The sequence below is a fragment of the Dehalobacterium formicoaceticum genome, from assembly GCF_002224645.1.
In the GTDB taxonomy this organism is placed as follows: Bacteria; Bacillota; Dehalobacteriia; order Dehalobacteriales; family Dehalobacteriaceae; genus Dehalobacterium; species Dehalobacterium formicoaceticum.
The window spans coordinates 2,940,172-2,997,842 of record NZ_CP022121.1 but is presented as its reverse complement, the minus strand read 5'-3'; the positions used below and the strand labels follow the sequence as shown (position 1 = coordinate 2,997,842).

Sequence of the window (57,671 nt, the reverse complement as noted above, 5' to 3'; positions counted from 1 at the left end):
TGGTAAAAATTCCAGGCTATCTTGTGGAAGATGCTATTGCGAGTGCACCAAAAACCTTGCTTTTGGCTGGACGTAATCCAAAAAACGATTTCGTACTGGAAGGGAGTAAGGTTGGCTTTACAAATTTTGGTGAAGGTGTAATGATTATCGACCCTTATACCAGAAAATACCGAAAAACCACTAAAAAAGATACGGGTGATATTGCAAGAGTCTGTGATGCCCTTGATTGTGTTGATGTTCATGAACGGGCAGTATCGGCCCAGGATGTTCCGGCACAGGTTGCGCCCCTTCATGAGGTGGAAGTCAATTTTACTAATACTTCCAAACATCTATTTCAAGGTTGCGGCGGTGTGGAAAATTTGCGCAAAATTATTGACATGGCTTCCGCTGTGGTGGGAGGACGGGATAAATTAAGAGAAAGACCGATCTACAGCTGTATTACTTGTCCGGTTAGCCCACTACAGTTGGTGCCGGAAAGTACTGATGTCATTATTGAGTGCGCCAGAGAAGGGATTCCCATGAATATTCTTTCTATGGCACTTGCCGGGGGAACATCTCCAGTCACTTTGTCGGGCACGCTGGTCACACATAATGCTGAGGTATTGGGTGGTATTGTGCTTAGTCAATTATCGAAAAAGGGAGCACCTGTTATTTACGGAAGTTCCACCACCATAATGGACATGAAGCATACTACTTCTCCCGTAGGCTGCCCTGAATTAGGTATGATCAATGCCGCTGTGGCAAAAATGGCGCAGTATTATCTATTGCCTAGTTGGGTTGCCGGAGGATAGGCAGATAGTAAGATTCCCGATGCACAAGCTGCACATGAAAAAACCCTGACAGCAATTTTACCCGCATTGGCAGGTGCCAATTTGATTTATGGGTTAGGAATGTTGGAATTGGGAATGACTTTCGATTATGCGCAGCTATTGATAGACAATGAAATTGCCCGTATGGTGAAGAAATCTGTAGGGGGCATCAATGTTAATTCGGAAGAATTAGCTGTCAATGTCATTGAGCAAGTAGGTGCTGGTGGTGAATTTGTGAGCAATGAACATACTTACCGACATTTTCGAGAACAATCTCAAAATAGACTGATAGACCGCAAAATGCGGGATTCCTGGTTAGCCGATGGCGCAAAAGATATGACAGAAAGAGCATATGATGAAGCGAAGCATATTTTGGAAAACTATAAGCCAGATCCCTTGGTCTCCGGTGCGGCTGAAACCATGCGCATTATTGTGGAAGAAGCTGAAAAGGAATATTGGAGTTAATAAGTAAGCGTAATTTGAGGATCAAACAGTTGTTTATGGGATTGAAAACGGAATCTTAAGGGTCATATGCCATTAGTGACCCTTTGGTTCCATTGATCCCGGCTCATATCAATTTATTGAATGAGATTTTGCCATCTGAAAAGAAGAAAGCGATCAACGAGTTTGACGAAGATTTAATGTAAAGTAAGGGAAGGTCAAAAATTTAAGGAGGTGTCAGTATGCCTTTAGTGCCGATTCTTCAGGCAGGTATTGTTGCTTTTGCTGCAGCATTTGGTTATGTTCTACTACGTGTACCCAATAAAAAGGAAAAAATTGCGCGATCTAATGGTAGCTGGAGTTTTCTTTCAATTGTTGGAGTTATAACCATGTTTTTTGATACACTTGGCATTGGGTCGTATGGGACATTGACCGCTATTTTCAAAAAATTCAAGACAATGTCTGATCGGTTAATTCCGGGAACTTTAAATACTTGCACCGTTTTGCCAACGGCTATTGAAGGGCTTATTTATATTACAATTATCGATGTGGAACCATTAACATTGTTTTCGATTATTATTTCTTCCACCCTTGGTGCATTTTTTGGTGCCGGTATTGTAGCGAAATTACCGGAAAAAAAGATCCAAATTGGGATGGGATTTGCTCTTTTGATCGTAGCTTTATTCATGCTGGCAGGGCAATTGGGACTGATGCCTACGGGGGGAGAGGCAACTGGCCTGAGTGGTGCTAAGCTAATTGTTGCGATCATCGTGACCTTTTTGTTAGGTGCATTTATGACCATTGGCATTGGTATTTTTGCCCCGATGATGGCTTTAGTCTATGCCTTGGGTTTAAGCCCCCGGGTTGCATTTCCCCTGATGATGGGTTCTTGCGCCTTTTTAATTCCCGTTGCTGGAATGCGATTTGTAAAGGAAGACTCTTATGATTACAAATCTAATATTGCCATTCCTTTAGGTGGACTTTTAGGAATTTTTGTTGCTGCCTATATCGTAAAGGAAATACCGTTGTATGCTTTAAAATGGTTGGTTATTTTCGTATTGGTATATACTTCGATTTCCATGTTTAAATCGGCCTTCAGCAAAAAAGAAATCGATAGCGTGCCGCCGATAACAACTGTATAAAATTTTGACGAGGCTACTGCAAGGAATATGGGAACAGAGGTGTTTTTTATCATTGCTTCAATAATGTCCTCTGTTCCTGTTTACTTGTCGTCACCAGCTGCAAATTCTTAACGAAATCAGTAAATTGATTCAGGAATAAAAAAAATGATAAGAAGTTGTCATTGATAAAGAGGAAAACAGAAGCAAAATAATGATAGGAGTGTTAAGAATGACTGGATCAGCATGGTTTTGGTTGGTTTTCGTCGTGTTCTTTTTATGGATCGCACCAATAAGTTTGTTTATTCATAATCCCAAAGTAGAAAGAAATGAATTAGAGCAGTGGACGGTGAGCGTGGACGAAGAAATAAAGGTTTCAAAAACATGGGAAATAATAATTATAATGGCTATTTGTGTTGGTACCAGTTGGCTTATTCATTTGGGAACAATCAAAGGTGTGCTCCATTGGCTTTAAATAACAAAAGCAAGAAGGGGGGCTTAGTTTTGGATACAAGAGAAACATTTAGTTCCAGATTTAGCGGGTTTCTCGTCATTATTATGACTAGTTTGGGATTAGGAAATATATGGCGCTTCCCGTATTTATGTGCAAAATATGGGGGCGCTGCTTTTGTTGTTGCCTATATCATCGCCTTAATTTTAATTGTCAGCATAGGTAATCAATGCGAAGTATGTATGGGAAAATATTCACGCAAGGCCGTTGTCGGCGCATTTACGACTATAGGAAAGAAAAAAATATGGCGTATTTGCGGTTGGGTGCTACTTTGTTTAAACTTTATAGTTATGGTTTATTATAACGTTTTAATTTCTTGGGTGTTACGATACTTTGCGACCAGTTTTTCCGGGTCCGTATGGATAGCTGAATCGCCCCAAGCTTTTTATAATAGTTTTATTGATACGCCGCAAGTCATAATTTGGGCTATCATGGTGAATATAATTGTCTTTGGTGTATTATGGTTTGGCATGAATAATGGAATAGAAAAAGTGACTAGTGTCATGGGTCCACTTTTGTTCCTGATCATGGCAATTATGGTAGTACGGACATTGTTTTTACCTGGTGTGGAGAAAGGATTAGAGTATTACCTGATCCCTGATTGGAGCTACCTAATACAAATGGAAACTTGGATGCAAGCAATCGGACAGGGCTTGTGGTCCGGATGTTTTGGCTGGGGTATTATGATTGCCATGGGTAGCTATATGAAAAAGTATGATGATGTTGGTTCAACGATCACTCAAACAACCTTGCTGGACGGAGGAATTTCCTGGTTTGTCGGTTTGGCGATTATTCCTGCTTGTGTTGTATACAACGTTCCTTTGGATTCCGGTACCAGTTTGGCTTTTCTTGTTTTACCGGAGATGTTCCATGGTATGCCTTACGGTCACATTTTCATGATCTTGTTTTTTGGTGCTCTTTTGGTTTCCGGACTTTGTGCTGCCATTGGTTGCATTGAGGCAATTGTAAAATCACTTATAGAGGAGTGGAATATTACAAGAAAAAAAATCATCCCTCCATTGTTTATATTATGGAATATCGCTGCTTTGCCTTCTTGTCTCAGTAAGAATACTTATGATTGGATTGATAGCACGATCGGAACTTATGGTATCTTGATTGGAGGTTTTCTCATTTTCATTTTTGTGGGATATGCCTGGGGTGCAACATATGTCAGAGAGAATATTCTCAATATCGGAGCGGATATAAAATTCGGGAAATGGTGGGATTTCTGTGTCAAATTTATTGGTCCATTGCTTTTAATCATTGCCGGATATACTTTTGTCGTATCTTGGCTTCTTCCATATATACCAGGTTATATTGCTTGGCCAATTATTATATCTATTATAGGTTTTAATCTGATGGTATTTATTGAAGCGATCAGAAACCCGATAATAACTACACAAGGGTCTACAAAAAATCCTGATGAAACGCCGTCTTCCTTTGATTCGAATCATAATCAATAATATTTCGCTTATGTTTGTGTAATATGACTCTAGGTACCTGATATTGATTTTAATGTAAAACCGGTTTCGATCTTCTGCCCGGGGGTATGTTGCAAACCTTTGATGCGATAACGTGAGCGACATACCCTTTTTCAGTGACATTAGTTCCTAGATAACGATTTCTAAAGGTCAGATAGTGTAAAAACCATTTTATGTTAAGTACTCTGTTTTTTTTGGTCAGAATTGATATTAAAGAATAAGATGGAGGAGCAATTATTTTAAAGAGTTATGAGGGTAAAAATGCTAGAAAATTTGATTGAGTAATAATTTACTCTATTAAGTTAAAAATTACTCAAACAAAAAAATCAAGCGGCACTTAATGTACGTCAAAATTTTAAACAAAAAAATGCAAAATGAACAATAAATTCATCATTAATTTTTTATTGATAATGAAATTGTGTGGATTTATTGGGTTCCTGAATATATGAAAGTTGGCAAGATTTTTGCTTTATATATGGATACATAGGTCATCAGTCTCATTGAAACTAAAAAAGGTGGCAACTAAATAATTTAGAGGAGGGTATATGAATGTCCAAAGAACAAATTATTCAAGAAGCGATTGAGTCAATTTTAAAAATCAACAATGATAAGGCAGTACAGCTTGCAGAACAGACACTGTCAGAAGGACTGAATCCTGTTGAGGTGTTGACGAAGGGTTTTAGTGTCGGGATCAAGCAAGTGGGAGATCTTTTTGGAAGAGGTGAGATGTTTTTACCGGAGTTAATGCTGGCTGCTGGTGTGATGCAAACAGTCACGAAAATTTTTGACGATGCGTTGCAGGGAAAATCTAGTGAAAAAATTGGAAAAATGGTTTTTGCGACAGTTGAAGGAGATGTTCATGATATTGGAAAAGGAATTGTTATATCTCTAGTTAAAACCCAAGGTATTGAAATCATTGATCTTGGCAGAGACGTTCCTGTGAGCAGAATTATCGAAGTGGCAGTAAAAGAGAATGCAGACCTGATTGGAACAAGTGCATTATTGACAACGACAATGGTTGAACAAAAAAAGCTGGAGGACGAATTGAAAAAGAATAGTTTAAAGGGAAAGATCATGACAATGGTTGGCGGTGCCCCGGTCACTCAACGATGGGCCGATAGAATCGGCGCCGATGCCTATGGTGAAGATGCCTCTGAAGCTGTGAACAAAGCATTGGAACTTCTATCAACTAAGTAATTTGATTTCCAAGAAATGTCCGAATATACACAAAATTTTTGGTTTAAGTAATATCTCTTTCTGACTTCCTAATCAGCAATTTCTAAACGGAATCACTTATAAAGATCCATACTGCATGAAAAAAATGATTTCTTATCGATAGGAGTTTTTATGATAACATTTAAATTAAGTAAAGATGTGAAAGGAGAGGAAAGACTTGACAAAGTATTTTACCAGATATGGAGATAACTATTCTGGTTTTTTGACTGGAGAAGAAATCAGGTCAGATATTGAAAACGGTACACAGGATGCAGCAAACCGGGGTAAAATTCCTCCGTTAACGCAGGATGAGATGGATTATCTTTATGAAATAATCACCAACCCACAGAAAATTGTTTCCGTAGAACCAGGTAATGAAGTTGTAGTGTCCTTCGATGCCGGTACTTTAAAACTCCCTGTCAGAAATGGAATACCTATGGATCGTCTACAAGCCATTCTGACACAAGAAAGAGCATTAGCTTCTGATAGTATTGAACTTTGCCATGTGGATTATAGTTACAAACCGGTTAAGGCGATTGTTAGTGAAGAAAAACAGACGATGGAGCAGGCTCAACTGATGACAACTTTGCCTTTGTTGTATGGCGCGATGCCTAATCTGGGTCTTTATACCAAACCTGATGGGCCAGTGGGCAACTGGTCGGAACTTCTGCCGGCTGGTAAAATCGAAGAAGCGAGAGAAGCACAGGAAGAAGCTATTGAGCACGCAATAAAGGATATTGTTTATGTCGCTTCCAATATGATTGATAGTGGAGCTGACGGTATCAACCTTGATACAGTGGGAGCTTCCGGGGATGCGGATGTAAAAGCGAGTTTAGAAGCTATCAGAATTTTGAGGCAAAAATACCCTAATATTGGTTTTGAAACAGGTATGGCCGGTGAATTCAATATGGGTATGCATGGAGAATTGGAGATTGACGGAAAGAGAATTGCCGGTCTATATCCTCATAATCAGGTAAAAATGGCAGAAGCATGCGGTGTTTCCATCTTTGGGATGGCGGTGAATACGAATAGCAGCATGTCCTTAGCATGGAATTTGGCTCGTGTTTGCACTTTTGCTAAGGAAACGGTGAAAGTTTCTAGTATCCCGGTTCATGCCAACGTAGGTATGGGTGTTGGAGGTATTCCTCTATCTTTGATTCCAGCTACCGATGCAGTTTCCAGAGTTGATAAAGCCCTGATTGAAATCGCAAAGGTAGATGGATTGTAGGTAGGTGCGGGAGATACCTTCGGCATGGCTGTTACCCACGAATCTGTAGCAGGAATGGGTGGAATAAGGTCTGCAGGAGATCTGGTTTTCCGGATGCAAATGGCAGGAATGAAAATAAATGCTGCGAAAGCATTTGTTGCGGAGAAATTACATGTTAGCGTTGAGGATCTTGCTGATTGCGCTGTGATGAAAGATCTTCGCGAGGAACTAAATATTGGTACTACCCAAAGCCGTCCTAATGCTGGAGTAGGTATTCAGACAAAATTCCGTATAGCGGAAATTTTGGGGATTTCCATTAATTGTGTAGAAAAATTCAAAAAGAAGCTGGAATTTAAAATGAAGAATGATTGATTTGATTATTCATTCTAAATTCAGGGAAATTTTGAATGGATAAAACAGGTAGTCAGATCCTTGATTTTGAAGATTCCAAATCGCCAATCTGATATATGATGAACTTTAATGTGCGAAAAAAGATTTGACCAAGAAAATGATAATCAGGTAGGAGCCTGTTTAGAATACAATCGTCACAAAATTTTTTCGCAAAGCCAGCAATGATTCTGCTGCTGAAACCCCAATTTTTTACTTTAGCAGGTTGCAAATAGAGTGTGAAATCGCAAAATGTTACCTTCTGCACTGGGATCAAGCAATTAATTATAAGCTGGATTTCTTATGTAAAACTGAATTTTGAGCGTTATGATAAAAATGAAGAGTGCACTATGCCAAAATTTTAATTAATAGCAATGTGCACTCTTCATTTAAAAGATTAGAGATTTTAATAAGAGTACTTTGAAATATTTGGGAAGGAATATTAATGAATTTTCTAAACATCGTTCGAGGCGGTGTTGAAGTAATGGATATCTGGTTTGCATAAGTTGAATATAAAGATAGCCGGCATAGTTTTAGAGAAGAATTCTCTAAAATAATCTGGGGAGGTTTGTCTCTTGTGGGTATTATAACTATATTTTTTGATATTTAGGTATTGGAAGCTATGCTTCCCAAACGACTGTATTTAAGTCCTTTAAAATGATACCGGATCGATTAATTCCCGGCACACTCAATACGGCAAACGTGATTCCTATGGCATTTGAAAAACTGATCATACCACCTCTCCTCGATTTAAAGAATTATTAATCTAAAGATGAAGTAAATGGTAAAATTACTATCTGTAATGAAGATAAACAAGCAATGAAGGATTTAAAAAATATTAACAAAGTAGGTGTTTATATGTTAAATGAATGCCAGGCAAAAGCTCCTTCGATTGTTCAAATTAAAGTAACTGAATCTAAGTGTGATCTAATGCCTCAAGATAATGAGGTAATTCTGGAAGGACCTTGTATTAATTATGAAAAGTCCGGTCCTGTTTGCTTAACTGCTCTCAATGCTATTTATCCATGGATCATGGTATCACGCTTTGATGTAGAAACAGATATTTTAGACTATGATAGTGAGCAAAAATGTTATCATGTTACTTGCCCTTGTGGCACAGTATTATTTGATATTAGAAAAATTAAAGAAAAGTTAAAATAATATATGATAAAAGTAATAGAAGAATCAAAGAAAGCCCGGAGGATAATATATCTGGGCTTTCTTTATTGTACAAACTTTGGTGAGGATGTTATGATCATTGATCAATACACCAAAGAATATCGAAAAAATACGAAACAGGATACTGGTAATATTGCTTTGGTATGAGATTCTCTGGGCAACATTGATGTTCATAAACGGACTGAGGCCGCTCAGGATGTTCCCGTCAAGGTGGTCCATTACATAAGGTAGAATTAATTCAACTAATACATCGAAGCAGCTCTTTCAAGGTGTATGAAGAGGAAATGGCTGTGAACCTAATCTATCAGGTAGGTACCGCTGGTGAGTGCGCCAGCAATGAACATACCTGAAGCTGAGGCTAAATATGATCTGGAATTAAAATAATAGAAACTTCATAAGGGATAACAGGTGTATTTCCCAAGGTCGGGATTACCTATTTTTATACCTGAGGAATGAGCAGAAAAAGGTTCTTATATTAAATTTTAAAAAGCAGGAGGGTTTTAGTTATGGCACAAGAAGAAATTTTACGACAACTAGCTGAAGCGGTTACAGAGGGAGAGCAAGAACTGGTAGAGGTATTAACTGATAAAGCCATTTCCGAAGGAATAGAACCGTTAGCGATCATTAATGATGGTTTAACGAAAGGGATCGAAATTGTTGGGGAATATTTTTCTGCAGGAAAATACTATCTTCCTGACTTGCTTCTGGGGGCAAAATCCATGGAAGCTGGAATTAAGAAAATTGAACCATTGCTGGCCGGGGCCAATCGTGAGTCTGCCGGCACGGTTGTGATGGGTACGGTACAAGGTGATTTGCACGAAATTGGGAAAAACATTGTCATTATGATGTTAAAAACCGCAGGTTTTGAAGTAGTAGATTTAGGTATCGATGTGCCATCACAAAAATTTATTGATAAAATCAAAGAAATCAAGCCGCAAATTATTGGAATTTCAGCACTGCTAACTACTACCGTTGCCAGACAAAAAGAAATCATTGAATTGCTGCAAGAAGAAGGTTTGCGTAAGGATGTCAAAGTTATGATTGGGGGTGCACCGATCAATCAAGCATGGGCGGATCAGATTGGTGCAGATGGATATGCTGAAGATGCCACAGTCGCTGTGGATGTGGCCAAGAAATTCATTGGTAGATAAATAAAACAATGAAATGAGAGGTGGAAAAACATGAGATTTGACTATTTTTCTGATAATGAACTCGATCAGGTTCATGAGGCAACTTTGGAAATTTTGAAGACCATCGGAATTCGGACAACATCTGAACGATTCAAAAAGCTTCTTTTAGACAATGGCTGTCAAGAGAGGGGCGATAGAATTCTCTTTACTCAGGAAGTGATTGACAGGGGGATGAGCACCCCGCCGAGAAGTTTCAATATTTATGGCCGTAACGAAAAAAATGTGGTTGAGTTTGGTAAAAACAAAGCTTATGCCCAGACCTGTGTGGGCACTCCTTCCATTATGGATTTGGAGACGAATCAAAAAAGAGATTGTATGGTGCAAGATTTGGCAGACTTTTGCCGTCTGGCCGACGGGTTGGAATTTATCCATCTTGTTTCGCCGGTTTTCCCCCGGGATGTATCCCAAGACGTTATTGTTACTGTGGAAACGGCGACCATGCTGCGCAATTCTACCAAGCCATTGCGCATTTGCGCTGAATCAAGCCATGAAATGAAATCGATTTTGGAGGTATTAACCGCTGCTGCCGGTGGAAAAAAAGAATTGCAGGAAAAACCTCTTGCTTATATTGAAGTATCACCCATCAGTCCTTTGGAATATGGATTCCATCCGGCGGAAGCTTTAATTGATATCGTAGAATCAGGACTGCCTTTGGGTGTTATTCCTTGTCCGATGATGGGCGCCACCGGGCCGATGACACTGGTTGGCTGTGTAGCCCAACATAATGCGGAAATCTTGGCCGGCGTAATCGCCAGTCAATTAATCAAACCAGGCAGCCCGGTGATTATGTCACCTCGGGTAACATTTATGGATATGAGTTCCGGTGTGGGGCTGTGGGCAATGCCGGAAATGGGACTGGCAGCAGCAGCTTCTATTCAAATGGCCAGACATTACGGCATTCCTTCCACCGCTACCGGGTATTCCGGCGCCGGGAAAATTGCCGATGCACAAAGCTCTTATGAACATCTCTATAATGCCTTGCTTCCTGCTTTGATTGGCACTGATATTTTAGCAGCTGCTGGATCCCTGGATAATTGTTTGACCTCTTGCTTTGCCATGTTGGTTTTGGATAACGAGTTATCTTCAGTGATTCAGAGAACGGTCCGCGGTCCTATTGTTTCTGAGGATACTCTGGCTGTAAAAGTGATCGGTGAAGTAATCAGTCAAGGAATGACCTTCCTGGAACATAAACACACCAGAAAAGCTTTACGTGCCGGTGAGCTATGGCAGCCTATTCTGAGTGATCGCAACACATTCGAGAAATGGGAAATAAAGGGGGAGACTGTCGAAGAAAAGGCGCGTCAGATGGCCAAGGATATCTTAGCAAGACATGTTGTGACACCGGTTAGTGCGGAAGTTGATGCCGAATTTGATCGTATTATTGCTGCGGCACAACAAGGATAAGGGGGACTTATTTATTTTTTATTGAATTTTGGGGCGCTTCCTTCTTTCATCAGTAAAACTACCCTTGACTGGCTGGATATGACGATTGGGACCTATGCCATTCTGCTTGGCGGCTTATTTATTTTGATCTTTGTTGGTTGGGCCTGGGGTGCTGATCGCGTGAGGAGAAATGTGTTGAATTATGGATCAGATATTGAATTTGGACCTTGGTGGAATGTAATGGTAAAATTTGTTGCTCCCGGATTAATCATTTTTGCTTCTTATGGTTTCTTTAAAGCATGGTTACTGCCGTCTGTGCCGGCACCTATTGCCTGGAGCATTATCATCAGCATTGTTGTTTTAAATGTATTTATCTTTTATACGGCGATTCGACATCCTGTTCCTCTTGACATTGGGGATATGCCGACTGATAGGAAAAACGGAAAAAACGGTGCTTTTAACAACTATCATAAACCAATCTGATCATGTAATTCATCAGGGGAAAAGGATGCTGCGACAGCGTCCTTTTCCTGGCTAAAGAAGAACTATAATAATTGTGGACAGGATCTATCAATGATTAATCCCCACAATACGCTCCAGGATGTCTCCATCAGGCAAATCTACCTCCAAAACCCATAATAGGGCTTCTAATTTATCAACTAAGGAAAAAATGATTAAATCCAGCTCCGGATAAGAAGTACAGGAAAATTCCTCTTTTTCCTCCATGGCGTCGGCGAGCTTTTCTTTATAGTAATTGATTTTTTGCATCACTTCTTCTTGCGTCCTCAAACAGATCACCTCCATAAGTCTTTATATATTAATATTTTTTAGAGGATGAATGTGTGAGGAATGTGGTCAGAAAGAGAAAAATAAAAGAGGCTTTAAATTTGAAAGAAGGGAGTGTCGCAAAACTACTTAAAAAGCAGTTTTGTGATACTCCCTTCTTACCGGATTAAATCATATTCAGCTATTCTGCCAATTAAATGGCGCGTTGTACCTTGCCTGAACGCAGGCACCTGGTACAAACAGAAATTCTCTTGGGCGACCCGTTTACGATTGCACGAACTGATTGCAGATTGGGCTTCCAGGTTCTTTTGGTTCTAATATGAGAATGGCTGACTTTCATGCCGGAATGTACTCCTTTACCGCAAACTGAACATACTGCCATAGGGTTCCACCTCCTTCAAATGACTAGGCTGTAAAAAATAAGCACCTCATAACATTTTAGCAAAACTTCTTGATACAAGCAAGGTTAAATTGATTTTTCTATGTAAAATGGTACAATAAATATATTATATTGCTTTTTTGGGTGATCTTTATTGGCAGATATCATTAGGTATCCTTATGAAAAGCGTTGCGGCGCATCCATTCGTTATGAAAGCAGGATGCTCATAATATATTATTAAATTCCAGGGGGGTGTGAATGATGAGCAAGGTGATCACCAATGAGCGAGGCAAACTAATTATTTCCAAGGAGGTTATTGCTACACTGGCGGGAATTGGTACCATGGAGTGTTACGGCGTCGTTGGGATGTCATCCCAAAAAATTAAAGATGGGATTGCCGAGTTAATTGGAATGGAAGCCCTTAGTAAAGGGGTCGAAGTAATCATAAAAAATGATCAAATCAGTATCAATGTTTATGTTATTGTCAGCTATGGTACAAAAATATCAGAGATCGCCAACAATGTCATTGAGAAAGTCAGATATACAGTTGGGCACCATACGGGCTTGGTTGTGGATCATGTACAGGTTTCTGTACAAGGCGTGCGGGTGGTTGACTAGGGAGGTACAAGAAGTTGAATTTGACAGAAATTACTGCAGATTCCCTGATCCAGTTTTTTATCGGGGGATGTGGTTTTTTGGAAATCAATAAGGATGATATCAATGCACTAAATGTTTTTCCTGTGCCGGACGGAGATACAGGAACCAATATGTCTCTGACGATGAATTCGGCCACGAAAGATTTAAACGGCTTGAGCACGACAAACCAAGTGGCTCAAGTTGTTGCGCGAGGTGCCTTGATGGGTGCACGGGGTAATTCCGGGGTCATTCTTTCCCAATTGTTTCGCGGCTTTGCGCAAGGTGTAGGAGAAAAGAAAATCCTGAAGGGAACTGATTTGGCATTTGCCCTGCAAAAGGGAGTGGAACTAGCCTATAAATCCGTGATGAAACCGGTGGAAGGGACCATTTTAACTGTGAGTAAGGCTGTGGCCACAGGTGCTGTAAAACAAAGTCAGCAATCTGATGATATTATTGAGATTTTGACCTATGGGGTGGAACAGGGACATCTTGCTCTCGATAACACGCCCAATCAATTACCGGCTTTGAAAGAGGCCGGGGTGGTGGATGCCGGCGGCAAAGGCTTTTTATTAATTATTGAAGGGGGCTTAAAGGCGCTCCAAGGAGAAACCTGGGAGGTGCGGCAAAGGATGCCGGAAAAAGAAGCCCAGGAAAAACCTTCCCTGGATCACAAAGAGATTCCTTTTCAGTATTGCACAGAGTTTCTTCTGACGGGGAAGAACCTGTCCGTGGAAGATATCAAGCATCATTTTCAAAATCAGGGAGATTCCCTTTTAGTGGTAGGCAGCGATGATTTGATTAAAGTACATATTCATACTAACCATCCAGGTACGATCTTGGAGTATGCCCTTCAACGCGGTGCACTCCATGATATAAAAATCGATAATATGCAGGAACAACACAGGGAAACAATCATGGAAAAATCGTCAATGACAGAACCGGCAGCTGAGACAGAAGAGACGGATATTCCTGAATCCCCATGTGGTGTTGTTGCGGTGACAACGGGAGTCGGATTAGCCCAAATTTTTAAAAGTTTAGGTGTCCATACCGTCATCAATGGGGGGCAGACAATGAACCCTAGTGCGGAAGATTTACTGACAGCCATTCAAGGCGTGAATGCCCGGGAAGTGGTGGTGCTGCCAAATAACAGTAACATTATCTTAGCTGCTCAACAGGCACAATCCTTATCGGAAAAAAAAGTTACGGTGATCCCTACGAAATCCATTGTTCAAGGATTGGCGGCGATGCTGGCTTTTGATCCTGAACAAAATGCCGCTCATAATCAGAAGTCCATGTCGGATGCGTTTTCCCATGTGCAATCGGGAGCGGTGACCTATGCGGTGCGCAATTCTTCATTTAATGGCTTTGATATCAAGGAAAATGATTTGTTAGGTTTGGTAGATGATGATATTCAAATCATCGGTCAGGAACTGGATCAGGTGGTGCTGGATTTGCTCCAAAAAATGGTACAGCCGGATCATGAATTGATCACATTATATTATGGTGAACAGGTTACGGAAGAGCAGGCATCTCAGCTTCAAGAAAAAATAGCTCAGCGATGGCCGGAAAAGGAAATAGAATTGCATTTCGGCGGACAGCCTTTATACTATTACTTCATCTCGGTAGAATAATTGAATCAGTTGAATAATTGGAAAAGTGAACTCTTTTGGTGAAAACTAAAAGAGTTTTATTTTTGCCAGGGAATGTCTTTGTTTGCGGAAACTTCCGGGCATGCTTTTATTAAATAAGTACAAGATATCAGCAGGAGGTGATTATCTTGCCCAAGAAAAAAATCAAGAAAACTTTTTGATAAAATGGAAAAAACGAAATATGAGTTTATGCAAGAATTTGGTATCATGCCTCCTGAACGAGAAGGAAAGGACAAAATGGCTTCCGCTGATAAAAAGAAAAAGTAATGAGGAAAATACTGCTAGCATAATAACAAAAGCAAAAGAAAAGAATAGGATCATGAAGATATGAAAGGAGGTGATATTAAATGCCAAGTAATAACAGCAGCAATGAACCGGTCAAACGTGGTGCTGAATCCGCTCTTAATCGCTTCAAAATGGAAGTGGCGTCTGAAGTAGGATTAGCAAACTATGATCAGATTGACAAAGGTAGTTTGACTTCCCGTCAAAATGGCTATGTAGGTGGAAACATGACCAAGAAAATGGTTGCTTTTGCTGAACAAGCGTTGCAACAAGGTCAGGACGCCGCGATTGGAAACTCGGCTTATACAGAACAACCGAAAGCATAATTTAACGGATGTTCGCCAGCGAAAACGGATCTGAGTCTTACTAAAAGGAGGAAATTTAATGCCTAATAATAATAACAGCAATGAACCTGTAAGACGTGGTGCCGCCTCCGCATTAAATAGATTTAAAGCTGAAGTTGCCGCTGAATTGGGACTTGGCAACTATCAGGATATTGATAAGGGTAATTTAACCTCCCGTCAAAATGGCTATGTGGGTGGTAATATGACCAAGAAAATGGTTGCTTTTGCAGAGCAAGCATTGGAGCAGGGTCAAAGTGGAGCCATCAGTAGTTCTGCTCAAACAGAAAAGCCCCAGGAGGTTTTTGGGCAACCCATGCAGTAAACAGCAATCGCAATAATAAAAGCAGGGCATCGACCCTGCTTTTTATTTTTAAAAAATGAAAGATGAAAGATGAAAGATGATGGTGAAAGTAGTTTGCCGACATAATTTCGAGACAATTATTGAAGATATTGTTGATAATTACCCCGATTAATCCCCGGATGCATTCCTTGTGAAATACCGGCCGCGATAATCTTACTTACATTAAGAATTAAATCATCAATTTCTTTCGGAGTAACCACCAGATTTCCTTCAAAAGGCTGGAATATACTTTGAGATAATTCCCGGGAAAGATCAGGGGTTATTTTTTGGGCATAAGTAGCTGTCATGACATTGCCGGACCATTTTTCATTTAAGTTTGACAATGCTTCATGGACAATAACAGAGGCATGAACCACAGTGGGAACACCAATGGCAATCACGGGGACGCCCATGGATTCCTGGTTGATACCAATTCTTTTATTGCCCAGACCGGAACCGGGGTTAATGCCGGTATCGGCAAGTTGGATGGTGGTGCTGATGCGGGAAATGTTGGCGGCGGCCAAGGCATCGATGGCAATAATCAGGCTGGGTTTGACACGTTCCACCACACCTTTAATAATTTCCGCTGTTTCAATTCCTGTAATTCCCAAGACCCCGGGCGCTAAGGCGCAAACGGGACGTAATCCTTCCCCCACCACTTCCGGAGCATATTGGAATAAATGACGGGTGGCCATGGTGGCATCGATCACATTGGGTCCTAGAGCATCTGGTGTAGCGTTCCAGTTCCCCAAACCGATCACCAGAATGGGACTGTCCGGAGGGATTTTCAACAAGGTTTCCAGCTTTTTACCTAATAATTCGCTGATATCATCCATGATTTCCTTGCTTTCAAAGCGGATCCGGGGAGCTTCAATTGTAATGTAGGTACCCATTGGTTTACCCATAATTTGAGCCCCTTGATCATTTAAAATCGTGACAGTGGTGACTTCTGCGTAGTCATAACTTTCTTTGTCTTCCTGGACCCCCGGGATTTCCTCTTTGGTTGCCCCCCGTAGTAATTCATGAGCTTCCAAAGCCAAATCCAGGGATATGCCTAGTTTATTAAAAGCTTCCAAGGTACGCATATTGATTCTCCTTTTCGTTTTTGTTCTTAGATTAGGATAACTGAATTAATGGAAATTATTCTTCGGGTGCAGGCAGGAAATTTTTATTTTAGGAAGAATAATTAATAAGATAATAATTAAGAAGAATAATAATTTTGAAAAACTGCTATCAATATAAAAGATATAAACGGGGGAACGAAAATGCAGGTAAAATGTTCTTTATGCGGCAAGGTAGAGGACATCACGAAAATACATAAGGATTACAGTAAATTGGCGAAGAACCAAGAGACACCTTATTTTTGTCAACGATGTTCCATGCGTGTGAAGCATCAAGCCAAGTGTGCTCAGGATATGCCGAAACCAATATAGTGAAAAAAGCTAAATGAAACAATTTTGGCGGAGCTCAGACAATTTTTCAAGTTTGTCTGAGCTTCGCCTTTTAATTTTCTTGGTAATTTTTTAAAGAATAGTCCTCTTTTTTCTGTGAAATATTAAAGGATATGAGAAAGGATTCCCAGGAGGGCGTTGTGTTTAAATTATTAAAAGAAGTGCGTTGTTTTGCGCCCTGTGATATAGGGAAAAAGGATATATTGATCATTTTTGATAAAATAGGTTTCATCGAAGATGATATCAATGGGACGCTGTTACCTGGTATAGAGGTGATTCCCTGCAGGGGCTGTATTGCCGTCCCGGGATTTATTGATCAACACGTCCATATCGTCGGAGGCGGTGGTGAAGAAGGACCCCATAGCAGGACACCGGAGATCATGCTCAGTAATATCATTCAGGCAGGTGTGACAACAGTCGTAGGTGTTTTGGGTTTTGACAGTATTACCAGAGGTATTGCCGGGCTGTTGGCAAAAGCAAGGGCTTTGGAAAATGAGGGGATTTCTACCTATATCTATTCCGGCAGTTACGGTACACCTATGGCTACCTTAACGGGCAGTGTGCTCACCGATATTGCCTTAATTGATAAAGTCGTAGGTGTCGGGGAGATTGCGATTTCTGATTTTCGATCTTCTTATCCTTCAGTGGAGTTGTTGCGTAAATTAGCCGGTGAAGCAAAAAGAGGGGGCATGCTGGGCGGAAAAGCAGGTTTGGTCCATCTTCATGTGGGGGATGGAAAAGAAGGCTTGAACCCTCTTTTTCAGCTCCTGAAGGAGTCGGATTTTCCCAAGGAAATGTTTCTGCCCACCCACATTAATCGCACCCGGGATCTTTTCGATCAAGGGATTAAGTATTTGTCTCAGGGAGGCCGCATCGATTTGACAGCGGGGGAGAAGAACGGTGTCAGTGTTCCGGCAGCCCTTGCCGGAATCATGAAAGATCAGCTTTCTTTAGAACAGGTGACCATTACCTCTGATGGGAACGGAAGTGTACCCGGACGGTACGGATGGGAAATTGGTCAGGTGGCAGATCTGTTTGAAGATTTTTGCCGGATGGCAAGGGAAGGAAAAATCCCTTTCCCTCAGTTATTAAAAACGGTGACGATGAATCCGGCTAAGAATTTAAAAATATTTCCCCAGAAAGGCATTTTGGCACCGGGAAGCGATGCTGATATTTTGGTGCTGAGGGAAGAGGATTTCTCCATCGAGCTGCTTCTTGCCCGAGGGAAGTTTTTAGTGAAGGATCAAAAATTGGTGCAAAGAGGTACTTTTGAAATAGACGGAAGAAAAGAGGGAGACTGCCATGGGTGAGACCAAGGGAAACCTGATCATCATTGGAGGTGCTGAGGATAAAAAAGGGGAAAAGAAGATTTTGGAGGAGATTGTGACCATCGCCGGAGACCATGATGCTCATTTGATCGTATTCACGACAGCGACTCAGGAACCTGGGGCTATAGGAGATGAATACAAAAAAGTTTTTTCCCGCTTGGGGGTTAAACAGATTGATATTATGGATATTAATACCAGAGATGAAGCTAATATGGAAGAACATGCAGAACAAATTTCTCAAGCTTCGGGCATTTTTTTTACCGGCGGGGATCAGTTGAGAATTACCAGTATTTTAGCGGGTACAAGAACGTATGAAGCTTTGCATGACGCTTTTCAAGGGGGAGCGGTGATTGCCGGCACCAGTGCCGGAGCCTCTGTGATGAGCAATACCATGATTGTGGAAGGGAATAATAACGATCCGGCGCGCAAGTGTACTCTGAAAATGGCCCCGGGTTTTAATTTTCTGGACGGTGTCATTATTGATCAGCATTTTGATCAAAGGGGAAGATTTGGCCGTCTGCTCTGCGGTGTCGCAGAAAATCCCGGCATTTTAGGGATTGGGATTGATGAAGATACTGCAATTCGTGTCTATGCTGATGATCATTTTAAGGTGATCGGCAACAATGCGGTCACGGTTATCGACGGAAAATCGATCAAAAGCTCAAATGTATCGGAATCGAAGCCGGATGAAATCTTGACCATCACCAATGTGACCGTCCATGTTTTATCCCAGGGCTATGGTTTTGATTTAAAGAAGAGGGAAGTTATGAGATTGCATTGATAGATTCCATGGGCAGCAATAGAAGCTAATAGGAGGACTTTAGATTGGACATTAAAGAACAGCATATCTACCGGGGACGAAATATCTATTGCCATAAGCCGGTAATCAAGCTTTTGGTAGATGCAGGAGCATTATCAGATATTCCGACAAAAGATCTGTCAGGATTTAATGAGCAATTGCTGAGCAATTTTCCCGGGCTGAAAAAACATTATTGCTCTCTTGGCTATGAAGGCGGTTTTGTCACCCGGTTAAAGGAAGGAACCTATGTCTGCCATGTGGCGGAGCATTTAACCCTTGAATTACAATCCATGGCTGGTTTTGATGTTTATTTCGGCAAAACGAGATGGGCAGAAAACCCCTCTTTGTATCATATCATTTATGAATATATGGATGAAGAAATCGGGTTAGCTTGCGGCTATGCAGCTGTTGAAATTATCTCCTGCCTGGCTCATAATGAATCCGTCTCTACTAAGGCACAGCTGGAAAAGATTAAAAGGCTGGCCGCAGAAACCGCCCTGGGGCCAAGCACCAAAGCCATTTATCAGGCAGCAGAAAAAAGAAAAATTCCTGTCCGGCGGCTGGGTCATGAAAGCTTGCTGCAATTAAGCTATGGCAATAAAATGCGCTTGATTCAAGCTTCCCTTCCTGACGGAACCAGCTGTCTGGCTACTGATATTGCAAAAAACAAGGATTTGACAAAGCAAATGCTGGGCGCTTATGGTATTCCCGTGCCGGAAGGAAGGATTGTCTATGATGAGGAAGAAGCTCTTGCAACAGGAAAGGCTTTAGGATATCCTTTAGCGCTCAAACCTTTTGACGGGAATCAAGGTCGGGGAGTGAGCCTGAATATTCGTGATGAAAATCAGCTGAGAAGCGCTTATCGTGCTGCAGCGAAATACAGCACGGCCTTAATCGTAGAACGGTTTATTTCCGGGAATGATTTCCGGGTTTTGGTGGTGGGTGACCGGGTTGTGGCAGCATCAGAAAGAAAGCCTCCTTTTGTGACGGGGGATGGAATCCATTCCATTAAAGAATTGGTGCATAGGGAAAACCGCAATGTGCAAAGAGGAGTAGGTCATGAAAAACCCTTGACAAAAATTAAATTGGATCATGTCGCCAAACATTTTTTGCATAAAAATGGACTTTCCGAAAATGATATTCCCGGAAAGTCGGAAGTAATTGCTTTAAGAGAAAACGGCAACATCAGCACCGGGGGAACTGCCCGGGATTGTACGGCAGAAGTTCATCCGGTCAATCAGGAAATCGCAGTGCGGGCAGCAAAAATTATTGGTCTAGAGATTGCCGGCATTGATTTTGTGATGGCTGATATTGCCCGGCCCCTTCAAGAAGGAAAGGGTGCGATTGTGGAGGTAAATGCCGGGCCGGGCTTAAGAATGCACCTTTTTCCTACTTTCGGGTCCTCCCGGGATGTGGGTCAGGAGATCATTGACTTCCTGTATCCCCAGGGTGAGGACGTAACCATTCCCATCATCTCAGTCACCGGTACCAACGGGAAAACCACAGTCACCCGTTTATTAAAACATGTTTTATCCTTAACGGGCAAAAGGGTGGGGATGACCTGTACTCAAGGCACTTATATCGGAGGAAAATGTATCTCCATGGGGGACAATACCGGACCTATGAGCGCTCAACTAGTGCTCTCCAACCGGGAGGTGGAAGCGGCGGTGCTGGAAACTGCCCGTGGCGGCATTGTGCGGCGAGGGCTAGGCTATGATTTGGCTGATGTGGGTGTCATTATTAATGTGAGTGATGATCATCGGGGGCAAGACGGCATTGATACCCTGGAAGATCTGGCCTTTGCCAAGTCTCTGGTCATTGAAGCCATTAAACCCGGAGGCTGTGCTGTCTTGAATGCAGATGATCCTATGACCCCTTATTTTGCGAAACGAATTCACGGTAAGATTATTTACTTTTCCCAAAATCATGATAATGATCTGATCAAAAACCATGTGCAAAAAGGCGGCCAGGCTGTAATGGTTATGGATCAGATGATCGTTCTTGATCAGGATGGAAAAAAGATACCTCTTATTTCTGTGCCGGAAATTCCCATTACCTTTGGAGGAAGCTCCAAATGCAACATTGAAAATGCCCTGGCAGCTGTTTCCGCCCTCTACGCTCTAAATATATCCGAGCACATCATTGCCATGGGACTCAGGTCCTTTCACCCGGATGTGAACACCAATCCGGGACGATTTAATCTTTTTGATCTGGGTGATTGTAAAGTGATGTTGGATTATGGACATAACATCTCCGCTTATGAAGCTGTCGGGCAATTAATCCCATATATTGGTACCGAAAGGGCAGTGGGCATTATCGGCATGCCCGGTGACAGAATGGATGAAAATATTATTGAAGCAGGAAAGATTGCAGGCCGAGTATTTTCAAAAATCTATATCAGAGAAGACCGGGATCTGCGCCAAAGAGCGCCTGGCGAGGTGGCCCATCTTTTGTATCAGGGAATCATGGAGGGCGGGGGAGATGAAGGAGAGATCAGCGTGGTGCCTTCCGAGACAGAATCATTACAAATCGCTGTCGAAGAGGCTCTTCCGGGAGATTTGATTGTTTTGTTTTATGAAAATTTTCAGCATGTTTTTGACATCCTGCAAAAATTGATCGAAAAGAGATCCGATATGAGTGAGGATTTCATGCCGGACAAAAGTCGCATTAATGAAATCAATTTCATACCTCCCCAGTTGGAGCAGGGAAATCCTTACCTTTCAGCACATCCAAGCTAAATTGCAGTTGAATTAAAAGCAGTTACATTGGGAAACGGACCAAAAGGAAAAATTTTGGTCCGTTTTATTATGTGATTTTGTGTCAAATCGGTCCAGACAAGCATAACATGTATTGTATAACAAAGGGAAAGGAGCATGTATATGGGCAGGAATGGAAATTGCAATGGCAATGGTTTTGGTTTTGAAGGGATTTTTGATTTGATCATTGTTTTGATTGTCATGCAGTTTTTTTGCAGCTTTGTGAATGATTAAAGGGGAAAAAATTAAAAGGAGGTAATTTCATGGGTATTTTAGGCGGATTGACAGGATTTAACGGTGGTTGTAACGGAATGTTCGACGACATAGTTGATTTAATCATTATTCTGATCGTATTGCAGTTTTTATGTACATGTGTGTTAAACAACAATAACAGATGTTGCTAAAAAAGAAAATATTGGCATAGGGTCAAAACAGGCACGATCGGATTCCTTCGATCGTGCCTGTTTCCTTTTCAGATCCGGATTTCAAAAAAAATTCCGCAGAAGCTCCTATGCTCTGCGGATAGTGGTTGCTTTCACAACCTGGGAGAGGAGAAACCAAGGTAGAGCTTATGGGGGATGGTTATCAAAAATTAATAACCTGCAGCTCTCCTTTGAGTGGTTTCTGATAAGTATTTTGTACCTTTGCCGGTAAAAATATACCGGAAAATATTAAAAATTAAGGACAAGAATTTGTGAATCTTGTCGAAAATAAATAGATGAGACAACTTGGTGTAAAAACATCGTGATTTGAAGAACAATATGTTATAATTTGTTGGTAAAGGGGTGAATTGATTTGCGGGTAATTTCCGGGGAAGCAAAAGGACGCAGATTGAAGGCTCCGAAAGGTTTTGCCACCAGACCAACGACCGACCGCGTCAAGGAGGCTATTTTCAATGTCTTATCAGCCAAAATTCCGGGCAGTGCCGTCCTTGATGTTTTTGCCGGAACGGGAGGTTTGGGGATCGAAGCTCTAAGCAGAGGTGCGACGCTGGCCCACTTTATTGAAAAAAACAGGGAAGCTGCTTCGATTGTGCAAAATAATCTGGTGCATACAGGCTTAAGCCCAAAGGCCCAGGTTCTCCAGGGGGATTTTGCTTTTCTGTTAGCACGGTTGAAGGAAAGGTATGATCTGATTTTTCTTGATCCGCCTTATCATCAAGGATTTGTGCTGCAAGCCGTTTCCTTAATAATTAAATACGGATTATTAAGTGAGCATGGGGTGATAATCATTGAAACCGGCAGCAAGGAAAAAGAACTACCCCAGGAGGAAGAACTTGTTTTAGTGAAAGAATCGGTTTATGGCGATACCGCAGTTTTATATTACCAATTTCGTTAGGAGGATTTTTCATGGATGTAGTAAAACTTTTGGATGAAATGGAGAATATTATTGATTCAGGGTCACGGATACCATTAGTGGGTAAGGTGATTATTGATGCTGAAACTCTTTTGGAATGTATGGACCGCATCAGAACTTCCTTGCCGGAGGAAATAAAACAGGCCAAGTATGTGAACTTGGAAAAAGAAAAGATGATGCAGGAGGCGCAAAGCCGGGCTTCCCGGGTGTTGGAAGAAGCGGAAAGCCAGGCCAAGAAAATTCTCTCTGAGGATCAAATCATGCGTCAGGTTCAGACGGAAGCGGAAGAGCTGCTGCAGCAGGCACGAAAAACCTCTGCCGAAATCAAACAGGGGGCGAAGGTCTATGCCAATGATGTTTTGCATCAATTAGAGCTTAATATCGAAAAAGCTCTTTATACCGTGAAAAAAGGCCGGGAGGAACTCCAGGGACAACAGCCCCGTCCTAATGTCAATACCAATATTAACGCCAACACTAAAATTTAAACTTTTTTAACCTATCTCTGATATTAAAAACTAAAATCCAAAAGAAAGCAACCATTATGGACCATAAAGGTGAAGCCAAACAAAGTCCCCAGGGAATGAGGACATATAAGAGCGGATGGTGGGGAATCTTAGGAACAAACATCATATTTACCACACCCATAACCTGGCTTTGGATTAATACATAGGTAAATAATCCTGCTAGTAGCATATGAGCAATCCGGGTGAGAAAAAAAGGGAAAAAACGCAGGTCCGAGTCGCTGATGATACCCATGACTTGGGCCTGAATGCTGAGGCCCCCCCATCCCATAATCATGCTCACGGCAATGATTTGCAGGGGGAGGGCGGCACTGCATTCTCCGACCATTTTTACGCCCAGGGTCATTTCGAAGAGACCTCCGGAAAGGGCCGTAATTAAGGGGTCAGGAAAATGTAAAGGAGAAAAAATCAAAGCCAGAATTATTTCCAAATACTGACGGATGCCTGAAGTTCCCAAAACAGCTATAATCACGGCAAAGAGGACAATGAATCCGCCGATAGTTAACAAACTTTGAATGGATTTGCTGATGGCATCCGATAGGAGTTTACCTAAAGAGCGGCCATCCTTTTTTTGGGCTTCAAACATAGCTTGGAAACTTTTACTGATCAGATGATCATAATTGATTTTTCCAGGGATCTTCTCCGGATCATCGGCACCGTAGAATCTCAGCAGAAAGCCCAGGCATAAATTGGAGAGATAATGGGCGGTGGCAAGGAGCAGTCCTAATGCCGGATTTTGAAAAATTCCTACAGATACTGCGACAAAAATAAAAAGGGGGCTGGCGTTATTGGTAAAAGATATCAAGCGTTCCCCTTCAATTCGGGTACATAGGTGCTGATTGCGAAGCTTGGTAGTCAAAGATGCGCCCACGGGAAAACCGGAGGAATAGCCTAAGGCCACAACAAAGGCAGCAGAGCCTGGCAGATTAAAAATAGGGCGCATTATAGGTTCCAGGAGGATACTGATAAAATGCACAACGCCCAACCCTAAGAAAAGCTCTGCCATAATAAAAAAAGGCAGTAAGGCAGGTAAGACAATGGTCCACCAGGTTTCCAACCCCATGGTGGCTGCTGCCAGGGTTTCTTTCGGGAAGATGAGCATGGAGATGCATAGAAGTATTGTGGTTAATGGCAAAAGCATTTTCATGACAGATCACCTGATTCGGAAAGCTCATATTACTAAATATATTCTTCTTAAGGATCACTTTAGACCAGGTAAAGAAATGATGAACACAATATCTTGAACACTAAATAAAAAGAAATGGGTTTAATTTGTGAAAAAAATCATTTATAATAGGTTAAATAAATAAATTACAGTTATTAAGATCATAATAATATGATATTGCAGGAGGTCAATGTAATGAAAATTTTAGTATTGAATTCGGGGAGCTCTTCTTTAAAGTACCAATTATTTGATATGACTGATGAATCGGTTTTGGCTAAAGGTCTGGTGGAAAGAATTGGTTTAGAGGGCTCATTGCTCACCCATCGCCCGGCGAACAAAGAAAAACAAGTGATCAACACTGATATTCCAGATCATACAACAGCGATTCAATTGGTTTTGGATGCTTTGACTAACCCGGATTATGGCGTGATTTCTTCTATGGATGAGATCGGTGCTGTTGGTCATCGGATAGTGCATGGCGGTTCTGTCTTTACGGAGACCACTATTATTAATGATGAAGTGGTTGCTGAAATAGAAAAGTTAATACCTTTAGCTCCTTTACATAACCCTCCGGGCATCGCCGGCATTAAAGCTTGCCGAAGTATTTTGCCTAATGTACCTCAGGTGGCTGTTTTTGATACGGCCTTTCATCAGAGTATGCCGGAAGTTTCTTATATTTATGGACTGCCTTATGAATATTTTGAAAAGTACGGCATCAGGAGATATGGTTTCCATGGTACCTCCCACCGCTATGTTTCCCATCGCGCGGCAGAAATTTTGGGTGAACCCCTGGAAGATCTGAAAATGATTACCTGTCATTTGGGCAATGGTTCCAGCATTGCTGCTATTGATAAAGGAAAGGTAATGGATACCACCATGGGTTTCACCCCCTTGGAAGGATTAATGATGGGAACCAGATCCGGTAATGTGGATCCGGCAATTATCAGCTTTATCATGGAAAAAGAAAACTTGACCATTAAAGAAGTAGACGAATTATTGAACAAGAAAAGCGGCTTCCTGGGTGTTTCCGGGGTAAGCAGCGATTTAAGAAATGTGGAAGAGGCAGCTTCAGAGGGTAATTATCATGCCCAGCTGGCGATTGATATGTTTTATCAAAAAATCGTTCGTTTTATCGGTGCATTTGTGGCTGAGATCAACGGGATTGATGTTCTGGTCTTTACCGCCGGGATCGGTGAAAATTCACCTCAAATGCGGGAAGCAGTATGTGACAAGCTGGAATTCCTGTGCTTGTTTATTGATAAAGAGAAGAACAAATTCCGTGGGGAAGAAAGGGAAATCAGCCGGCCGGGTTCAAAAGTCAAGGTATTTGTCATTCCCACCAATGAAGAATTGATGATCGCCCGGGATACAGCTACTTTGGTAAAATAAGACTGGTTTGTCATGATAAGATGCTTTTTTCTTGACATTCTGTCCTGAGATTTATATAATAAGCAATGGGTTTACCTGAAGCTCAAAATGGAGTGCGGTTGAGATGAAAATTAATGTCGGTAAGATCAAAAATGTTTTTGGGAAAAATGATTCTCTGGAATATGAGGAATCTCTGCCTCAACTTATTGTAGAAGGCGGGGATATTATTAAGCTGACTGCTCCTTTGAAATTTTCCGGGCAGGTAGAAAACCTGGGTGACAGGCTCTTGATCGAAGGAGCAATACATACTGCCGTCGAATTATTATGCAGCCGTTGTATGGAACCCACAAGCATTCCGATTCATGCTCCTTTAAAAGAAATTTTCGCCAACCATATAATCGCTGATGAAGATGAAGATGAAATATTTCTTTACGAAGGTGATGAACTGGATATTACACCTCATATTTCCCGGGCAATTATGTTGGAATTGCCGATGAAGGTAATGTGCAAAGAAGATTGTCAAGGTCTTTGCCCGGAATGCGGGATTAATTTAAATTTAAAAAAATGCCAATGTGTTAAAGAAACGATCGATCCTCGTTTCGCGGTATTGGAAAAGTTTGCAAGTCAGAGTTTTACTGAAGGGGGTGTTAGCAGTGGGAGTACCAAAGGGGAAAACATCGAAGGCGAATAAAAGAATGCGTCGGGCAACGCAAAAGATCAGTGCGCCTTCTTTATCTGAGTGTCCGCAATGTCATGCCTTTAAATCACCACACCACGTTTGTCCGGAATGTGGCTATTATAAAGGAAAAGAAGTTGTTTCCAAAGCAGAATAATCAGCAAATCATTAAAAAAGCACCTGTTCTCAGGCGCTTTTTTTCATCAAATCATTATGATTGGGGTTAGCTTTCCTCTTGATGATGCACAGGATGCTCTGATTCAGATTCACAATTGGGGGGCGTTTTTTTTACAAAATTAAGTTTTTCAAATACATTTGAGATATGCAGAGCCACAAAGATGAAGGCTACGGTGGCAAAGACTAAAAAGAAGTGTCCCAAGCCAACACCAATCCCTAATCCGGCCGTGGCCCAGATATTTGCCGCAGTTGTAACCCCTTGGACGCCCCCTAAAGGTTCCCGCCAGATGATTCCGGCACCCAAAAAACCGATTCCGGTGATAATCCCTACAATTAAACGGGCCGGATCCATGGTCGTCACACCGCGAAATTCTTCAAATCCATAAGCAGAAATAATGGCAATAGATGTGGTGGATATGCAGACCAGGGTATGGGTTCTAAGACCGGCTGTTTTGTGCTTTATGCTGCGTTCAATACCTAAAATGATACCCACGATGGTGGCCACCAGAAGACGTAATAAGATATCCTGATAAGATATTCCTATCTTCATCACCCCCCAGAAAAATAAATGATTGCCGAATAAATTTATAAGCCGCCTATTTTTTCTTATGGTATGAATTCTTTTACAAAATTATGATGCTTAAACTTGTGTTTTTAGAGAGCTTCTGCTATTTTTTGGTCGGACAATATTTTTTCTTTTTTGCCAATTAATTGATTCGGTCTGTTATAATTATAATGATATTATACATTTTATTTGCTAGCAGGAAAAAATGCAAGAAATTCAGTTTTTTTTGTTGAAATATTGAATTCTCTGATGCAATCCCTATGGAAATCAATGAATGGAGAATTTGGAAAAATGTCTACGGTTGAAGAATTAGTGCGCCGGAGCCAGCAAGGGGATATTGCCGCTTTTGAGGAGTTAATATCTCAGCACCAGCAAAAAACATACAATATTGCCTATCGTTTGATGGGCAATCATCATGATGCGGGTGATTTGGCTCAGGAAGCCTTGATAAAAGTTTATAAATCCATCGGAAGTTTCCGGTATGATTCATCTTTCAGTACCTGGGTTTATCATATTGTAACCAATGTCTGCCGGGACGAACTTAGAAAACGCAGCCGTCACCAGGTCTCCTATCTGGATGAACCTGTATCTCTCTATGATGGTGAGGTGCATAAGGAAGTAGCAGATGATACCTTTAACCCTGAAGATGCTTATGAGCGCAAAGAATCGGCAGAATACATTCAGGGACTGATCAATACCCTTAATCCGGAGTATCGTATGGTGATTATCCTTCGGGAAATGTTAGGATTAAGTTACGAAGAAATAGCCCAGGAATTGGACATTACTTTGGGCACGGTGAAATCCAGACTGAATCGTGCCAGGAAATATTTAAAAGAACGGATAGTAAGAGGCGGGGAAAACCCCTCATCGGATACGAGTCGCGTCCTTAGGGAGGGAGGAAATTAATGGCCAGTAGGGAATGGACCAAGCACCGGCGATTATTATTTCTGGCCCTTTTGTTTTGTGGTTTTTTTATTGTATCGGGGGTTTATGCGCTGCTGAAAGAAGACGGGAAGATGGGGCAAAGTGTTATGGATCAAACTGCTCTCATCATGGCTGGAACAGATCAAGAGAAGACGGGGGAGAAAGCTCAGATAGCAATAAAAGTGGAGCAGGAAGCGTTATCTCTTGTAGCTGTGGGTGATGTGATGCTGGGGCGGAAAATTGATGATGTGATGCGCACAAAAGGGATGGGATATCCTTTCTTAAAGACGGCACCTCTTCTGGGACAGGCGGATATTGCCTTTGCCAATTTGGAAACTCCACTCTTCAACCAAGGGAACCCCTCTCCGGAGAAGGAGATTTTGTTCCGGGGACAACCGGAATATGCCCAAGCCTTATCCCAGGCGGGTTTTGACGTGGTCAGTCTGGCCAATAATCATGCTTTGGATTATGGTATTCGGGCGTTGTCCCAGACCATGACTCTTTTGCATGGCTCCGGTATCAGTACCGTGGGTGGGGGGAAGAATACGGATGAAGCCCGCCAACCGGTCATAATTAATGAAAAAGGGATGAGCATTGCTTTTTTGGCTTATTGTAAGATCGAGGATATAACGGAGCTTCATCAGCAGATATCCAAAACTAAAGGGGGGCAAGGTATTCCGGGGATCGCACCTCTGATCATGGAAGAAATCAAAAAGGATATTCAAAAAGCAAAGGAAAAGGCCGATATTGTGATTATCTCCCTCCATTGGGGTGGGGAGTATCAGGATCATCCTAAGAACGAACAAAGGGAAATCGCCCATCAACTGATCGATGCCGGGGCAAATGTGATTTTAGGACATCATCCCCATACAATCCAAGGGTTGGAGTGGTATCAGGGAGGATTGATTGCTTATTCTCTGGGGAACTTTGTCTTTGATCAAAATCAGAATGCCAGAACCCAAGAAGGCTTGCTGTTACATTTGAAAATGCAAGAAGCTGCTCTCCGACAAGCAGAGGTTTTCCCTATCTATATTAACCAGGGACAGCCGGAAGTGGCAGAAGGGGAAAAAGGAGCGGGGATTATGAAGCGTACCGCTTATCTTTCGGAACAATTGGGGACCCAGGTGCGGATCAAAGACGGAAAAGGGCTCATAATGCCGGGGGACAGTTAGCAGGATGGAGGAAAATATTGATGAAAAAGTTCTTGATTGTAGACGGAAACAGTTTGATTCACCGGGCTTTTTACGCTCTGCCCCTGCTTTCTAATGCCCAAGGTCAGTTTACCAATGGGGCTTATGGCTTCACCACCATGTTTACTAAAATCCTTGACGAAGAAAAACCGGATTATGTTGTTGTGTGTTTTGATAAGGATAAAAAAACCTTTCGTACGGAGCAGTTTAAGGACTATAAGGGGCAACGCAAACCAACGCCGGCGGAGCTTGCCACTCAGTTTGCTTTGGTGCGGCAAATCATTAACGCCCTTAATGTGGTCTATGAAGAACTGGATGGATATGAGGCGGATGACATCATTGGCGCCATGGTAAAAAGGGGAGAAGAGGCAGGCTTTACCAATCTGATTTTAACCGGAGATAAGGATGCTCTGCAATTGGTATCTAATCATTCAACGGTTTTATTAATCAGAAAGGGGATTTCCGAGCTGGAGCCCTTTGACGAGCAGGCAATTTTCGACAAGTACGCTTTAAAGCCCTATCAAATCATTGATTTAAAAGGCCTGATGGGGGATTCTTCCGACAATATCCCCGGCGTACCTGGGGTAGGTGAGAAGACGGCATTAAAATTATTGCACCAGTATCAAACTGTGGAAGGTATCTATGAAAATTTAGAGGAACTGACCCCCAAATTAAGAAGCAAACTGGCCGAAAACCGGCAGCTGGCGGATCTGTCGAAGGATCTGGCCACCATTCGGACCGATCTACCCTTGGAAATTGACTTATCACGTTATAAGTCCAGTGCTCCTAATTATGAGGAACTTTTAAAGGTCTATCGGGAATTAGAATTTAAAAGTCTGGTGCCGGGTGTGCTGGACCGCATGGCTGGAGAACTAGAAAAACCTGTGATGTCTGGGGAGAAGAGGGAGGTTGTTCCTCGCGTTACGGTCCTGGAGGACAGAACATCCCTATCCAATATTATTTCTTCATCCGGTACCGGGAAGAAGCTAGCCATTTATACCCTGCACCAGGGGAATTATTTTCAAGGAGATATCGTGGCCCTGGCGTTGGCCTTTTCCGGGGAAGAATCTTATGTGATTTTCCTCGCCGACAAGGAAGAGGAAGAGAAAAGGCAAATTCTCCAGACTGTTTTTTCCGGAGCACCAGAGAAAAAGATTGTGTATAACGGGAAGGAACTCCTGGTAATGCTGGCCCGGCATGGGGTTTCTTTTTCAGGAGAATTCTCCGATGTGATGTTAGGAGCTTATTTATTGGATCCCGGGTCGTCAGCTCATTACAGCTTGGAAGCTCTGGCCTTGGAATATTTGCAGATACCTTTGCTGGCCAAGGAACAGGCGGAAGAGGATTACGGCATCAGGGTGCAGATCCTCTGGCAATTGTCGGATCTTCTGGAAAGGAAGCTTAAAGAGCAGGAGATGGAAGATCTCTACCGCCAGGTGGAGCTTCCCTTGGAGAAAATCCTGGCTCAGATGGAGCTGGCCGGGATTAAAGTGGAAAAGGCTCAATTAGAGGTGATGTCCAAGGAATTGGAAGCCGCCATCACTCTGGTGCGGTCAGAGATTTACCGGCAGGCGGGGGAAGAATTCAATCTTAATTCTCCCAAGCAATTAGGCGTAATTCTCTTTGAAAAACTGGGACTTCCGCCCCTTAAGAAAACAAAAACCGGCTATTCCACCAGCGCAGAGGTTTTGGATCAATTGGCGGAGCGGCATGAGATTGTGGCCCAGATCTTGGAATACCGCACCCTGGCAAAATTAAAATCCACCTATGTGGATGGGCTGCAGCCTTTAATTAACCCGGAAACTGGGAAATTACACACCTCTTTCAATCAGATGGTTACAGCTACCGGGCGTCTTTCCTCCACCGAACCTAATCTTCAGAATATTCCCATCCGCATTGAGCTGGGGCGGCGCATTCGCAAGGTCTTCGTTCCGGAGACCGAAAACAATATACTTCTGGCCGGAGATTATTCCCAGATTGAGTTGCGGGTATTGGCCCACATCTCCCAAGATCCGGTGCTGCAGGAGGCTTTTCGGGCAGATCAGGATATTCATACCAGAACAGCGGCCGAGGTTTTTGGTGTTCCTATGGATCAGGTGGATGGTGAAATGAGGAGAAGAGCCAAGGCAGTTAATTTCGGCATCGTTTATGGGATCAGTGATTATGGTTTATCCCGGGATTTGGGAATTCCCCGGCATGATTCCAAACATTATATCGAACAATATTTTAAACGCTACCCGGGGGTAGCCGCCTATCTGGAAGCGATTGTCGCGGAAGCGAAAGATAAAGGTTATGTAACGACACTGCTGAAGCGGCGGCGTTATCTTCCCGATATCTTGAGTTCCAATTATAATGTGCGCAGCTTTGGGGAACGCACGGCCATGAATACCCCGATTCAGGGAAGCGCGGCAGATATTATCAAGGTTGCCATGATTGATGTGGCCGAATTTATGCAGTCTGAGGGCTACCGGTCAAAGATGATTTTGCAGGTCCATGATGAATTGATCTTTGACGTTCTCCCGGAGGAATTATCATCTCTGGCCCAGGGGATTAAATCCCGGATGGAGCAGGCGATTTCCTTATCGGTACCTTTGAAAGTAGACTTAAAGACAGGCCCTGACTGGTACCAGATGGAGAAATATCAGGTAGAGTGAGTGAACTCTTTCATTAATCATCAAGGAGAGGATATCATGCCGGAACTGCCTGAAGTAGAAACTGTGCGCAGATCATTGGAGGAACGATTATTAGGCTTACAAATAAAAAAGATTACCATTAATCATCATAGTGTGATTGCCGCACCTGAGGTTCCGGCGTTCCAAGAAAATCTTTTGGAGCAAACTTTTCTGCAAGTGGGACGACGAGGTAAATACCTCATCTTTGACCTAACCTCAAATTGGAAAATGGTGGTTCATCTGCGTATGACCGGCCGGTTGGTTTATGGCGATGCCGGAATGCCGCTGCTGAAGCACACCCACGTAATTTTTTCCCTGGATAATGGGGCGGAATTAAGATTTACGGATCCCCGGCGTTTTGGCCGGATATGGCTGGTACCGGCACAGGATATTGCTCTGATTTCCGGTCTGAGCACCTTGGGGCCGGAACCTTTAGGAGGAGAGTTTTCCCCGGAAGTTTTTCAAGAGCAATTGCACCGGAGAAAAACAAAAATCAAGTCTCTTCTTTTGGATCAACGTTTTATTGCTGGCATCGGTAATATTTATGCCGATGAAATTTTATTCAGGAGTTGTATTCATCCGGAAAGGAGCGCGGATTCCTTAAGTGATGAGGAAATCAAGTGCTTGTTTCAGTCGGTTATTGATATCTTGCAGGAAGCGGTAGAGCATCGGGGCACCAGCTTCAGCGATTATGTGGACGGACTGGGGGCAAAAGGTACCCATCAAAATTATGTAAAAGTTTATCAAAGAGCGGGGAACAACTGTCTCCGCTGCGGCGGTGTCATTGAACGCATGAAAATCGGAAGCCGCAGTGCCTACTATTGCCCCCAATGCCAAAAGTGAACTCGTTCATCTAAAGCTAAATAAAATGTTTGGATCAGGTGTGATATTATTGAAAATCATTGGATTAACAGGAGGCATTGCCAGCGGTAAAAGTACAGTAACCGCTTATTTAAGGGAATTGGGTGTCAAGGTAATCGATGCCGATCAGATTGCCCGGGAAGTGGTATGTCCCGGTCAACCTGCTTACCAGAAAATTGTAGCGGAATTTGGTGGAGACATCCTTTTGCCTGACGGAGAACTGAATCGAGAAAAATTAGGCAGCATTATTTTTCAAAATCCCCTTGCCCGGAAAAAATTAGACCAAATTACCCATCCCGCAATCTTTCGGGAAATGGATAAGCAAATAGAGGAATTCAAGGTTCAGAAACCTGATGGAGTGGTAGTCTTGGATATTCCTTTGTTGATTGAAACGGAAATGCAGAAGAAGGTAGATGAGGTTTGGCTCACTTTTCTGCCGGAGGAGCTGCAGCTGCAGCGTTTAATGGAACGAGACGGGCTAACCCGAAGTGAGGCTGCAAAAAGGCTATCATCTCAGATGCCTCTTAAAGAAAAAATAAAATTTGCTCATCGAGTGATTGACACATCGGGAATATTATTGGATACTAAAAAACAGGCGGGTGATTGCTGGCAAAAGATTAATCAAGGTAAATAGCATAATAACCGGACAGGAAGGATATGGTTTATGAGAGGAACTACATTTTATTTGGGAGTGGGCAGGATTGTCTTTTATTTTTCGGCGGTTCGTTAAATTTTTTGTTAGCTTAGGCATTCTGGCTGGTTTAGCTTTCATTGTGTTTTATAGCGGACCGGTGCAAAGAATTTTTTATCCCATATTATATCGGGAATATGTTTTTAAATATGCTGATCAATATCAGGTGGATCCATTATTAGTGGCAGCGATAATCAGAAAGGAAAGCCGCTATGCTCCTACCGCAGTCTCTCCAACCGGAGCCAGAGGATTGATGCAGATTATGCCGGATACGGCGGACTGGGCTTCCAAGCAATTGGAGATCGAATTCCATCAGGATATGCTATTTGATCCGGAATATAACATCCGCATGGGATGCTGGTATTTGCGCAAGCTGCAAGATACCTTTCCGGATAATTTACCTGTCACATTGGCATCTTATAATGCCGGCCAGGGCAATGTGAGTCGTTGGCTGGAAGAAGGGATCTGGAATGGGGAACTGAGTCAGCTGGACCGAATTCCTTTTGCTGAAACCCGCACCTACGTGAGCACGGTCCTCACTTATTACCGGCATTATCAAAGGTTGTATCGAGGGGAAAAGATCCGTGGGGATAGCAATAGCATTGATATTGCCGCTATTACCAACAAAATTACGGAAAAAATCTTAATTATGATCTCTGATAAAAGCGGCAGTTAAGAAATCCTGCAGAAAAGAGATAAGGCTAATATGGAAAGAACAACGATCAAGTCAAAAATAAAACAAACCAGGAAGAGCTTTTTTATTCTTTTCTTTCTGATATTCATGGTCCTGCTTTTTTCAATCACAGGCTGCAGCAGAGGAAATGAGGCGGAACCATCGAGATCATCTGAATCCACCTCCTATCAGGAGAAGGGGGTAATTTTTGAATACCTGAAAACTCCGGTGACCACCATTGATCCGGCCTATGTACAAAATGACAGCGAAATTATGATTGCCAAGCTGATTTTCCAAGGATTAGTTAAGGAGAATCAGCAAGGGGAAACGGTACCCTGCATTGCCCGGGACTGGGAGGTTTCTCCTGATGGTTTGACCTATACCTTCCATTTAAATAAGGGAGTGCTTTTCCATAACGGGAAGGAAATTAAGGCCGATGATTTTAAGTTTTCCTGGGAAAGGGTTTTGCGCCTGCGGGCGCCTGCCTCTTATCTGTTTGCCAACATTCAAGGAGCGGAAACTGTTTTATCCGGTGGAGGGACATTGGTTTCTGGGATTACAGCTCTTAATGAATACATCCTTCAAATAAAATTGAACCACAGGCAAAATAATTTCATTAACCTTCTTACCCATCCGGCGGGGGCCGTTTTGGATCGCTATGAGCTGGTGGAGCAGGGAGTTCATTATGCCAAAGCAGGCAGTATGAAGAACCCGGCCTTAATGCCCAGCGGAGCAGGTCCCTTTCAGTTGATTGAATGGATCGGAGGACGCAGTCTGACCTTGGGGAGGAATGCATCTTATTTTGGGGAAAAACCATCTATCTTTCGATTGGAATTCTCCTTTGCCGGGAAAACGAAAGATGCTCTGCTGGAATTTTTAGCGGGGAATATTCATATTTTGCAGGATATTAACCCCATCGATATGACTTTTTTGCCAAAGACAGAGACGCTGCCGGACTTGGTGGATCAGCCCCTGCGTCAATTTAGATATGTAGGGATCAATGACCGGATCAGACCTTTTAATAATAAGGGAGTGCGGGATGCAGTGCTTTACAGTCTTAATGCTGGGGAAATTCTCCAGGCTGCCCGGGGTAAGGGCGGGGCGGAGATCAAGGGAACAGTGACAGATTATTGGTATGACCAGGCGGGGCAGGACCAGGCACCGATTTCCTATAACAAAAATCTGGCCATGCAGAGTCTGGTTCAGGCAGGATATCCGGAAGGAGCTAATTTACCGGAAATTTCACTTTACTGTGGTTCTACGGAGGAAGATCAAATTGTCGCTAAAAAGATGATGGAGAATTTAGCATCCGTGGGACTGAAAGTAAAGATCCATTATCTCTCCCAGAAGGATTTGCGTCAAGCGATCAAAGACGGGCAGGCTGCCTTTTATACCAGGAAGTATTCCGCCTTTAGCAATGAATTGGATGATTTTTTTCAGGAAGAAGTTAATTCCCGATGGCAGAAAACCTTCGTTAACTCCACTTGGGATCAGTTATTGACCAACGCCGTACAACAGGATCAGGCGGGCAGATTCAGACTTTATCGCCAACTGGAAAAAGAAATAATGGCTCAAAGCAGGATCCGCTATTTATATTCTTATCGCTCTTCCGTAGCAGTTTCCCAGAATGTGGATAATTTTCAGCTAGGCAGGGCAAACAATGTAATTTATGAAGAAATCCGTCTCAAACAATAAAGAACATCAGACTAAAAATATCTAATAAAAGAGACAAATCAGATACCATGTATAAATAAATAGCCTTCAGTGACATGCTATGGTAGAGATTCATCATGGGAGGAATGACCGTGATTGATTTTAAATACCATGTAACAGCACTGGTGGCTATTTTTCTTGCCCTGGGGATTGGTATGCTGATCGGCAGCCAGACTTTGGGGAATGAGTTTATCGGCAGCCAGCAAGAAGCCTTAATTAATCGTTTGGAAGGGGATTTTCAGCAACTGCGCATTCAAAACGGACTGACCCAAAGTCAATTGGCGGCAGCTAACGAAGAGGCAGATACCTATCAGGAAATTTGCCGCCAGATGATGCCCGCTTTGATTAAAAACAAGTTAGAAAACTACCGGGTGGTGGTGGTTCAAACCAACAGCAATCAAAAGAACAGTTTAAATGAGATTATTAATCCTTTGGAGCTTGCCGGAGCCCAGGTGGATGCGGTGATTTCTCTTGCCAATGATTTTTCTCTGGCCCATGTAAGCAGCTCCCTCACACTCCCGGAAACGGATGCAGAAAAACCGATCATGGAATTGTTGGGGGAGGCAATTCTATTTGGGGATGAAAATGGAATCATGTCGGATTTTGCCGAGGAAGGAATGATCAATATTTCCGGGGTGACAGGAAATTCTATTGATGCCGTGATCTTAGTCGGTGGCAGTGACAGGGAGTCGGAAGAACAGGTCAAAAACCTGGATTTAATCTTGGCGGATTTCTTTATCCGGAAAGATGTTAAAGTGATTGGGGTAGAATCAAGCTCAGTTTCTTATTCATATATCCCATATTATAATCAAAATGGCCACAGCAAGCTAATGGCAACCGTGGATAATATTGATGATATCACGGGGCAAATTTCGTTGATTTACTCCATATTAGGAGCAAAAGGAGATTTTGGGGTAAAGGAGACAGCTAAAAGCCTGATGCCGGATTTGCTGCAGATGGATTGGTAGAAGTGAAGATAAAAGTGGCAGTGCGTTATTAAACAAATTCACTTGGAATTTGGGAAGGCTTCTTGAATTACGAAAAATATGAAGAATATATTGAATAAATTCTAGTTGAATCATAGCCAGGCTTATGGTATAATACGTTTTGTGCATGAATTAATTTTAATCTGCACATAAAAAAATATGTCGGAGTGGCGGAACTGGCAGACGCGCACGTTTGAGGGGCGTGTGGGCAACCATACGGGTTCAAGTCCCGTCTCCGACACCATTCAAAAGCAACAAGGAGAAGGGCTTTCGGAAAACGAAGGTCCTTTTTTCTAACATTCTTCTAACGGATGAAAATTACCCACAGGCTCATTTAAGATTTGCGGTTTGTCTTCATCTTTGGAGTCAAGAAGTGGATCTTTTTTTGCTTCAATATTTTTTTAATTTTATTTCTCTATGAGTTTTGGAGAGCCTGAACAATCAGATGCAGGGAGTTCTTTTTTGGGACGAAAAAAAGCAGCCGGTCAGGGCTGCTTTTTGATTTTACGATAAGATTCCAGGCCAAGATGCTTTATTAAGGCATTTTGCAGGACACGAGAATAATTTACGTTTTCTTTTTCTGCAATAGAGTTAAGCCAACCCGGTATAGATAAAGTTTTCTTAACAGCCTTGTTTCCGTATTTCTTTGAGTATTCATCTAAGTCAACACTGATAATGCTTACAAAACCATTTTCGTATTCATCAGGGGTTACACCTTTAATATCCGAGGCTTCAGGAAATTTTTGATTTTGTTTTCATGTAAACATATTTATTGACATTGTAAATAAAAATATTTATAATGGATATAGCAATAAGCGAAGGAGTGATACGATGGCACAGACCAATATCAATATCCGTATGGATGAAGAATTGAAGAAGGAATTTGACAAACTTTGCACTGATTTAGGCTTAACCATGACGGCGGCGTTTAATGTTTTTGCAAGAACGATGGTCAGGCAGCAGAAAATACCTTTTGAAATTTCCATGAATGTACCCAATGCTGAAACGGTAGCGGCAATAGAAGAAGTCCAACAGATGAAAAACAATCCGTCTTTGGGCAAGACATACACCGATGTTGACCAGATGATGAAGGAGTTGCTTGGCTGATGTATGCCGTAAAACCGACTACGAAGTTTCAAAAAGACTTGAGATTGGCGGCAAAACGCGGGTATAGAATCGACCTTTTGACGGCGGTTATTAAACAGCTTGCCGCAGGGAAAACGCTTGCCGAAAACTACAGAGATCATTCGTTAAAAGGCAATTATACAAGCTGTCGGGAGTGCCACATCACTCCTGACTGGCTTTTAATTTATGAAATTGCGGAAGATGAATTGATTTTGTATTTGACCAGAACAGGAACACATAGCGATTTATTCTAATAAGGTGGCGATAGTCGGACGAAAAAAAGCAGCCGGTCAGGACTCTTTTTGTCTCGTATGCGCTACTCACCAGTCACACTTAACAAGAAAACTCCCTGGTTGATTAAATCCAACCAGGGAGTGACGGGGTATATATTTCAACTGAGCTCGCCTTTATTCCTGTTCTTGAGACACAGAATCCCAGTTTCTATGTCCAAATCCAAAATGATCGGCTTTCGGCATTTCCTCAGCAATTTTTTGTGCTTGTTCCTGACTGATGATCCCTTGATCAACCATTTCATCCAGTATATTCATATCCTTATTATTATTTTTGTTCTCTTCCATGAAGGACTTTCTTTCCTCATCGGTCATATTTTGCAGTTTATCCATCTGAGCTTTTCTTTCCTCAGCTTTATTTGCCAAAAAATCTTTTATTTGATCCGCTTGATCTTCAGAAATGACATCAGCTGCCACCCATTGATTAAACTTGTCGTCCATCATTGCTTGCTGTTTTGCTGCCATTTCCTCCCGTTGGGCTGTCATCTTCCCCTGTTGTTTTTCTTGGATAGCATCTGCTTCATCTTGATTGATGATTTTTTCATCAACCAGCTCGGTTAAAATACCTCCTTTTTTATCTCTGATCTCATTTTTTTCTGCTGCTCTGTCTTCCCTTGCTGCAGCCCTTTCTTCCGGAGTCATATTCTTCATTTCTTCCCATTGGGCCTTCGTGTCCTCTTCTTTTTGAGTGATGAAGCTGGAAATCTGATCAGCTTTGGCTTGATTAATGGTGCCGTCAGCTACCAATTCATCCAGAATAGTAGACATCCCTTCCTGACCTTTTCCCATGAATCCCGGTGCCATATGTCCTTTCATAACACCATCGCACCTCATTTCCATCACAGCAGGTTTTGTCTGCTGATTGGCATTGGCAGTGTCTGCCATGATCGGACCGGCAGAAACCAGAATCCCTCCGGCCAGTGCTCCACTTAAAACTGCGGCTACAATTTTTTTCTTCATTTTTTGTGCTCCTTTCATTTTTTAAATTAGCCTTACAAATGCAATTGTACCCACAGTTTGTTACAGATTTGTTACTGTTTAGTTTCAGTTTGTTGAGACTTTTCTGGCACCGCGTCCAGTTCAAACCAAAACCTCACTCCTTCATCCACATTTTCAACGCCGTATTTGTTGTTGTGCATTTCCATGATGCCTCTTACAATGGAGAGACCTAAACCGGTACCGCCCAGACTCCTGGTTCTTGCTTGATCCACCTTATAAAAACTAAGCCAAATTTTTTCCAGGTATTCTTCCGGAATTTGATTACCCGTATTAAATACTGATACTTCGATTTTATCATGTGTCTTTTCCGTGTGGATTTTTATGATTTTTTCATAATCAGCAAATTGAATGGCATTATTCAGAAAATTGACTAGCACCTGTTCCACTCGATACTGATCCGCCTCCACATATAGGTGCTCTCCCATTTCTATTTGGAGATTGATTTTTTTCGCGTGGAAAACTGACCGGAATTTCCCCGCCACTCGGTCAATAAAAGGGGAAAGATCAAAAATGCTTTTTTCCAGATGAGAAAAACCTGATTCCAATTGACATAGTTTTAATAATTCTTTCACCATTTTATCCATCCGGGAGGCTTCATCCATAATCACTTCACAATAAAAATCTTTATTTTCTTCATCCTCGTTGACATTTACCTTTAAGCCTTCGGCGTAACCCTGGATTAAGCTGATGGGAGTTTTTAATTCATGAGATATATTGGAAATAAATTCTTTCCTCATTTCATCAATCTCCCGTTCTTTGGCAAGGTCTTGTTCCAACTGGCTGTTTTTGATATTTAATTCTCCAATCATGCGCTCTAGGTCTTCCGACAAAACATTAATACTCTCTGCCAATTCCCCAATTTCATCCTTGCTGTTCACCTGGCATTTTCGATTAAAATCAAGGTTGGCCATATTGCGTGCGATCTCATTGATATGCAAAATTGGCCGGGTGAATTTCCGGGAAAAGAGAAAAGCAAAGATGATTCCAAAACCAATAATAATTAAACCGGTAAAAAGAAAAAATTTATTCATGATCCGGATATTTTGCGTTACGGCAGCTAAAGGGACAATAACGGTCAATCGGTCCTCGTTATCAAAACGATAATTGAAGGTTAAAAATTCACTATTAGACATGTGGTCCCGATTAATTTCATACTGGTATTTATTAATCCAGGTTACCGGCTCCCGGACAAAGGGGAAAGGGGGAGAGCGCCTCGGTCTTTCAGGACTATCCGGTTCAAAGAAAGAGCTGTAAATAATTCGCCCTTGGGGATTAATAATAAAGGTATAACCACCCGATTCGCTTTCCGCTCTTTTAAGAACCGATTGAATCTCCCCGGGATCTCCCATATATACCTCTTCAATTTTTTGAGCATTCTCCAACAACATAGATTTTTTTTGGCTAAGATAAAACTTTTCCATAAATCCGGCATTTATCAGCCAGGAAAGCAAAATAAATGCAATACCTAAACAGCCAATTGCTAAAAATAACTTAAAGCTTAATGACTTCTTCATACATTGGCCTCAAAACGGTAACCCAAGCCACGCACAGTTTGGATTAATCCGCTTTCCTTCCCCAGCTTGGTTCTTAACCTGGTAATATGGGTATCAACTGTTCTGCTTTCTCCATAATAATCATAACCCCAAACAGCACTTAAAATTTGTTCCCGGCTTAAAGCCAGTCCTTTGTTTTTTATTAAATATTGAAGCAGATCATATTCAGTGGGGCTTAATTCAATTTCTTCTCCATCTAAAGAAACCAGATGCCCCATTAGGTTAATTTCCAGACCGTTGAACTTCAATAAAGACTCCTCCTGCTTTTCCAAGCGGCGCAAGATGGCATTAACCCGAGCAACTAAGATGTTGGGACTAAAAGGCTTGGTTACATATTCGTCCGCCCCTAATTCAAAACCGAAAACTTCATCTGTTTCCTGGCTTTTGGCAGTGAGCATGACAATTGGCACGGAGGATCTTTTTCTGATTTCTCGACATGCAGTCCATCCATCCATTTCCGGCATCATTACATCTAAAATAACCAGATCAATCGGATGCTTACCTTTGACGGCCTCTACTGCCTCGCGTCCATTAGATGCTTCCTTGATCTGATACCCTTCTTTTTTCAGAAAATCCGCCACTAATTTTCTCATGCGCGGCTCATCATCTGCAATCAGTATATTTTTTTCAATCATATTCTCACGTCCTAAAATTCATAGTGCCTATATTTTACCATTAAATTTTAATGATTATTTGTTACATTTTTGTTACAACCCTCTGTAAAAAAAACCAACCACCTTTTGAGGTGGTGGTTGTTCACAAAACCGGTTCTTTAATTAAGCTGCCGCGGACATAACGGTGCAAAATGTGACGGTCATCCCCTACATAAATAAATCTTTCCAAGCGTTCTTCTAAAGTATAATCCAGATAATTTAATTCTCCGTCATCAATGATCAAGGCATCAAAATCATAACCTTCTTCAAAGCTGCCTACCTTGCCGAAGAAACTGCCTCCCCCTTTGGTAGCAATAAAAAAGGCCTCAGAATTGGTGAGAAAATCCATTTGTTTCTCCGAATTTACCCAAAAGATCTTTGATGTTTGAATGGCATAAACCATCGTTTTCATCAGGGAAGGAGTATGCCCGCCGCTTAAGTCTGAGCCTAGCCCTAGCTTAATCCCTCGATTGATGAACTTTCTAATCGGCATCATGCCGCTGCCCACATTGAGATTGGAAGCGGGGCAATGCACGGCGAGCACATTGTTTTCTCTCATTAAAGTCATTTCCTCTTCCGAGGATAAACTGCAATGGGCCATTAAGGTGGGGGTATCGCCAAACAAACCATACTGCTTATAAACATCTCCGTAAGAGTCGGCATCAGGAAACAATTCCTTCACCCACTGTACCTCTTTTCTATTTTCCGACAGGTGAGACTGGACGGGAATACCATGCTTTTTACCTAAGTCCCCCAATCCTTTTAAAAGCTTCTTACTGCAGCTGGGCGCAAAGCGGGGGGTGATGATCGGTTTGACTAAAGAAGATTTGTCCCCATACTTAATAATTATTTCTTCCGTATCCTTCAGGGAGTCTTCCAAGGTTTCACAGATATAATCGGGACAATTATTGTCCATATTTACCTTGCCGACATAAGCGCCCAGCCCTGACTGAATAAACATGTCCAACAATTTCATGGTCGATTCTTTATGAACGGTAGCGAAGACCACAATCCGCGTCGTACCCTGTTTCCAAATTTCTTTAATAAATCTTTGATAAATCTTTTCAGCATATTTAATATCTTGGAATTTAGCTTCCTCAGGAAATGTATAGTTCTCCAGCCAAGGAATCAATTCTCTATCCATTGCCATGCCCATATGTTTATACTGGGAAGCATGGCAGTGCAGATCATTCATGCCCGGAATAATTAATTTATCCTGGTAATCTATGATTTCAAGGTTGCGATATTCTTCCGGGAGTTTTTGATAAACAGCCTTTACCTTCCCCTCGCTTACCAGAATATGTCCATGGGGTATGATAGTAAACTTTTCCGGCGTGGGGGTAAAAAGAATATTTCCTTTGAATATCTTTGTCATTTTTTCTTCCTGCCTTCTACAATATTTTGCGGCCTGCCAATATGTTAGTATCATTTATAAATATCGACTTGTGCTAAGTTATAATTAATTATTTTTCATTTAAAAATCTATCACTATTATCCATCTTTTACAAGGGGTAATACATTCAGATAGCATAAGTGCTTCCGGCTGCTTTTTTTGTTATAATTATAATAAATAGAAATCGGTTTTTCTTAACAGCTGAAATGGAGGATTGGAATTTTACATGACATATTTTGCATACGGGGATACCGAAATAAGGTATCTGAAAAAGAAAGATCGCAAACTGGGGGAGGCAATAGATCGGATTGGTTATATTCAGCGGGAAGTGAAACCGGATACTTTTTTGGCTGTGATCGATTGTATTATCAGTCAGCAAATCTCTAGCAAGGCGGCAGATACAGTATTGGAGCGGCTGCAGTCCCTCTTGGGCAGGATTACGCCGGAGAATATTGCCATGGCCGAAGAGACCTCCATCCAAAAATGCGGCATGTCTATGAGAAAAGTGAACTACATCAAAGGCATCGGACGGGCGGTCCTCGACGGAACACTGGATCTGGACGCCCTGCGCACAATGCCGGATGAAGAAGCAATTAAACATCTTGTTAAGATGCCGGGTATCGGGGTGTGGTCTGCGGAAATGTTGCTTTTATTTTCCTTTTGTCGTCCAGATGTAGTCAGTTACGGCGATCTGGCTATCCGGCGCGGTATGATGAATTTATATGGGCTGGAAGAGTTGACGAAGGATAGATTTCTCTACTACCGCAAACGTTATTCACCCTATGGATCGGTAGCGTCATTATATCTTTGGCGATTATCTGTCAATGACTTAAATAAAGCGGGAGGAATCTGAGGATTTTTTAATGGTGAAAAGTGAAGATACCAGGTTTTGAGGTCGGGTAGACCGAAATTCATACTCTTGATGAAAACTTCCTCTGGCTGTGAGAGCTGTGATTGGACAAATACTTGAGAAAAGGTGTAAATTGTGGTAGAATTACATTACACAATACTTTGTGATTAAATTGTGATTAAAATGAAGGAGGAAATATAATGCAAAGATTTACGATACCGCGGGATGTTTATTTTGGAGAAAATGCTTTGGAGTATCTAAAATCAGTAAAGGGAACTAAAGCGATGCTTGTTATTGGTTCCCAAAGATTGATCGAGGACGGAACAGTTCCAAAGGTACAAGAATTGTTAAAGGAAGCTAATATAGAAACTTCAATATATTCAGGAATTGAAAATGACCCTTCTGTTGAAATGGTTATGAAAGGGTCTCAGGCTATGAAAGCATTCAATCCTGATTTAATAATTGGCATTGGCGGCGGTTCACCAATCGATGCAGCTAAAGCCATGTGGATATTTTATGAGTATCCGGATTTTACTTTTGAAGAAGCGGCCAAGCCATTCAACTTACCGGAATTAAGACAAAAGGCTAGATTTATCGCGATCCCGACGACAAGCGGCACCGGTTCAGAAGTTACGGCCTTCTCAATCATCACTGACGAAAAAACAGGTATTAAATATCCTGTAGCCGACTATAACATCACCCCGGACGTTGCTATCGTCGATACGAATTTAGTACAAAACATGCCGAAGGTATTAATAGCTAATACGGGAATGGATGCTTTAACTCACGCTTTTGAGGCTTATGTTTCAACAGCTAAAAATCCAATCACCGATGCTTTGGCAATGAAATCAATAGAAATGATTGTTGACAATATCGTCAAATCCTATAACGGGGATGAAGAAGCCAGAAAAGAAATGCATCTGGCTCAATGTTTAGCAGGAATGGCATTTTCAAATGCAATATTAGGAATAGTTCACTCCATGGCTCATAAAACAGGAAAAGTATTCGACATTCCCCATGGCTGTGCCAATGCCATATATTTACCATATGCGATACAATATAACGCCAAGGACGCCGCAGCTATTTATGCTGACATAGCTAAGAGATTAGGTTTAAAAGGGGAAACAACAGATGAATTAGTTCAGTCCTTAATTCAACTGGTGAAAGATTTTAGAACTGCGATGAATATGCCTACTACATTAAAAGAATTCGGCATATCAGAAGAGGACTTTAAGGCTAATTTAGATAAAATTTCTGAAGGTGCTATATCCGATGCTTGCACAGGTACTAATCCAAGAGAAATATCCGTAGAACAAATGAAAAAATTATTTGAAGCTACTTATTACGGAACTGAAGTAAACTTCTAAATATTTAGAGGGTTACGGGGACAGGCAGAGGTGCTCTGTCCCTTTCTTTTTGACAGCCAATGTTGATAGGATTTATCATGAACAAGGAATATAAAATATGATGTGGAAAATAATATGTTGTAAATGCTTGATATCCTAAACGAAATTATGCATATTAAAGGTTGGCAGAATAAAGACAGTGAGTATTATTCTATTCTTAGTTAGGAGGTTCCTATGAAAACCATTCTAGTGATCGCCCCCCATCCGGATGATGATATCATCGGTTGCGGCGGCAGCATGGCCCGGCATATCCAGCAAGGAAATCATGTCGCTATCTTATATATGACTTCCGGAGAAGACGGGAGTATGCAATATTCGCCAGAAGAACTGGGTTTGATCAGAGAAGCAGAAGCCAAGAGTGCTGCTGCTAAACTTGGCGTCACAGATCTGACTTTTCTGCGCTGTCCCGATGGTTATCTTGAATTTAATAAAGAAAATTTAGATCGGATGGTAACTATCATCAGGGCCATAAAGCCGTCTAATATTTATCTGCCTAACAGTAAGGATGATGTGCCGGATCATCAGATCACTTACCGCTTGGGTCTGGAAGGATGCCGCCGGGCAGCAGGTCCCTGGCATCAGGGGTGCGGCCAGGAGCCCTGGTCAGTCAAAAATATCCTGGGCTACGAGATTTGGACTCCGCTGCAGACAGTTGGCCATAGTGAAGATATCAGTGAGTTTATAACCGCTAAAATTGAGGCCTTGCAGCTTCACAAATCACAAACCAGGCACATTAACTATCATGAAGCCATTCAAGGTTTGAACCGTTACCGGGGTGTCATGACCGGGAAAGGAAAATATTGTGAATGTTTTCAATTGATCCGGGCTCAAATATGTGAATAGTGAGATTTTTCTTTTCAAAACAAATTTTTTGATGGGTGGTTTCAATCATTGCTAATAAAAAAGTACTCATAATTACTCCCTTTGATAAAGACCAGCGAGGCAACAGTATTACCACAGCCCGCCTCTTGGTTGGTTTAACCTCCCGGGGATTTCAGATTGATCGGTTATCCTTGGAAAGGGAAAATTGGCAGGAATATCTCAAAGATGCTTTAGCAAAGTCAAAATATGCTCTGATCCATGGTTTTCATGCTCGGTATTTCGGAGAAGTCCTCCAGGCAATACCCCAAATGCGCAATATTCCCTTAATCTTGACTACTACCGGAACGGACATACATTGTGATCTGCTGGGGGAAAAAAGATCTATGATCCTGGACACTTTCCAAACTGTGCAAAAAATAGTGGTCTTTAATGATGATTTTCATCAGATTATTCAGGACGTTTACCCTGGTTTTCAGCATCCGGCAAGACCATCCCTTTCTCTTGCTGAAAAACTGGTGACGATTCCGCAGGGCGTATTTCTAGAACCGGGTGCGGAAAAAAACCGTGGTGAACTGGGTTTATCGGAAGACCAGGTGGTATTTCTCTTGCCCAGCGGTCTGCGCCGCATAAAACATATCGAACTGGCCATTGATTCACTATCTGCTGTACAGGATGAATTTCCTGAGGTTCGGTTGCTGATTATGGGTGCAGCGATTGAAGAAGATTATACCAGAAAGATCTTGAACCGGATGCGCGGTCTGGACTGGGTGATCTATCTGGAGGAGATACCTCACTCAGAGATGATGAGCGTACTTCGTCTGGGTGATATCGTAATCAATACGTCATACTGTGAAGGTCAACCCCAGGGGGCTTTGGAAGCCATGAGTCTGGGCAAACCCTGTATTTTAACCGGGGTACCCGGGAACCTTAATATTATCGAACAAGGCGTTGAAGGATTTTATGTGAGTAATCAGGAGGAACTTGTAAAGGATGCAAAAATATTAGTGCAAGACCCGGTAGAGCGGCATCTGATGGGACAGCGTGCAGCTCAACTGACAGCATCTAAGTTTACCTTGGGGCAGGAGCTGGATGCTTACAGCCGTATTTATCGTCAATTCCTGAGACAGGCGAGAGATTGATTCAAACTTTGGAAAAAAATCTGATGGGGGAATATTCATGCCCGGCTGGGGCACGAAGGAGGTAATCTTTTGACTGATGTGATGACAGAAAAAGAAAAAATGTTAAACGGGAAACCATATCAATCTTTTGAAAAAGAATTATCAGGCGAACGACAACATGCTAAAGAAATGCTCTTTGATTTTAATCACCTGCATCCGGCTGAGATTGAGCAGAGAAATGAAATTATAAAGAAACTTTTTGGCAAGATCGGAGCAAATTTTACGATAGAATCTCCCTTAAGATGCGATTATGGCTATAACATTTTTATCGGAGAAAATTTTTATGCCAACTATAATTGTATTATTTTAGATTGCAGCAAGGTCACCATCGGAGATAATGTTCTGTTTGGGCCAAGTGTGTCTCTTTATACTGCCGGTCATCCTGTTCATTTCCAACTGCGTAATGAGGGGATAGAATATGCTTTTCCCATTGAAATCGGTAATAATGTATGGATTGGCGGGGGAACTTTTGTCAATCCGGGGATTACCATTGGAGATAATGTGGTGATTGGTTCCGGCAGTATCGTAACAAAAAGCATTCCTTCCAATACAGTAGCTGTGGGTAATCCATGTAAGGTAATAAGACAAATTACTGAGGAGGATTATCATTGCTATTTTAAAAATCTGAAGATGGAATGAAGATGGAATAAGGAAAGCGGAAAAATAAATTCCGGTACAAGATTCATTTCTGCCATTACTGAATAACTTGAATATGATAATTCAGAGTTATTTTTAATGAAGGGATGGATTTTATGCTTTCAAAAGGGGAGTTTGTGAGACAATCTCTGGAGCTGAACCTATTTTTCTTACGCATTATGAAAGAACACGCTATTTTTATTGAAGGGGGTTTCACACCAAAAAATCGGGATCTGTCAGCCCAGGCGGACCAATTCAAAAATGAGTTGACAGCATTGTTGCAGGAAACAGTTAATCTATCCTACGGGAAAATAAGCCCGGAAGCAACATTATCAGGAGAGTTTGTAACTGATTTCACTTTAAATGCGGAAAAAATGACCGAATTTTTCACCGGAATCCAGATTGATACCTCGGTTACCATGGATGAACTTGAATTAAGAGGTGAACAGTCTGTAAATCAGGAAAATGTCACGGCTGCCGTGGTCGAAAGACTTAACACCAGGATTATCAATACCGTGCAGCGTCTGGCAGATTTTAAAGAAACGGCTTATCAGGATGTTTTATCGTGCCGGCTTTATACTCATAATTACGTTTCCATGATTGAACACATAAGAGAGGAAGCATTGTATTATTTGAATCACTTAGAAAGGCTTCAAAACAGACGTGAAAATGATACGATAAGGAGTGCGGCCGAAACAGAGCATTTTTGGAACCATATTATCGAAGAACATGCCCAATTCATTAGAGGTATGCTTGATCCTTCAGAAGAACACCTGATCGATATTGCTAATATGTTCGCACAAGAATTTGAAAGACTTACCGCTTTAGCTGCTAATGCACTTCGTAATCCGGCCTTGCTGCCAAGGGTGACAAAAGAAAGCAGGGAGGAAACGATAGAAATCAGAAATTTTAAGGCTCAGGGTACCAAGGGCATATTGGAGTGCCAAATTAAGTCGATCATATTACCATTATTGGGCGACCATGTTTTGCGGGAAGCTAATCATTATTTACGCTTATTAAAACAAGTTTAACCCTTGGGTTTAAAAAATAAGGCGGCAAAAAAGGAAAAGATGATCGCTGAAGAAATCCCGGCACTGGTTATTTCAAAAATTCCGGTAATGACTCCAACAAGACCGTTTGCTTTCAATTCCTGCATCGCACCTTGGAACAAAGAATTGCCAAAACTGCATATGGGAACCGTGGCTCCGGCACCGGCAAATTCAATAAAGGGTTCATAGAGGCCTAATCCTCCGGTGACGGCACCTAATACCACCATAAAGGTCATAGTGTGAGCCGGTGTTAATTTAAACACATCAAATAAGATCTGTCCCAAAACACAAATCAAGCCTCCGGCCACAAATGCCCAAAAAAAATCCATAAACAAATGTTACGCCTCCCCTCTTTCAATAGCTACGGCATGAGCAATACCGGGGATGCTTTCACCTTGCTGAAAGGATAAGGGAGATAATAGGGCACCGGTGGCCACCACCAGCATGCGGTTAAATTCACCTTTTTGCAGCCTTTTCAACAGATGTCCGTAAGTGACAACAGCCGAACAGCCGCAGCCGCTTGCTCCTGCTTGTATCTTTTGTTTTTCATAATCGTAAATCATCATGCCGCAGTCAAAATACTGGGTATCATTGATGGGGATCTTGTGTTTATCAAATAAGTCACGAGCCAATTGATAGCCTAATTTTGACAGATCCCCGGTTACGATTAAATCATAATAACCCGGACCAATCTGCAGGTCCCGCAGATGAGCCTGGATTGTGTCTACGGCTGCAGGAGCCATGGCTGCGCCCATATTAAAAGGATCTGTGATACCCATATCTACCACCCGTCCGATGGTTACCGATGTGACCTTGGGGCCTTTTCCTTCCCGGGCCAGAACAGCAGATCCGGATCCGGTGACAGTGAACTGGGCAGTGGGAGGTTTTTGAGATCCGTATTCCGTGGGGTAACGAAATTGTTTTTCGACACTGGCATTATGGCTGCAGGCAGAGGCCAACACATAATTTGCCGAACCTGAAGCAATCATTAATGAAGCCAAAGATAAACCTTCCATCGAACTGGAGCAGGCGCCAAAGATTCCGATATAAGGTACGGACAAGGTTCGGGCGGCGAAACTGCTGCTGATGATTTGATTCATCAGATCTCCGCCGATATAAAAGTTAATCTGCTCTTTGGTTAAACCGGCATTTTCGATGGCCAGCTGATTCGACTCTTCTAATAATGTCTTTTCTGCTTTCTCCCAGCTGTCTTGCCCTAACATTAAATCACCGTGAATAATATCAAAATCGTCGGCCAAAGGCCCCTGACCCTCAAAAGGTCCCACAACGGCAGCCCTGCCTATTATTGCAGGCTGGTTTTCATAGACCCAGCTCTGATAGCCCTGGAGCATATTACATCAATCCTCCGATACCAGGTTCAAATATCCAATGAAGCATAGCCATGATAAAAGCGGCAACCGTGCCAAACACAATCACTGGGCCGGCAAGCTCAAACATTTTACCGCCCACCCCCAAAACCATGCCTTCGCTTTTATGCTCAAGAGCGGAAGAAGTCATGGTATTGGCAAACCCTGTAACAGGAACAGCCGTGCCGGCTCCGGCCCACTGAGCAATTTTGTCGTACAACCCCATGGTAGTTAGTAACGTTGACAGAATAATCATCACGGCCACAGTGGGATTTCCTGCCTCTTTCTGCTCAAACCCGCCCCAACGAATAAATCCTGTTTGAACACCTTGTCCAATTAAACAAATCGTGCCTCCCGCGATAAAGGCACGGAGACAATTGATGAAGACCGGCCTTTTTGGTTCTTGTTTTTGAACTAACTTTTGATACTCTTGCTGTACAGGTGTTAATTTTTTCTTTTTCTTATTAGACATCTATAAGCTCCTTATCTGGATAAAATTGGATAAAGGGAAGCGATGACGTTCTGAAGCTGCTCTGAACATTCTTGATACATTTTTCTGGCGAAGCTATTGTTACTGCTGAGACCAAACATTTCAATATCGGCTTCACATTTTTTCAGAGTTGCCAATAACAGAGCCTTTTGCTGGGGTTGGGGAATCTTAATCTTGTCATCGAAGCAGTCAACAAATAGTTCTCCGTAAGCATCCACTTGTCCCAAAAAAACGTTCTCTATTGCCACCCCGATTTTATCAAGTTCCGTATGCAGCCACTCACGGCTTAATCCGATGGTCGCCAGGGGCTCATCCATGATCTTACCATCGATAATAACTGTTTGCGGCTCTCGTTCTGGCACCGTTTTGAGACCTAAGTCTTTGGGGGTTAAGGGTTGATTCTCTTTATTTAACAGGACGTTAAATTTTCCATTTGCTTCTAACACGGCAAATTCTACATCAGCCACTTTAAAGACATTTTTTCCCCTCATTTCCTCCAGAAGATCATCAGCTGTCAGATGAAGTTTTGTTAAGTTATCCTCCATGATTTTTCCATCTTTAATGAGCACAACACCTTTTCCATCGATAATATCCCGGACAAATTTACTCTTTAGGGTGATAGATTCTAAACCATATACCACTGCCGTCCACACTACCATGGCAAGAATACCATAGTACCAGGTGATATCCAGATCCATAGAAACATAGGCCGCAATGCTGCCAATGGTAATACCGGTGATATACTCAAAATAGGAAAGCTGACCAAGCTGTCGTTTTCCTAATAACTTCGTTAAAGTAAAAAGTATGATGATTACCAGAATGGTGCGCCAAATAATTTCCAACCACTCCAAGAAAAACACACCTCCCCGTGAATCATTTATTCATTCTATTATTTCATAGGAAAGGAAGTTTCATGCTTAGAAAAGGTGCCATATAATTCCACTTATTAGTTTTTAAAAACGAACAAATACTAATAAGGTATCAAAGGCAGGGAGGTGATCAAAACTTGACAGTTTCTTCCGATGTAAAAACTTGTCTGGCATCATTAAAAGGCGCTCAGGCCAGTCTGGAGCAATTTGCTCTCAGCACTCAAAACCAGGAAGCAAAAACAATCTTTGAGTACGCAGCCCAGACCACTCAGCAGGTTATTCACCAAGTGGAAGGCAGGGTTCAGCAAATTGAACAGCAGGAGCCGCAATACAAAGGATTTTAAGAAACGAAAAAACGCTGACAGAGCTAATTTCATTTTTGCTCATGTCAGCGTTTTCTTTAATTCATATTTTTTTATCGGGAGACTTAATAAGAATGTTGATAATTTCGAGTTCGGATTGATCCTTGCTGAGGGTAAATGTACCTGTTTGAAATTTATCAGCCATATCTAATTGGTCCACTGCGTCCAAAAATGCCTTTTTATCTGTGATGATGCCTTGCTGCACCAATAAATCAGCAATTTTTCCTGCACCTGCTCCACTGGGTACAGTAAACTGAATCTTTTGGGTAAGAGAAGGATCAATTTCATTTGAGGATTTCTGTTGAGAATTATTAGCAGAGTTATTTTCTTGCTGGAGGGATACATACTCTGCTTTGAATTTCTCCATTTCATCTGCCGAGAGCCAGGTTCCGCTGCCCAACATGATAAAAATAATCAAGGAGCTGATGATTAATCCTGATCCTAATCCAAGAAAATATTTGCGAGAAATTTTCATGATTGGTTCCCCTTTATATATCTCATTACAATCAGACGCACGGATCCGATATTCATATTCAGCATATCGGAAATTTCACCATAAGAATAGCCTTGATTATGCAATTCTATCACCTGTAAAGAATTAGCAGAAGGAGTCTTATTGATCATTTTTTTTACTTTTTTTTGCAGAATATTAACTTTGGCATCATTACTTTCATTGGATTTTGGGTTCATCAATCCATAGACCAGAAGCCCTATACCAACGAACAGCATTATTACCGGTACCGTATACAACAATATCCCTCCCTGTGTGCATGCAATCGAAGTATAGATTTCATTCTATGCTATAATCATTCGAATTAAATAAAAAGCTCAGGTTCATGTCTTACCATGCTGAATTTTTCAATCAGGTTTTGGGTAATTTTTTGGACAAGCTCGTGATTGTACGCTTTCGCATCAACCGGGCATTTTTTCACACAGCTGCAGCATCTGATGCATTTTGCAGCATCTACTTCGCTGTAATCCTTCATGTCAATCGCTCCCGTTGGGCAATTTTCCGCACAAATGCCGCAAGAGATGCACTGATCACTTGTCTCCGGCTTAGTAGGCGGCATCGAAGTTCTTTCTTTATAGGGATAATTTCCTTTAACAGCTAGTGCAGCCGTTTCAGTCCCAGGATGATCCTTGAGTTGTGTTAATTTTTCTCTAATCTTAATGCCGAAATTCCGAGCCAGTTCCAAATCAGCCTGATCCGGTCTCCCGGTTCCAACTTTGTTGGTATAAGAATGTTCCCCGATGAAAGCACCGGCTGCGATCCCCATAAAACCACGTTCCTCAAAGATGTTTTTCAGTTCTAACAAAGCATCATCATAATCCCTGTTCCCATACACCACGACGAATATAGCGAGGGTATGGTTCCCTTTTATTTTTGTAAAGTAATCGGACAATAATGCCGGGACTCTTCCTGCGTAGACAGGCACTCCAATGATGACCACATCGTTTTCATTAAAAATGATCTCCGAATTACGATTATCAGGCAAGGTGATATTATATTCGCTGAAATTTTCGTTGATTCCATGGGCGATTGCCCGGACAGTCTTAGCTGTCGTGTCGGTAGGGCTAAATATAAGCAAATTCAATTTATTATCCATAATCCATTTTACCTCCTAAGTGCGCAACTTAAATTTTATTATAGCATAACTCGGTAAGATCATGACGATTAATTTTTGCAGATCTAATATGGAGTAAAGAATTTCCAAGGTGGAAAAATCCCGTGATGACCAGATGGTTTTTAAATATTAAAGAGACCGGCCTTGATGGGTTGTTACCCTCTCGTGACCGGTCATATTTTTTACTCGTATTTTTCTATTATGCTTCCACCTGGGGCAGGGTGGCAAAGCCCTTTTCCAGTTCTTCATCACTGGGTATGTGATCTTCCATGGTGCCGTCGTTATAGCTCATATAGGCAGATAAATCAAAGTACCCGGTACCGGTTAGTCCGAAAAGAATGGTTTTCTTCTCACCGGTTTCTTTGCATTTAATAGCTTCGTCCATGGCCACTTTTAAGGCGTGGGCGGATTCTGGTGCCGGGAGGATGCCTTCGCAGCGGGCAAAATAGGTCGCCGCATCAAAGACCTTGGTCTGCTCTACAGAACGGGCGCTGAAATAGCCGTCATGGTATAGCTTGGAAACGATGGGGCTCATCCCATGGAAACGCAATCCTCCCGCATGGTTGGGAGAAGGGATAAAGCCGGAACCTAAGGTGTACATTTTCATCAAAGGTGTCGTTTGTCCCGTATCGCCAAAATCAAAGGCATATCTGCCCCGGGTCAGAGAAGGGCAGGAGGCCGGTTCTACGGCAATGATCTCCATATTATTTTTGCCGGCAATTTTTTCTCCCATAAAGGGGGCAATCAAACCGCCGAAATTGGATCCGCCGCCGGCGCAGCCGATCAGGATATCAGGTTGAATCTCATATTTTTCACAGGCTGCTTTCGTTTCTTCCCCGATAATGGACTGATGGAGCAGGACATGATCCAGCACGCTGCCCAGGACATAACGGCAGTTTTCTTTCTTCATGGAGGTTTCCAGGGCTTCAGAAATGGCACAGCCCAAGGAACCGCCTGTGTCAGGATGCTGAGCCAGGATTTTTCTGCCAATCTCCGTGGTAACAGAGGGGGAGGGGATGACCTTGCCGCCATAGGTTTCGATGACGGCTTTACGGTAGGGTTTCTGTTCTGCGGAAACCTTCACCATATAGACCATTAAAGGCATATCGTAATAAGCACAAGCCATCGCCAAGGCGGTTCCCCATTGGCCGGCACCTGTCTCTGTGGTCAACGAGGTCAGCCCTTGCTTCTTTGCGTAAAAAACTTGAGCGGCAGCGGAGTTCAATTTGTGGGAACCGGAGGTATTGGTGCCCTCAAATTTATAATAGATTTCCGCCGGGGTATCTAATTTTTTTTCTAAGCAATAAGCTCTGACTAGAGGAGAAGGACGATACATTTTATAGAAATTGTGCACTTCTTCGGGAATGTCAATGAATTGATCCCTTGTGTTCAGTTCCTGATCCACCAGTTCTGTGCAGAAAACATGATTCAATTCTTCAGCTGTGCAGGGTTTTGAGGTCGCAGGATTAATAAAAGGGGGCGGCAGTTCTTTCATCACAGCTTTCAAATTATACCATGCTTTGGGCATCTCCTCTTCCGATAAATAAATTTTATAAGGTATATTTGCCATTTCTGTTCCTTCCCTTCTTTTTGTTTATTATTTTAAATAAAAAAAGCCTTTATCCTAAATTTTAGGACAAAGACTATGATCTCTGCGGTACCACCCAAATTGCGTAAAATACGCCCCTCATTTCGTGTACAATCATACACGCTCCCTTGATAACGGGTGAAGCTCCCGGCTCGCATACTTTTAAAATCATTTCTGCATCGCCCTCTTGAGTCCATTCACAATAAACATTATCGCCGCAATCCCACCATCTGCGACTCTCTGAAGATAAACTGCTTTAATGTTACTATTCTCAATCAACGGTTTATAAATATCTATTTTCAGGGATTTTCAGGTTCATAAACAAAGTTCTTGGCATCATCCTATTATGAAATAAACATTTTGTCAAGAACAAAAGAATAAAATCTACTTTTAATTTACTAAATTTGCTTTATAATATTTATCAATAAGAAGATATCCGGATAAAACTTGGATTATCTCCGAATATTTTTCAACTTTATCTTAATCTATGGGAGGAGAAGAGATCATGAATACTTCAAATACTTCAAAGCTCAAGCTGCTCGTTTATTCCGGATTAATGGCTGCCCTTGTGGTGGTAGGCACCATGGCGATACGCATCCCCACCCCTACCAAAGGGTACATTCACGTGGGAGACAGTGTCGTCTATCTCTGCGGCATTCTTCTAGGCCCCCTCTATGGTGCTGTCGCTGCCGGATTAGGATCCCTGCTGGCAGACATTTTGGCGGGTTACGTGATTTACGCCCCGGCTTCCCTGATCATTAAGGCAATGGATGCCATGATCGTAGGTCTGATTTATCTATCCTTGACCAAACATAAGCCTAGTCAGAGCAAGAAAATGATTGTATTTTCCTTGGCGGTGTTTTCAGGCAGTTTAGTGATGGTCTTGGGCTATCTGGCCTTTGAGAGCATTCTGTACGGATTTCCTGTGGCAGTATTAGGAGTCATTCCAAATATCACCCAAGGAGTGACAGGGGGTCTGCTTTTGGCACCAATCTTATTTCTTTTGGAAAAACAGAACCTATTGGATAAATTAGTCAAATGAGGTAATTAATACTGAATTATTAAAAATATTTTAATAATTATCTGGGAACCCTTTTGCCAAAATCTACGTCTAAGATATAAACGCTAAAAAGCGATTTATTGAGAGGAGGCTTTATTATGATTTTACAAAGGAAGTACAGCAAGGTATGGGCTTTGGTTTTATGCTGCGCCTGTCTATTCTTGCTCACCGCCGTGGGGAGTCTGGCAGCAGGATCCAACACGATTACCAAGGTGATCATTAACGGTACCTCCTATGACAGAAATCAAATCAATGGGGAGACCATTGACCAGGATTTTGTCCAGAACTTGGAGTACACTTTAAGGGCGAATATTGATGTAGCAGGTTATGACAGTTATCGTATCAGCCTGGCTATTCAGGATCCCGGGACAGGGAATCTCTCTACGGAGCGGGATATTTCCGGGAGTTCCATCACTTTCTCTCCCTACACTTTTTCTGCCGCAAACAGAGACTATAATATTGAACTAGTATTATATGGGATGAAAGGGAATAACAAAACCTTATTAGATACGGTTTCTTTCACACTGGCCATTGGAGCTATGGATACCGCAGCACCAAGAATCAGCAGTCAGTCTCCCGCCGGCGGTGCCAAGAATGTATCAGTCAACGATGTGGTTGAGGTCACCTTTAATGAAAAAATCGACCCGAACACGGTGACATCTTCGAATATTTACATTTCTGGGAAATCTGCCAGCATTAGTCTGAGCAATGATCAACGGACGATTACCTTGACTCCGGGCAGCAGATTTTCCTATAACACTTCTTATAATGTGAACATAAGAGAAAATGGACTGAAGGATTTAGCGGGAAATGGAATTTCCGCGGCCACCTGGTCCTTTACCACCGGTTCTGACCCCTCAAGCAACCCTACTATCGAAGAACGGTTACCTGCCTCCGGGGCGAAGGATGTACCGGTGACGACGGATATTGTGATTACCTTAAGTAAACCTTTGGATGTAAACACAGTGACCGGCGGTGCCGTCACGCTAAAAAAAGGTAGCAGTACGATACCGGCAACCATTGTTCCCCGCAGTTCCAACAGCGCAGGTCAGGGGACGATTACCATTGATCCCATTTCATCTCTGGAACTTGGCACTCAATATACGGTAGCGGTATCAGGCAATACGATCAAAGATACGTCTGGGAA

Annotated in this window: 56 protein-coding genes, 1 tRNA gene, 3 pseudogenes and 1 other annotated feature (2 of these 61 only partly in view); of the genes and pseudogenes, 43 read left to right on the top strand and 17 right to left on the bottom strand. The window is 42.1% G+C overall.

Annotation, left to right across the window (positions count from 1 at the left end; translation table 11 throughout):
* From mttB to CEQ75_RS14475, 10 genes and pseudogenes are all read left to right on the top strand, one after another.
* Window positions 1–1,274, top strand: a pseudogene (gene mttB / locus CEQ75_RS14520) ([trimethylamine--corrinoid protein] Co-methyltransferase); it begins 193 nt to the left of the window's first position.
* Window positions 1,275–1,492: 218 nt separating this feature from the next.
* Window positions 1,493–2,392 carry a sulfite exporter TauE/SafE family protein gene (locus tag CEQ75_RS14510; protein ID WP_157677485.1) on the top strand — a complete coding sequence of 300 codons (900 nt, stop codon included), beginning with the start codon at window positions 1,493–1,495 and terminating at the stop codon, window positions 2,390–2,392.
* 208 nt (window positions 2,393–2,600) lie between these two features.
* Window positions 2,601–2,843 (top strand): hypothetical protein, encoded by a 243-nt coding sequence (locus CEQ75_RS18700; RefSeq protein ID WP_198306554.1) that lies wholly within the window; start codon window positions 2,601–2,603, stop codon window positions 2,841–2,843.
* A 29-nt stretch (window positions 2,844–2,872) separates the two neighbouring features.
* Window positions 2,873–4,342, top strand: coding sequence for a sodium-dependent transporter (locus CEQ75_RS14505; protein ID WP_198306553.1), 1,470 nt, complete (start codon window positions 2,873–2,875; stop codon window positions 4,340–4,342).
* A gap of 567 nt (window positions 4,343–4,909) precedes the next feature.
* On the top strand, window positions 4,910–5,557 hold the full coding sequence (locus CEQ75_RS14500) for a cobalamin B12-binding domain-containing protein (RefSeq protein ID WP_089611802.1): 648 nt from the start codon (window positions 4,910–4,912) through the stop codon (window positions 5,555–5,557).
* A 196-nt stretch (window positions 5,558–5,753) separates the two neighbouring features.
* Window positions 5,754–7,154: pseudogene (gene mtbB / locus CEQ75_RS14495) on the top strand ([dimethylamine--corrinoid protein] Co-methyltransferase).
* 834 nt (window positions 7,155–7,988) lie between these two features.
* Entirely contained in the window at window positions 7,989–8,330 is a 342-nt protein-coding gene (locus tag CEQ75_RS14490; protein ID WP_089611800.1) for a hypothetical protein, read from the top strand.
* Between the two features lie 524 nt (window positions 8,331–8,854).
* Window positions 8,855–9,499 carry a corrinoid protein gene (locus CEQ75_RS14485; protein ID WP_089611798.1) on the top strand — a complete coding sequence of 215 codons (645 nt, stop codon included), beginning with the start codon at window positions 8,855–8,857 and terminating at the stop codon, window positions 9,497–9,499.
* Window positions 9,500–9,529: 30 nt separating this feature from the next.
* Window positions 9,530–10,942 carry a trimethylamine methyltransferase family protein gene (locus CEQ75_RS14480; RefSeq protein ID WP_089611796.1) on the top strand — a complete coding sequence of 471 codons (1,413 nt, stop codon included), beginning with the start codon at window positions 9,530–9,532 and terminating at the stop codon, window positions 10,940–10,942.
* Between the two features lie 123 nt (window positions 10,943–11,065).
* The gene (locus CEQ75_RS14475) at window positions 11,066–11,404 is read left to right on the top strand and encodes a hypothetical protein (RefSeq protein WP_157677484.1); all 339 of its coding nucleotides are present in this window, start codon (window positions 11,066–11,068) and stop codon (window positions 11,402–11,404) included.
* A gap of 87 nt (window positions 11,405–11,491) precedes the next feature.
* Here CEQ75_RS14475 and CEQ75_RS14470 read toward each other — a convergent pair whose 3' ends face one another.
* Together CEQ75_RS14470 and rpmB are read right to left on the bottom strand one after the other, a co-directional pair.
* Complete coding sequence (locus tag CEQ75_RS14470) at window positions 11,492–11,710, bottom strand: hypothetical protein (protein WP_089611792.1); 219 nt, start codon at window positions 11,708–11,710, stop codon at window positions 11,492–11,494.
* Window positions 11,711–11,900: 190 nt separating this feature from the next.
* Entirely contained in the window at window positions 11,901–12,089 is a 189-nt protein-coding gene (rpmB, locus tag CEQ75_RS14465) for a 50S ribosomal protein L28 (protein ID WP_089611790.1), read from the bottom strand.
* Between the two features lie 258 nt (window positions 12,090–12,347).
* Here rpmB and CEQ75_RS14460 point away from each other — a divergent pair, with 258 nt between their 5' ends.
* The 4 genes and pseudogenes from CEQ75_RS14460 (at window position 12,348) to CEQ75_RS14440 (ending at window position 15,319) form a co-directional block, all read left to right on the top strand.
* On the top strand, window positions 12,348–12,704 hold the full coding sequence (locus CEQ75_RS14460; protein ID WP_089612657.1) for an Asp23/Gls24 family envelope stress response protein: 357 nt from the start codon (window positions 12,348–12,350) through the stop codon (window positions 12,702–12,704).
* 14 nt (window positions 12,705–12,718) lie between these two features.
* Window positions 12,719–14,353, top strand: coding sequence for a DAK2 domain-containing protein (locus CEQ75_RS14455; protein WP_089611788.1), 1,635 nt, complete (start codon window positions 12,719–12,721; stop codon window positions 14,351–14,353).
* 365 nt (window positions 14,354–14,718) lie between these two features.
* Window positions 14,719–14,919, top strand: a pseudogene (locus tag CEQ75_RS14445) (small, acid-soluble spore protein, alpha/beta type); the annotation flags it as partial.
* A gap of 118 nt (window positions 14,920–15,037) precedes the next feature.
* The gene (locus CEQ75_RS14440) at window positions 15,038–15,319 is read left to right on the top strand and encodes an alpha/beta-type small acid-soluble spore protein (protein WP_089611783.1); all 282 of its coding nucleotides are present in this window, start codon (window positions 15,038–15,040) and stop codon (window positions 15,317–15,319) included.
* A 116-nt stretch (window positions 15,320–15,435) separates the two neighbouring features.
* Here the strand turns inward: CEQ75_RS14440 and gpr are convergent, their stop codons facing one another.
* The gene (gene gpr, locus CEQ75_RS14435) at window positions 15,436–16,422 is read right to left on the bottom strand and encodes a GPR endopeptidase (protein ID WP_089611781.1); all 987 of its coding nucleotides are present in this window, start codon (window positions 16,420–16,422) and stop codon (window positions 15,436–15,438) included.
* Between the two features lie 180 nt (window positions 16,423–16,602).
* On the opposite strand from gpr, the gene CEQ75_RS14430 reads away from it, so the two are divergent.
* The 6 genes from CEQ75_RS14430 to CEQ75_RS14405 all read left to right on the top strand — a co-directional run bounded on the left by CEQ75_RS14430 (window position 16,603) and on the right by CEQ75_RS14405 (window position 23,512).
* Complete coding sequence (locus tag CEQ75_RS14430; protein WP_089611779.1) at window positions 16,603–16,770, top strand: DUF2197 domain-containing protein; 168 nt, start codon at window positions 16,603–16,605, stop codon at window positions 16,768–16,770.
* 158 nt (window positions 16,771–16,928) lie between these two features.
* Window positions 16,929–18,098: a beta-aspartyl-peptidase gene (gene iadA, locus CEQ75_RS14425; RefSeq protein WP_089611777.1), complete on the top strand. Its 1,170-nt coding sequence runs from the start codon at window positions 16,929–16,931 to the stop codon at window positions 18,096–18,098.
* Window positions 18,091–18,897, top strand: coding sequence for a cyanophycinase (locus CEQ75_RS14420; RefSeq protein WP_089611775.1), 807 nt, complete (start codon window positions 18,091–18,093; stop codon window positions 18,895–18,897). The genes iadA and CEQ75_RS14420 overlap by 8 nt, the downstream gene beginning before the upstream one ends.
* Window positions 18,898–18,941: 44 nt before the next feature.
* The gene (gene cphA, locus CEQ75_RS14415) at window positions 18,942–21,653 is read left to right on the top strand and encodes a cyanophycin synthetase (RefSeq protein WP_089611774.1); all 2,712 of its coding nucleotides are present in this window, start codon (window positions 18,942–18,944) and stop codon (window positions 21,651–21,653) included.
* An 813-nt stretch (window positions 21,654–22,466) separates the two neighbouring features.
* Window positions 22,467–23,009 (top strand): 16S rRNA (guanine(966)-N(2))-methyltransferase RsmD, encoded by a 543-nt coding sequence (gene rsmD / locus CEQ75_RS14410; protein WP_089611772.1) that lies wholly within the window; start codon window positions 22,467–22,469, stop codon window positions 23,007–23,009.
* Between the two features lie 11 nt (window positions 23,010–23,020).
* Window positions 23,021–23,512, top strand: coding sequence for a V-type ATP synthase subunit E family protein (locus CEQ75_RS14405; RefSeq protein WP_089611769.1), 492 nt, complete (start codon window positions 23,021–23,023; stop codon window positions 23,510–23,512).
* Here the strand turns inward: CEQ75_RS14405 and ylbJ are convergent.
* Window positions 23,502–24,695 carry a sporulation integral membrane protein YlbJ gene (gene ylbJ / locus CEQ75_RS14400; RefSeq protein ID WP_089611767.1) on the bottom strand — a complete coding sequence of 398 codons (1,194 nt, stop codon included), beginning with the start codon at window positions 24,693–24,695 and terminating at the stop codon, window positions 23,502–23,504. The two genes, CEQ75_RS14405 and ylbJ, sit on opposite strands and share 11 nt — an antisense overlap.
* A gap of 213 nt (window positions 24,696–24,908) precedes the next feature.
* On the opposite strand from ylbJ, the gene CEQ75_RS14395 reads away from it, so the two are divergent.
* The 3 genes from CEQ75_RS14395 (at window position 24,909) to rpmF (ending at window position 26,914) form a co-directional block, all read left to right on the top strand.
* Window positions 24,909–26,102 carry an acetate/propionate family kinase gene (locus CEQ75_RS14395; RefSeq protein WP_089611765.1) on the top strand — a complete coding sequence of 398 codons (1,194 nt, stop codon included), beginning with the start codon at window positions 24,909–24,911 and terminating at the stop codon, window positions 26,100–26,102.
* Window positions 26,103–26,205: 103 nt separating this feature from the next.
* Entirely contained in the window at window positions 26,206–26,772 is a 567-nt protein-coding gene (locus CEQ75_RS14390) for a YceD family protein (protein ID WP_089611763.1), read from the top strand.
* A gap of 4 nt (window positions 26,773–26,776) precedes the next feature.
* Window positions 26,777–26,914 (top strand): 50S ribosomal protein L32, encoded by a 138-nt coding sequence (rpmF, locus tag CEQ75_RS14385; RefSeq protein WP_276538637.1) that lies wholly within the window; start codon window positions 26,777–26,779, stop codon window positions 26,912–26,914.
* 66 nt (window positions 26,915–26,980) lie between these two features.
* Here rpmF and CEQ75_RS14380 read toward each other — a convergent pair whose 3' ends face one another.
* On the bottom strand, window positions 26,981–27,484 hold the full coding sequence (locus CEQ75_RS14380; RefSeq protein ID WP_089611759.1) for an MgtC/SapB family protein: 504 nt from the start codon (window positions 27,482–27,484) through the stop codon (window positions 26,981–26,983).
* A gap of 306 nt (window positions 27,485–27,790) precedes the next feature.
* Between CEQ75_RS14380 and CEQ75_RS14375 the strand changes: the two genes are divergently transcribed.
* The 11 genes from CEQ75_RS14375 to CEQ75_RS14325 all read left to right on the top strand — a co-directional run bounded on the left by CEQ75_RS14375 (window position 27,791) and on the right by CEQ75_RS14325 (window position 38,588).
* The gene (locus tag CEQ75_RS14375) at window positions 27,791–28,405 is read left to right on the top strand and encodes an RNA polymerase sigma factor (protein ID WP_089611757.1); all 615 of its coding nucleotides are present in this window, start codon (window positions 27,791–27,793) and stop codon (window positions 28,403–28,405) included.
* A complete protein-coding gene (locus CEQ75_RS14370) occupies window positions 28,405–29,595 on the top strand; it encodes a CapA family protein (protein ID WP_089611756.1) in 1,191 nt (396 codons plus the stop codon). Before CEQ75_RS14375 ends, CEQ75_RS14370 begins: the two co-directional genes overlap by 1 nt.
* Window positions 29,596–29,615: 20 nt before the next feature.
* Window positions 29,616–32,267, top strand: coding sequence for a DNA polymerase I (polA, locus tag CEQ75_RS14365; protein WP_089611754.1), 2,652 nt, complete (start codon window positions 29,616–29,618; stop codon window positions 32,265–32,267).
* 36 nt (window positions 32,268–32,303) lie between these two features.
* Complete coding sequence (mutM, locus tag CEQ75_RS14360) at window positions 32,304–33,128, top strand: DNA-formamidopyrimidine glycosylase (RefSeq protein WP_089611752.1); 825 nt, start codon at window positions 32,304–32,306, stop codon at window positions 33,126–33,128.
* 49 nt (window positions 33,129–33,177) lie between these two features.
* Window positions 33,178–33,780, top strand: coding sequence for a dephospho-CoA kinase (coaE, locus tag CEQ75_RS14355; RefSeq protein ID WP_276327711.1), 603 nt, complete (start codon window positions 33,178–33,180; stop codon window positions 33,778–33,780).
* 67 nt (window positions 33,781–33,847) lie between these two features.
* On the top strand, window positions 33,848–34,513 hold the full coding sequence (locus CEQ75_RS14350) for a lytic transglycosylase domain-containing protein (protein ID WP_089611750.1): 666 nt from the start codon (window positions 33,848–33,850) through the stop codon (window positions 34,511–34,513).
* A 30-nt stretch (window positions 34,514–34,543) separates the two neighbouring features.
* Window positions 34,544–36,205: an ABC transporter substrate-binding protein gene (locus tag CEQ75_RS14345; protein ID WP_089611748.1), complete on the top strand. Its 1,662-nt coding sequence runs from the start codon at window positions 34,544–34,546 to the stop codon at window positions 36,203–36,205.
* A 110-nt stretch (window positions 36,206–36,315) separates the two neighbouring features.
* Window positions 36,316–37,191 carry a copper transporter gene (locus CEQ75_RS14340; protein WP_157677483.1) on the top strand — a complete coding sequence of 292 codons (876 nt, stop codon included), beginning with the start codon at window positions 36,316–36,318 and terminating at the stop codon, window positions 37,189–37,191.
* A 179-nt stretch (window positions 37,192–37,370) separates the two neighbouring features.
* Window positions 37,371–37,453, top strand: a tRNA-Leu gene (locus CEQ75_RS14335).
* A gap of 587 nt (window positions 37,454–38,040) precedes the next feature.
* Window positions 38,041–38,316 carry a type II toxin-antitoxin system RelB/DinJ family antitoxin gene (locus tag CEQ75_RS14330; RefSeq protein ID WP_089611744.1) on the top strand — a complete coding sequence of 92 codons (276 nt, stop codon included), beginning with the start codon at window positions 38,041–38,043 and terminating at the stop codon, window positions 38,314–38,316.
* Window positions 38,316–38,588, top strand: a complete 273-nt coding sequence (locus CEQ75_RS14325; protein ID WP_089611742.1) for a type II toxin-antitoxin system YafQ family toxin — start codon at window positions 38,316–38,318, stop codon at window positions 38,586–38,588. Before CEQ75_RS14330 ends, CEQ75_RS14325 begins: the two co-directional genes overlap by 1 nt.
* A 153-nt stretch (window positions 38,589–38,741) precedes the next feature.
* On the opposite strand, the gene CEQ75_RS14320 is transcribed toward CEQ75_RS14325, so the two are convergent.
* From CEQ75_RS14320 to guaD, 4 genes are all read right to left on the bottom strand, one after another.
* Window positions 38,742–39,584, bottom strand: a complete 843-nt coding sequence (locus CEQ75_RS14320) for a hypothetical protein (protein WP_089611740.1) — start codon at window positions 39,582–39,584, stop codon at window positions 38,742–38,744.
* A gap of 71 nt (window positions 39,585–39,655) precedes the next feature.
* Window positions 39,656–41,137, bottom strand: a complete 1,482-nt coding sequence (locus CEQ75_RS14315; RefSeq protein WP_089611738.1) for a sensor histidine kinase — start codon at window positions 41,135–41,137, stop codon at window positions 39,656–39,658.
* Window positions 41,134–41,811, bottom strand: coding sequence for a response regulator transcription factor (locus CEQ75_RS14310; protein ID WP_089611736.1), 678 nt, complete (start codon window positions 41,809–41,811; stop codon window positions 41,134–41,136). The genes CEQ75_RS14315 and CEQ75_RS14310 overlap by 4 nt, the downstream gene beginning before the upstream one ends.
* A 121-nt stretch (window positions 41,812–41,932) precedes the next feature.
* Window positions 41,933–43,204, bottom strand: coding sequence for a guanine deaminase (guaD, locus tag CEQ75_RS14305; protein ID WP_089611734.1), 1,272 nt, complete (start codon window positions 43,202–43,204; stop codon window positions 41,933–41,935).
* 244 nt (window positions 43,205–43,448) lie between these two features.
* Between guaD and CEQ75_RS14300 the strand changes: the two genes are divergently transcribed.
* The 6 genes from CEQ75_RS14300 (at window position 43,449) to CEQ75_RS14275 (ending at window position 49,145) form a co-directional block, all read left to right on the top strand.
* The gene (locus CEQ75_RS14300) at window positions 43,449–44,075 is read left to right on the top strand and encodes a DNA-3-methyladenine glycosylase family protein (RefSeq protein WP_089611732.1); all 627 of its coding nucleotides are present in this window, start codon (window positions 43,449–43,451) and stop codon (window positions 44,073–44,075) included.
* Between the two features lie 197 nt (window positions 44,076–44,272).
* Window positions 44,273–45,439 (top strand): iron-containing alcohol dehydrogenase, encoded by a 1,167-nt coding sequence (locus tag CEQ75_RS14295; protein ID WP_089611730.1) that lies wholly within the window; start codon window positions 44,273–44,275, stop codon window positions 45,437–45,439.
* 213 nt (window positions 45,440–45,652) lie between these two features.
* Window positions 45,653–46,321 carry a PIG-L deacetylase family protein gene (locus CEQ75_RS14290; protein ID WP_089611728.1) on the top strand — a complete coding sequence of 223 codons (669 nt, stop codon included), beginning with the start codon at window positions 45,653–45,655 and terminating at the stop codon, window positions 46,319–46,321.
* Window positions 46,322–46,356: 35 nt separating this feature from the next.
* Window positions 46,357–47,439, top strand: a complete 1,083-nt coding sequence (locus tag CEQ75_RS14285) for a glycosyltransferase (RefSeq protein ID WP_089611726.1) — start codon at window positions 46,357–46,359, stop codon at window positions 47,437–47,439.
* Between the two features lie 81 nt (window positions 47,440–47,520).
* Complete coding sequence (locus CEQ75_RS14280; RefSeq protein WP_089612655.1) at window positions 47,521–48,117, top strand: sugar O-acetyltransferase; 597 nt, start codon at window positions 47,521–47,523, stop codon at window positions 48,115–48,117.
* Between the two features lie 113 nt (window positions 48,118–48,230).
* Window positions 48,231–49,145: a DUF2935 domain-containing protein gene (locus CEQ75_RS14275; protein ID WP_089611724.1), complete on the top strand. Its 915-nt coding sequence runs from the start codon at window positions 48,231–48,233 to the stop codon at window positions 49,143–49,145.
* On the opposite strand, the gene spoVAE is transcribed toward CEQ75_RS14275, so the two are convergent.
* From spoVAE to CEQ75_RS14255, 4 genes are read right to left on the bottom strand one after another with little or no spacing between them, the layout of a single operon-like run.
* Window positions 49,142–49,492, bottom strand: coding sequence for a stage V sporulation protein AE (spoVAE, locus tag CEQ75_RS14270; protein ID WP_089612654.1), 351 nt, complete (start codon window positions 49,490–49,492; stop codon window positions 49,142–49,144). The genes CEQ75_RS14275 and spoVAE overlap by 4 nt on opposite strands.
* A 9-nt stretch (window positions 49,493–49,501) precedes the next feature.
* Window positions 49,502–50,515: a stage V sporulation protein AD gene (spoVAD, locus tag CEQ75_RS14265; protein WP_089611722.1), complete on the bottom strand. Its 1,014-nt coding sequence runs from the start codon at window positions 50,513–50,515 to the stop codon at window positions 49,502–49,504.
* 1 nt (window position 50,516) lies between these two features.
* Window positions 50,517–51,002: a stage V sporulation protein AC gene (gene spoVAC, locus CEQ75_RS14260; RefSeq protein WP_089611720.1), complete on the bottom strand. Its 486-nt coding sequence runs from the start codon at window positions 51,000–51,002 to the stop codon at window positions 50,517–50,519.
* A gap of 11 nt (window positions 51,003–51,013) precedes the next feature.
* Window positions 51,014–51,871 (bottom strand): DUF421 domain-containing protein, encoded by an 858-nt coding sequence (locus CEQ75_RS14255; RefSeq protein WP_089611718.1) that lies wholly within the window; start codon window positions 51,869–51,871, stop codon window positions 51,014–51,016.
* 155 nt (window positions 51,872–52,026) lie between these two features.
* Here CEQ75_RS14255 and CEQ75_RS14250 point away from each other — a divergent pair, with 155 nt between their 5' ends.
* Complete coding sequence (locus tag CEQ75_RS14250; protein ID WP_089611715.1) at window positions 52,027–52,233, top strand: DUF1657 domain-containing protein; 207 nt, start codon at window positions 52,027–52,029, stop codon at window positions 52,231–52,233.
* 61 nt (window positions 52,234–52,294) lie between these two features.
* Here CEQ75_RS14250 and CEQ75_RS14245 read toward each other — a convergent pair whose 3' ends face one another.
* The 4 genes from CEQ75_RS14245 to CEQ75_RS14230 form a co-directional block, all read right to left on the bottom strand.
* A complete protein-coding gene (locus tag CEQ75_RS14245; RefSeq protein WP_089611713.1) occupies window positions 52,295–52,726 on the bottom strand; it encodes an MltG/YceG/YrrL family protein in 432 nt (143 codons plus the stop codon).
* Complete coding sequence (locus tag CEQ75_RS14240) at window positions 52,723–53,001, bottom strand: DUF6115 domain-containing protein (RefSeq protein ID WP_089611711.1); 279 nt, start codon at window positions 52,999–53,001, stop codon at window positions 52,723–52,725. The genes CEQ75_RS14245 and CEQ75_RS14240 overlap by 4 nt, the downstream gene beginning before the upstream one ends.
* A 65-nt stretch (window positions 53,002–53,066) precedes the next feature.
* Window positions 53,067–53,858: an EFR1 family ferrodoxin gene (locus tag CEQ75_RS14235; RefSeq protein ID WP_089611709.1), complete on the bottom strand. Its 792-nt coding sequence runs from the start codon at window positions 53,856–53,858 to the stop codon at window positions 53,067–53,069.
* Window positions 53,859–54,075: 217 nt separating this feature from the next.
* The gene (locus tag CEQ75_RS14230; protein ID WP_089611707.1) at window positions 54,076–55,446 is read right to left on the bottom strand and encodes a TrpB-like pyridoxal phosphate-dependent enzyme; all 1,371 of its coding nucleotides are present in this window, start codon (window positions 55,444–55,446) and stop codon (window positions 54,076–54,078) included.
* 59 nt (window positions 55,447–55,505) lie between these two features.
* Window positions 55,506–55,752, bottom strand: a binding site (T-box leader).
* Between the two features lie 217 nt (window positions 55,753–55,969).
* Between CEQ75_RS14230 and CEQ75_RS14225 the strand changes: the two genes are divergently transcribed.
* Both CEQ75_RS14225 and CEQ75_RS14220 read left to right on the top strand, forming a co-directional pair.
* Window positions 55,970–56,506, top strand: coding sequence for an ECF transporter S component (locus CEQ75_RS14225; RefSeq protein ID WP_089611705.1), 537 nt, complete (start codon window positions 55,970–55,972; stop codon window positions 56,504–56,506).
* 116 nt (window positions 56,507–56,622) lie between these two features.
* Window positions 56,623–57,671, top strand: the 5' end (the start) of a protein-coding gene (locus CEQ75_RS14220) for an Ig-like domain-containing protein (RefSeq protein WP_089611703.1). The gene runs 1,690 nt beyond the window's last position; the window shows 1,049 of its 2,739 coding nt (coding positions 1–1,049); it begins with the start codon at window positions 56,623–56,625; the stop codon falls past the right edge of the window.

Coding starts and splice junctions, on each gene's coding strand:
- CEQ75_RS14510 (WP_157677485.1), top strand. CDS start 1,493: ATGCCTTTAGTGCCGATTCTTCAGGCAGGTATTGTTGCTTTTGCTGCA.
- CEQ75_RS18700 (WP_198306554.1), top strand. CDS start 2,601: ATGACTGGATCAGCATGGTTTTGGTTGGTTTTCGTCGTGTTCTTTTTA.
- CEQ75_RS14500 (WP_089611802.1), top strand. CDS start 4,910: ATGTCCAAAGAACAAATTATTCAAGAAGCGATTGAGTCAATTTTAAAA.
- CEQ75_RS14490 (WP_089611800.1), top strand. CDS start 7,989: ATGAAGGATTTAAAAAATATTAACAAAGTAGGTGTTTATATGTTAAAT.
- CEQ75_RS14485 (WP_089611798.1), top strand. CDS start 8,855: ATGGCACAAGAAGAAATTTTACGACAACTAGCTGAAGCGGTTACAGAG.
- CEQ75_RS14480 (WP_089611796.1), top strand. CDS start 9,530: ATGAGATTTGACTATTTTTCTGATAATGAACTCGATCAGGTTCATGAG.
- rpmB (WP_089611790.1), bottom strand. CDS start 12,089: ATGGCAGTATGTTCAGTTTGCGGTAAAGGAGTACATTCCGGCATGAAA.
- CEQ75_RS14460 (WP_089612657.1), top strand. CDS start 12,348: ATGAGCAAGGTGATCACCAATGAGCGAGGCAAACTAATTATTTCCAAG.
- CEQ75_RS14440 (WP_089611783.1), top strand. CDS start 15,038: ATGCCTAATAATAATAACAGCAATGAACCTGTAAGACGTGGTGCCGCC.
- gpr (WP_089611781.1), bottom strand. CDS start 16,422: ATGCGTACCTTGGAAGCTTTTAATAAACTAGGCATATCCCTGGATTTG.
- CEQ75_RS14430 (WP_089611779.1), top strand. CDS start 16,603: ATGCAGGTAAAATGTTCTTTATGCGGCAAGGTAGAGGACATCACGAAA.
- CEQ75_RS14420 (WP_089611775.1), top strand. CDS start 18,091: ATGGGTGAGACCAAGGGAAACCTGATCATCATTGGAGGTGCTGAGGAT.
- CEQ75_RS14405 (WP_089611769.1), top strand. CDS start 23,021: ATGGATGTAGTAAAACTTTTGGATGAAATGGAGAATATTATTGATTCA.
- ylbJ (WP_089611767.1), bottom strand. CDS start 24,695: ATGAAAATGCTTTTGCCATTAACCACAATACTTCTATGCATCTCCATG.
- CEQ75_RS14395 (WP_089611765.1), top strand. CDS start 24,909: ATGAAAATTTTAGTATTGAATTCGGGGAGCTCTTCTTTAAAGTACCAA.
- CEQ75_RS14390 (WP_089611763.1), top strand. CDS start 26,206: ATGAAAATTAATGTCGGTAAGATCAAAAATGTTTTTGGGAAAAATGAT.
- rpmF (WP_276538637.1), top strand. CDS start 26,777: ATGCGTCGGGCAACGCAAAAGATCAGTGCGCCTTCTTTATCTGAGTGT.
- CEQ75_RS14380 (WP_089611759.1), bottom strand. CDS start 27,484: ATGAAGATAGGAATATCTTATCAGGATATCTTATTACGTCTTCTGGTG.
- CEQ75_RS14375 (WP_089611757.1), top strand. CDS start 27,791: ATGTCTACGGTTGAAGAATTAGTGCGCCGGAGCCAGCAAGGGGATATT.
- CEQ75_RS14370 (WP_089611756.1), top strand. CDS start 28,405: ATGGCCAGTAGGGAATGGACCAAGCACCGGCGATTATTATTTCTGGCC.
- polA (WP_089611754.1), top strand. CDS start 29,616: ATGAAAAAGTTCTTGATTGTAGACGGAAACAGTTTGATTCACCGGGCT.
- mutM (WP_089611752.1), top strand. CDS start 32,304: ATGCCGGAACTGCCTGAAGTAGAAACTGTGCGCAGATCATTGGAGGAA.
- CEQ75_RS14345 (WP_089611748.1), top strand. CDS start 34,544: ATGGAAAGAACAACGATCAAGTCAAAAATAAAACAAACCAGGAAGAGC.
- CEQ75_RS14330 (WP_089611744.1), top strand. CDS start 38,041: ATGGCACAGACCAATATCAATATCCGTATGGATGAAGAATTGAAGAAG.
- CEQ75_RS14325 (WP_089611742.1), top strand. CDS start 38,316: ATGTATGCCGTAAAACCGACTACGAAGTTTCAAAAAGACTTGAGATTG.
- CEQ75_RS14320 (WP_089611740.1), bottom strand. CDS start 39,584: ATGAAGAAAAAAATTGTAGCCGCAGTTTTAAGTGGAGCACTGGCCGGA.
- CEQ75_RS14315 (WP_089611738.1), bottom strand. CDS start 41,137: ATGAAGAAGTCATTAAGCTTTAAGTTATTTTTAGCAATTGGCTGTTTA.
- CEQ75_RS14310 (WP_089611736.1), bottom strand. CDS start 41,811: ATGATTGAAAAAAATATACTGATTGCAGATGATGAGCCGCGCATGAGA.
- guaD (WP_089611734.1), bottom strand. CDS start 43,204: ATGACAAAGATATTCAAAGGAAATATTCTTTTTACCCCCACGCCGGAA.
- CEQ75_RS14300 (WP_089611732.1), top strand. CDS start 43,449: ATGACATATTTTGCATACGGGGATACCGAAATAAGGTATCTGAAAAAG.
- CEQ75_RS14295 (WP_089611730.1), top strand. CDS start 44,273: ATGCAAAGATTTACGATACCGCGGGATGTTTATTTTGGAGAAAATGCT.
- CEQ75_RS14290 (WP_089611728.1), top strand. CDS start 45,653: ATGAAAACCATTCTAGTGATCGCCCCCCATCCGGATGATGATATCATC.
- CEQ75_RS14280 (WP_089612655.1), top strand. CDS start 47,521: ATGACAGAAAAAGAAAAAATGTTAAACGGGAAACCATATCAATCTTTT.
- CEQ75_RS14275 (WP_089611724.1), top strand. CDS start 48,231: ATGCTTTCAAAAGGGGAGTTTGTGAGACAATCTCTGGAGCTGAACCTA.
- spoVAE (WP_089612654.1), bottom strand. CDS start 49,492: ATGGATTTTTTTTGGGCATTTGTGGCCGGAGGCTTGATTTGTGTTTTG.
- spoVAD (WP_089611722.1), bottom strand. CDS start 50,515: ATGCTCCAGGGCTATCAGAGCTGGGTCTATGAAAACCAGCCTGCAATA.
- spoVAC (WP_089611720.1), bottom strand. CDS start 51,002: ATGTCTAATAAGAAAAAGAAAAAATTAACACCTGTACAGCAAGAGTAT.
- CEQ75_RS14245 (WP_089611713.1), bottom strand. CDS start 52,726: ATGAAAATTTCTCGCAAATATTTTCTTGGATTAGGATCAGGATTAATC.
- CEQ75_RS14235 (WP_089611709.1), bottom strand. CDS start 53,858: ATGGATAATAAATTGAATTTGCTTATATTTAGCCCTACCGACACGACA.
- CEQ75_RS14230 (WP_089611707.1), bottom strand. CDS start 55,446: ATGGCAAATATACCTTATAAAATTTATTTATCGGAAGAGGAGATGCCC.
- CEQ75_RS14225 (WP_089611705.1), top strand. CDS start 55,970: ATGAATACTTCAAATACTTCAAAGCTCAAGCTGCTCGTTTATTCCGGA.